At 69.4% G+C, this 54,196-nt stretch carries 55 protein-coding genes and 1 tRNA gene (2 of these 56 only partly in view); 25 read left to right on the top strand and 31 right to left on the bottom strand.

Annotation, left to right across the window (positions count from 1 at the left end; all coding sequences use genetic code 11):
- The 3 genes from A9A59_RS04810 to A9A59_RS04800 form a co-directional block, all read left to right on the top strand.
- Positions 1–227: the 3' portion of a hypothetical protein gene (locus A9A59_RS04810; RefSeq protein ID WP_098503196.1), read on the top strand. It extends 91 nt beyond the left edge of the window; the window shows 227 of its 318 coding nt (coding positions 92–318); its start codon lies beyond the left edge, outside the window; its stop codon occupies positions 225–227.
- A gap of 68 nt (positions 228–295) precedes the next feature.
- Positions 296–383 (top strand) — tRNA-Ser (locus A9A59_RS04805).
- Between the two features lie 120 nt (positions 384–503).
- Complete coding sequence (locus A9A59_RS04800; RefSeq protein ID WP_098503195.1) at positions 504–1,865, top strand: hemolysin family protein; 1,362 nt, start codon at positions 504–506, stop codon at positions 1,863–1,865.
- A gap of 151 nt (positions 1,866–2,016) precedes the next feature.
- On the opposite strand, the gene A9A59_RS04795 is transcribed toward A9A59_RS04800, so the two are convergent.
- Complete coding sequence (locus A9A59_RS04795; RefSeq protein ID WP_098503194.1) at positions 2,017–3,999, bottom strand: ABC transporter ATP-binding protein; 1,983 nt, start codon at positions 3,997–3,999, stop codon at positions 2,017–2,019.
- Positions 3,999–5,927: an ABC transporter ATP-binding protein gene (locus A9A59_RS04790; RefSeq protein WP_165772505.1), complete on the bottom strand. Its 1,929-nt coding sequence runs from the start codon at positions 5,925–5,927 to the stop codon at positions 3,999–4,001. Before A9A59_RS04790 ends, A9A59_RS04795 begins: the two co-directional genes overlap by 1 nt.
- A gap of 158 nt (positions 5,928–6,085) precedes the next feature.
- Between A9A59_RS04790 and A9A59_RS04785 the strand changes: the two genes are divergently transcribed.
- Together A9A59_RS04785 and A9A59_RS04780 are read left to right on the top strand one after the other, a co-directional pair.
- Positions 6,086–7,042 carry a thermonuclease family protein gene (locus A9A59_RS04785; RefSeq protein WP_165772504.1) on the top strand — a complete coding sequence of 319 codons (957 nt, stop codon included), beginning with the start codon at positions 6,086–6,088 and terminating at the stop codon, positions 7,040–7,042.
- A gap of 55 nt (positions 7,043–7,097) precedes the next feature.
- Positions 7,098–7,943, top strand: a complete 846-nt coding sequence (locus A9A59_RS04780) for a class I SAM-dependent methyltransferase (protein ID WP_098503191.1) — start codon at positions 7,098–7,100, stop codon at positions 7,941–7,943.
- A gap of 35 nt (positions 7,944–7,978) precedes the next feature.
- Here the strand turns inward: A9A59_RS04780 and gyrB are convergent, their stop codons facing one another.
- From gyrB to A9A59_RS04765, 3 genes are all read right to left on the bottom strand, one after another.
- On the bottom strand, positions 7,979–9,943 hold the full coding sequence (gyrB, locus tag A9A59_RS04775) for a DNA topoisomerase (ATP-hydrolyzing) subunit B (protein WP_098503190.1): 1,965 nt from the start codon (positions 9,941–9,943) through the stop codon (positions 7,979–7,981).
- A 104-nt stretch (positions 9,944–10,047) separates the two neighbouring features.
- On the bottom strand, positions 10,048–10,803 hold the full coding sequence (locus A9A59_RS04770) for a hypothetical protein (RefSeq protein ID WP_133117510.1): 756 nt from the start codon (positions 10,801–10,803) through the stop codon (positions 10,048–10,050).
- 79 nt (positions 10,804–10,882) lie between these two features.
- A complete protein-coding gene (locus A9A59_RS04765; RefSeq protein WP_098503188.1) occupies positions 10,883–11,326 on the bottom strand; it encodes a PaaI family thioesterase in 444 nt (147 codons plus the stop codon).
- Between the two features lie 122 nt (positions 11,327–11,448).
- Between A9A59_RS04765 and A9A59_RS04760 the strand changes: the two genes are divergently transcribed.
- Positions 11,449–12,753, top strand: a complete 1,305-nt coding sequence (locus A9A59_RS04760; protein WP_165772503.1) for a M20/M25/M40 family metallo-hydrolase — start codon at positions 11,449–11,451, stop codon at positions 12,751–12,753.
- Between the two features lie 27 nt (positions 12,754–12,780).
- Complete coding sequence (locus A9A59_RS04755) at positions 12,781–13,932, top strand: beta-galactosidase (protein WP_098503186.1); 1,152 nt, start codon at positions 12,781–12,783, stop codon at positions 13,930–13,932.
- 3 nt (positions 13,933–13,935) lie between these two features.
- Here the strand turns inward: A9A59_RS04755 and A9A59_RS04750 are convergent, their stop codons facing one another.
- The gene (locus A9A59_RS04750; protein WP_098503185.1) at positions 13,936–14,307 is read right to left on the bottom strand and encodes a hypothetical protein; all 372 of its coding nucleotides are present in this window, start codon (positions 14,305–14,307) and stop codon (positions 13,936–13,938) included.
- Between the two features lie 115 nt (positions 14,308–14,422).
- On the opposite strand from A9A59_RS04750, the gene A9A59_RS04745 reads away from it, so the two are divergent.
- Complete coding sequence (locus A9A59_RS04745) at positions 14,423–15,595, top strand: GAF domain-containing sensor histidine kinase (RefSeq protein WP_165772502.1); 1,173 nt, start codon at positions 14,423–14,425, stop codon at positions 15,593–15,595.
- Complete coding sequence (locus A9A59_RS04740; protein WP_098503183.1) at positions 15,592–16,266, top strand: response regulator; 675 nt, start codon at positions 15,592–15,594, stop codon at positions 16,264–16,266. The genes A9A59_RS04745 and A9A59_RS04740 overlap by 4 nt, the downstream gene beginning before the upstream one ends.
- Before the next feature lie 16 nt (positions 16,267–16,282).
- Here A9A59_RS04740 and A9A59_RS04735 read toward each other — a convergent pair whose 3' ends face one another.
- Complete coding sequence (locus tag A9A59_RS04735) at positions 16,283–16,747, bottom strand: pyridoxamine 5'-phosphate oxidase family protein (protein ID WP_165772501.1); 465 nt, start codon at positions 16,745–16,747, stop codon at positions 16,283–16,285.
- 120 nt (positions 16,748–16,867) lie between these two features.
- Between A9A59_RS04735 and A9A59_RS04730 the strand changes: the two genes are divergently transcribed.
- On the top strand, positions 16,868–17,680 hold the full coding sequence (locus tag A9A59_RS04730) for a polyphosphate kinase 2 family protein (protein ID WP_098503181.1): 813 nt from the start codon (positions 16,868–16,870) through the stop codon (positions 17,678–17,680).
- Between the two features lie 4 nt (positions 17,681–17,684).
- Here the strand turns inward: A9A59_RS04730 and thrC are convergent, their stop codons facing one another.
- The 10 genes from thrC to A9A59_RS04680 form a co-directional block, all read right to left on the bottom strand.
- The gene (gene thrC, locus A9A59_RS04725) at positions 17,685–18,752 is read right to left on the bottom strand and encodes a threonine synthase (RefSeq protein WP_278286794.1); all 1,068 of its coding nucleotides are present in this window, start codon (positions 18,750–18,752) and stop codon (positions 17,685–17,687) included.
- Positions 18,749–19,756: a coiled-coil domain-containing protein gene (locus tag A9A59_RS04720; protein WP_098503180.1), complete on the bottom strand. Its 1,008-nt coding sequence runs from the start codon at positions 19,754–19,756 to the stop codon at positions 18,749–18,751. The genes thrC and A9A59_RS04720 overlap by 4 nt, the downstream gene beginning before the upstream one ends.
- 1 nt (position 19,757) lies before the next feature.
- On the bottom strand, positions 19,758–21,110 hold the full coding sequence (locus A9A59_RS04715) for a homoserine dehydrogenase (RefSeq protein ID WP_098503179.1): 1,353 nt from the start codon (positions 21,108–21,110) through the stop codon (positions 19,758–19,760).
- A complete protein-coding gene (locus A9A59_RS04710) occupies positions 21,100–22,113 on the bottom strand; it encodes a peptidylprolyl isomerase (RefSeq protein ID WP_098503178.1) in 1,014 nt (337 codons plus the stop codon). The genes A9A59_RS04715 and A9A59_RS04710 overlap by 11 nt, the downstream gene beginning before the upstream one ends.
- 33 nt (positions 22,114–22,146) lie before the next feature.
- Positions 22,147–22,470 carry a 30S ribosomal protein S18 gene (gene rpsR, locus A9A59_RS04705; RefSeq protein WP_098503177.1) on the bottom strand — a complete coding sequence of 108 codons (324 nt, stop codon included), beginning with the start codon at positions 22,468–22,470 and terminating at the stop codon, positions 22,147–22,149.
- A 100-nt stretch (positions 22,471–22,570) separates the two neighbouring features.
- Positions 22,571–23,041: a single-stranded DNA-binding protein gene (locus tag A9A59_RS04700; RefSeq protein WP_098503176.1), complete on the bottom strand. Its 471-nt coding sequence runs from the start codon at positions 23,039–23,041 to the stop codon at positions 22,571–22,573.
- Positions 23,042–23,056: 15 nt separating this feature from the next.
- A complete protein-coding gene (gene rpsF, locus A9A59_RS04695) occupies positions 23,057–23,542 on the bottom strand; it encodes a 30S ribosomal protein S6 (RefSeq protein ID WP_098503175.1) in 486 nt (161 codons plus the stop codon).
- An 86-nt stretch (positions 23,543–23,628) separates the two neighbouring features.
- A complete protein-coding gene (locus A9A59_RS04690; protein ID WP_098503174.1) occupies positions 23,629–24,897 on the bottom strand; it encodes a serine hydroxymethyltransferase in 1,269 nt (422 codons plus the stop codon).
- Positions 24,898–25,149: 252 nt separating this feature from the next.
- Complete coding sequence (locus A9A59_RS04685; RefSeq protein ID WP_098503173.1) at positions 25,150–25,896, bottom strand: hypothetical protein; 747 nt, start codon at positions 25,894–25,896, stop codon at positions 25,150–25,152.
- A gap of 24 nt (positions 25,897–25,920) precedes the next feature.
- A complete protein-coding gene (locus A9A59_RS04680; RefSeq protein WP_098503172.1) occupies positions 25,921–26,622 on the bottom strand; it encodes a class I SAM-dependent methyltransferase in 702 nt (233 codons plus the stop codon).
- 68 nt (positions 26,623–26,690) lie between these two features.
- Here A9A59_RS04680 and A9A59_RS13680 point away from each other — a divergent pair, with 68 nt between their 5' ends.
- A complete protein-coding gene (locus tag A9A59_RS13680; protein WP_098503171.1) occupies positions 26,691–27,062 on the top strand; it encodes a PIN domain-containing protein in 372 nt (123 codons plus the stop codon).
- 6 nt (positions 27,063–27,068) lie between these two features.
- On the opposite strand, the gene A9A59_RS14005 is transcribed toward A9A59_RS13680, so the two are convergent.
- Positions 27,069–27,764 (bottom strand): GNAT family protein, encoded by a 696-nt coding sequence (locus tag A9A59_RS14005; RefSeq protein WP_165772500.1) that lies wholly within the window; start codon positions 27,762–27,764, stop codon positions 27,069–27,071.
- Between the two features lie 80 nt (positions 27,765–27,844).
- On the opposite strand from A9A59_RS14005, the gene A9A59_RS04665 reads away from it, so the two are divergent.
- Positions 27,845–28,627, top strand: a complete 783-nt coding sequence (locus A9A59_RS04665; protein WP_098503170.1) for a crotonase/enoyl-CoA hydratase family protein — start codon at positions 27,845–27,847, stop codon at positions 28,625–28,627.
- A gap of 9 nt (positions 28,628–28,636) precedes the next feature.
- On the opposite strand, the gene A9A59_RS04660 is transcribed toward A9A59_RS04665, so the two are convergent.
- Positions 28,637–29,182 (bottom strand): YceI family protein, encoded by a 546-nt coding sequence (locus A9A59_RS04660; RefSeq protein ID WP_098503169.1) that lies wholly within the window; start codon positions 29,180–29,182, stop codon positions 28,637–28,639.
- A 126-nt stretch (positions 29,183–29,308) separates the two neighbouring features.
- Here A9A59_RS04660 and A9A59_RS04655 point away from each other — a divergent pair, with 126 nt between their 5' ends.
- Positions 29,309–29,626, top strand: coding sequence for a hypothetical protein (locus tag A9A59_RS04655; protein WP_133117508.1), 318 nt, complete (start codon positions 29,309–29,311; stop codon positions 29,624–29,626).
- 85 nt (positions 29,627–29,711) lie between these two features.
- Here A9A59_RS04655 and A9A59_RS04650 read toward each other — a convergent pair whose 3' ends face one another.
- On the bottom strand, positions 29,712–31,178 hold the full coding sequence (locus A9A59_RS04650) for a carotenoid oxygenase family protein (protein WP_278286793.1): 1,467 nt from the start codon (positions 31,176–31,178) through the stop codon (positions 29,712–29,714).
- A 161-nt stretch (positions 31,179–31,339) separates the two neighbouring features.
- Here A9A59_RS04650 and A9A59_RS04645 point away from each other — a divergent pair, with 161 nt between their 5' ends.
- Complete coding sequence (locus tag A9A59_RS04645) at positions 31,340–32,119, top strand: SDR family NAD(P)-dependent oxidoreductase (protein WP_098503167.1); 780 nt, start codon at positions 31,340–31,342, stop codon at positions 32,117–32,119.
- 12 nt (positions 32,120–32,131) lie between these two features.
- The gene (locus tag A9A59_RS04640) at positions 32,132–32,704 is read left to right on the top strand and encodes a class II aldolase/adducin family protein (protein ID WP_098503166.1); all 573 of its coding nucleotides are present in this window, start codon (positions 32,132–32,134) and stop codon (positions 32,702–32,704) included.
- A gap of 4 nt (positions 32,705–32,708) precedes the next feature.
- On the opposite strand, the gene A9A59_RS04635 is transcribed toward A9A59_RS04640, so the two are convergent.
- The 5 genes from A9A59_RS04635 to A9A59_RS04615 form a co-directional block, all read right to left on the bottom strand.
- Positions 32,709–33,542, bottom strand: a complete 834-nt coding sequence (locus tag A9A59_RS04635) for an enoyl-CoA hydratase (RefSeq protein WP_098503165.1) — start codon at positions 33,540–33,542, stop codon at positions 32,709–32,711.
- Between the two features lie 62 nt (positions 33,543–33,604).
- Entirely contained in the window at positions 33,605–33,883 is a 279-nt protein-coding gene (locus tag A9A59_RS04630) for a hypothetical protein (protein WP_098503164.1), read from the bottom strand.
- 36 nt (positions 33,884–33,919) lie between these two features.
- Entirely contained in the window at positions 33,920–34,279 is a 360-nt protein-coding gene (locus A9A59_RS04625) for a zinc-ribbon domain containing protein (RefSeq protein ID WP_098503163.1), read from the bottom strand.
- A 72-nt stretch (positions 34,280–34,351) separates the two neighbouring features.
- Positions 34,352–34,768, bottom strand: coding sequence for a PPOX class F420-dependent oxidoreductase (locus A9A59_RS04620; RefSeq protein ID WP_098503162.1), 417 nt, complete (start codon positions 34,766–34,768; stop codon positions 34,352–34,354).
- A 21-nt stretch (positions 34,769–34,789) separates the two neighbouring features.
- A complete protein-coding gene (locus A9A59_RS04615) occupies positions 34,790–35,584 on the bottom strand; it encodes an alpha/beta fold hydrolase (RefSeq protein ID WP_098503161.1) in 795 nt (264 codons plus the stop codon).
- Between the two features lie 86 nt (positions 35,585–35,670).
- On the opposite strand from A9A59_RS04615, the gene A9A59_RS04610 reads away from it, so the two are divergent.
- The 4 genes from A9A59_RS04610 to A9A59_RS04595 all read left to right on the top strand — a co-directional run bounded on the left by A9A59_RS04610 (position 35,671) and on the right by A9A59_RS04595 (position 40,720).
- The gene (locus tag A9A59_RS04610; RefSeq protein WP_165772499.1) at positions 35,671–36,474 is read left to right on the top strand and encodes an alpha/beta fold hydrolase; all 804 of its coding nucleotides are present in this window, start codon (positions 35,671–35,673) and stop codon (positions 36,472–36,474) included.
- 1,120 nt (positions 36,475–37,594) lie between these two features.
- Positions 37,595–38,800 (top strand): transcription termination factor Rho, encoded by a 1,206-nt coding sequence (rho, locus tag A9A59_RS04605; protein ID WP_404818783.1) that lies wholly within the window; start codon positions 37,595–37,597, stop codon positions 38,798–38,800.
- A 214-nt stretch (positions 38,801–39,014) separates the two neighbouring features.
- On the top strand, positions 39,015–40,157 hold the full coding sequence (locus A9A59_RS04600) for a peptidoglycan DD-metalloendopeptidase family protein (protein ID WP_165772498.1): 1,143 nt from the start codon (positions 39,015–39,017) through the stop codon (positions 40,155–40,157).
- A 77-nt stretch (positions 40,158–40,234) separates the two neighbouring features.
- A complete protein-coding gene (locus A9A59_RS04595) occupies positions 40,235–40,720 on the top strand; it encodes a hypothetical protein (protein WP_098503158.1) in 486 nt (161 codons plus the stop codon).
- Here the strand turns inward: A9A59_RS04595 and A9A59_RS04590 are convergent.
- Both A9A59_RS04590 and A9A59_RS04585 read right to left on the bottom strand, forming a co-directional pair.
- Positions 40,717–42,744, bottom strand: a complete 2,028-nt coding sequence (locus tag A9A59_RS04590; RefSeq protein WP_098503157.1) for a chloride channel protein — start codon at positions 42,742–42,744, stop codon at positions 40,717–40,719. The two genes, A9A59_RS04595 and A9A59_RS04590, sit on opposite strands and share 4 nt — an antisense overlap.
- A 109-nt stretch (positions 42,745–42,853) precedes the next feature.
- Positions 42,854–44,668, bottom strand: a complete 1,815-nt coding sequence (locus A9A59_RS04585; protein ID WP_098503156.1) for an aldehyde ferredoxin oxidoreductase family protein — start codon at positions 44,666–44,668, stop codon at positions 42,854–42,856.
- A gap of 148 nt (positions 44,669–44,816) precedes the next feature.
- On the opposite strand from A9A59_RS04585, the gene A9A59_RS04580 reads away from it, so the two are divergent.
- The 3 genes from A9A59_RS04580 to A9A59_RS04570 all read left to right on the top strand — a co-directional run bounded on the left by A9A59_RS04580 (position 44,817) and on the right by A9A59_RS04570 (position 47,660).
- Entirely contained in the window at positions 44,817–45,278 is a 462-nt protein-coding gene (locus A9A59_RS04580; protein ID WP_098503155.1) for an SAM-dependent methyltransferase, read from the top strand.
- Between the two features lie 46 nt (positions 45,279–45,324).
- The gene (locus A9A59_RS04575) at positions 45,325–46,839 is read left to right on the top strand and encodes an alpha/beta fold hydrolase (protein ID WP_098503154.1); all 1,515 of its coding nucleotides are present in this window, start codon (positions 45,325–45,327) and stop codon (positions 46,837–46,839) included.
- 68 nt (positions 46,840–46,907) lie between these two features.
- Complete coding sequence (locus A9A59_RS04570; protein ID WP_098503153.1) at positions 46,908–47,660, top strand: tyrosine-protein phosphatase; 753 nt, start codon at positions 46,908–46,910, stop codon at positions 47,658–47,660.
- Between the two features lie 11 nt (positions 47,661–47,671).
- On the opposite strand, the gene lepB is transcribed toward A9A59_RS04570, so the two are convergent.
- Positions 47,672–48,631, bottom strand: coding sequence for a signal peptidase I (gene lepB, locus A9A59_RS04565; RefSeq protein ID WP_098503152.1), 960 nt, complete (start codon positions 48,629–48,631; stop codon positions 47,672–47,674).
- Positions 48,632–48,772: 141 nt separating this feature from the next.
- Positions 48,773–49,624, bottom strand: a complete 852-nt coding sequence (locus A9A59_RS04560) for an enoyl-CoA hydratase/isomerase family protein (protein ID WP_165772497.1) — start codon at positions 49,622–49,624, stop codon at positions 48,773–48,775.
- Between the two features lie 328 nt (positions 49,625–49,952).
- On the opposite strand from A9A59_RS04560, the gene rplJ reads away from it, so the two are divergent.
- Positions 49,953–50,477 (top strand): 50S ribosomal protein L10, encoded by a 525-nt coding sequence (rplJ, locus tag A9A59_RS14000; RefSeq protein ID WP_165772496.1) that lies wholly within the window; start codon positions 49,953–49,955, stop codon positions 50,475–50,477.
- A 42-nt stretch (positions 50,478–50,519) separates the two neighbouring features.
- Positions 50,520–50,915, top strand: coding sequence for a 50S ribosomal protein L7/L12 (rplL, locus tag A9A59_RS04550; RefSeq protein WP_098503150.1), 396 nt, complete (start codon positions 50,520–50,522; stop codon positions 50,913–50,915).
- Positions 50,916–50,996: 81 nt separating this feature from the next.
- Here the strand turns inward: rplL and A9A59_RS04545 are convergent, their stop codons facing one another.
- Positions 50,997–52,715 carry a cation:proton antiporter gene (locus tag A9A59_RS04545; RefSeq protein WP_098503149.1) on the bottom strand — a complete coding sequence of 573 codons (1,719 nt, stop codon included), beginning with the start codon at positions 52,713–52,715 and terminating at the stop codon, positions 50,997–50,999.
- Between the two features lie 88 nt (positions 52,716–52,803).
- Entirely contained in the window at positions 52,804–53,838 is a 1,035-nt protein-coding gene (locus A9A59_RS04540) for a zinc-binding dehydrogenase (RefSeq protein ID WP_278286792.1), read from the bottom strand.
- Positions 53,839–53,943: 105 nt separating this feature from the next.
- Here A9A59_RS04540 and rdgB point away from each other — a divergent pair, with 105 nt between their 5' ends.
- Positions 53,944–54,196 carry the beginning of an RdgB/HAM1 family non-canonical purine NTP pyrophosphatase gene (gene rdgB, locus A9A59_RS04535; protein WP_278286791.1) on the top strand. Its footprint extends 371 nt past the window's final position, so the window shows 253 of its 624 coding nt (coding positions 1–253); it begins with the start codon at positions 53,944–53,946; the stop codon falls past the right edge of the window.

The raw sequence follows: 54,196 nt of genomic DNA, 5'->3' as shown, positions 1-54,196 counted from the left end.
ACTACCAGGGCACGAACGTGTATGCGACGCTCTGCACGACGGCGGACGCGGACGAGGAGCGGATTCAGCAGCTGATCGATGCGACGGATGAGCAGCTGGTGATGACGGCGGATCCGTACCGGGAGGATTTCATTGTGACGGTGTGGCGGGGGTCGCCGGCGGGCGTGTACAGCGACAACGAGCTGGATGACGACGAGGAGGATGAAGACACGTTCCGGCTGAACTGAGCGCCGCGGGGAGCGGCGGCAGCGGGTGCGGATACCTCGAAGGTGGCGGTGCTGGTAGACTGGAGGGCGGAGAGGTGTCCGAGTGGTTTATGGTGCCGCTCTCGAAAAGCGGTGTGGGGCAACCCACCGGGAGTTCGAATCTCCCCCTCTCCGCCAGCGAAGAGACTGACGGCCCGGCCATGATGCCGGGCCGTTTTGCTGCGGGCGGAGCGTGGTGAACGGGGAGGAGCGAGGGATTTCGGCGGCGGCGGGCGGGGGCGGCCGTACAATGCCGGCATGGATGACCCTGCACTGATCGGTTTCGGGCTTGCGGGCCTGGTGGTGCTCATCGGGCTGAACGCGCTGTTCGTGGCGGCGGAGTTCGCCTTTGTTGGGGTGCGGCGGACGCGGGTGGAGCAGCTGGCGGCGTCGGGGCAGGCGCGGGCGCGGCTGCTGCTCGGGGCGCTGCGGCAGCTGGATGCGACGATTGCGGCGACGCAGCTCGGTATTACGATGTGCGGGCTGGCGCTGGGATGGCTCGGGGAGCCGGTGCTGGCCGGGCTGATTGAGCCGGGGCTGGCGGAGGCGCTTTCCTGGGCGCCGGCGCAGACGGCGGGGATTGCTGCGACGGTGCTCGCATTCCTGCTGGTGACGGCGCTGGTGATCATTTTTGCGGAGCTGGCGCCGAAATCGATTGCGCTGGCGCGGACGGAGCAGGTGGGGCTGTTCGTGGCGCCGCCGGTGCTGGTGTTCGCGCGGGTGTTCCGGCCGTTCGTGTGGTTCCTGCACCGGTCGGGGGCGCTGGTGGTCCGGTCGCTGGGTATCCGGCAGCGGTCTCCGGCGGAGGAGTCGCTGGACCCGGAGGAGCTGGAGCTGGTTATCGAAGCCTCGGCGCGGGCCGGGCTGCTCTCGACGAGTGAGCTGATGCTGGCCCGGCGGGCGCTGGAGTTCAGCGCGATCCAGGCGGACCAGATCATGGTGCCGCGGACGGAGGTGGTGGCGATCGAGGCAGGGTCAACGCTGGACGAGGTGCTGGAGGTGGTGGAGCGCCACCACCATTCGCGCTACCCGGTCTATGAGGAGAGCCTGGACCACATCGTGGGGATCCTGGAGGTGAAGGACCTGGTGGCGCTGGTTCGCCGGGGTGAGACGGAGTGGAGGCCGCTGGTGCGGCCGGCGGTGGCGATCCCGGAGTCGGTGAGTGTGGAGGTGGCGGTGCAGGCGATGCGGGCGAAGCAGGTGCAGATTGTGGTGCTGGTGGACGAACACGGGGGGACGAGCGGCATTCTGACGGCGGACGAGGTGCTCTACCGGCTGCTGGGGCGGTGGCTGGGCGGGCGCGCGCAGGGGGGCGAGACGCTGCGGACGCTGCCTTCGGGCAATCTGCTGGTTTCGGGGCTGGCGCTGATTGCGGACGTGGAGGATGCGACGGGAGCGGAGCTGGCGGATGAGGATTACGACACGGTCGGCGGGTTTATCATGGCGCGGCTGGGGCGGATCCCGCGGGTGGGGGACCGGGTGGAGGTGCCGGGGTACCAGTTCCGGGTGATGGCGATGGACGGGCGGCGGGTGGACCGGGTGCTGGTGACGAAAGTGGGGACGGGGAACGGCGAGGGCGCTCACGGAGGGGACGAAAGAGGCCGAAACCCGGGGGTGTGAACCGGGCAGGGCTCCGCGGGGGCGGGACGTCCGGGGCTTGCTGCACGGAGCCGCAGGTCTTCGGCGGCGGGAGGGTGTGCGTGGCGGCGGGGCGGCCCCGGGACCTGGCGCCGGGGCCATCGGCGGAGCCGGCGCCTGACGCCCGGAGCGGTTACTGGCCGCCGGCGGCGGGCTGGGGGGCTGCGCCGCCGAAGACTTCTCCGCGGCGGCGGGAGGCGAAGGCTTCGTCTTCGCTGACGGCGGCGGCGGCCTGGCGGGCCTGCTCCTGGTCGTAGGTCATGCGGTAGAGGTTGGCGTAGATGCCGCCGCGGGCGAGGAGTTCTTCGTGGGTGCCGATCTCGGCGATCTGGCCTTTGTCGAGGACGACGATGCGGGAGGCCTCGCGGATGGTGGAGAGGCGGTGGGCGATGACGAACGAGGTGCGGTTCTTGAGGAGTTCGCGGAGGGCCCGCTGGATGATGACCTCGGTCTGGGTATCCACGTAGGCGGTCGCTTCGTCGAGGATGAGGATGCGGGGCGAGGCGAGGATCGCGCGGGCGAAGCTGATGAGCTGCCGCTGGCCGACGGAGAGGTTCTGGCCGCGCTGCTGGAGGACGGTATCGTAGCCGTGCTCGAGGCGCATGATGAAGTCGTGGGCGCCGACGGCTTTGGCGGCGCGCTCGATCTCTTCCTGGGTGGCTTCGGGCCGGCCGTAGGCGATGTTTTCGCGGACGGTGCCGGAGAAGAGGTAGGGGTTCTGGAGGACGACGCCCATGTGGCGGGTGAGGGAGCGGCGCTTGATATCGCGGATGTCGTGGCCGTCGATTTTGATGGCGCCGGCGGTGACGTCGTAGCCGCGCATGAGGAGGGAGGTGATGGTGGTTTTGCCGGCTCCGGTGGCGCCGACGAGGGCGATGGTTTCGCCGGGCTCGACGTGGAGGGTGATGCCGCGGAGGATGGGGACGCCCTCGACGTAGTGGAAGTGGACGTCTTCGAAATCGACGCGGCCTTCGACGTGGTCGAGTTCGATGGCATCGGGGCGGTCCTGGACGCGGGGGACGGTATCGAGGACCTGGAAGATGCGTTCGCCGCCGGCCATGGCGCGCTGGAGCATGGTGTACTGGAGGACGAGGTCGCGGATGGGATCGAAGAAGCGGCCGACGTAAAGGGTGAAGGAGGTGAGGACGAAGAAGAAGTGGGCGACGTCGACGTCGGAGGCGTTGAGGGCGCGGAGGCCGCCGACGATGACGACGGAGGCGGTGGCGATGGCGACGGAGAGTTCGATGACGGGCATGATGGCGGCGCTGAGCATGCCGGCCCAGATATTGGCGCGCCGGTTGTCCTGGTTGAGGCGGTCGAAGCGGCGGGCGTTTTCGTCCTCGCGGGACATGGACTGGACGGCTTTGACGCCGGAGACGTTCTCGGCGAGGGTGCCGTAGAGGGTAGAGACTTTGATGCGGACGTTGATGAAGGCCTGGCGGGCGTGGCGGGCCCAGAAGATCATGACGAGGACGAGCGGGGGGACGATGGCGAAGGTGACGAGGGCGAGGGTGAGGTCGATGTTGAGGAGGACGACGACGATGATCGTGAGGCCGATGATGTCGGCGAAGAAGGTGAGGGAGCCGCTGGTGAGCAGCTCCTGCATGACGGTGACGTCGCTGGTGAGGCGGGAGATCATGCGGCCGACTTCCATCTCGTCGTAGAAGGAGAGGGAGAGGCCCTGCATGTGGTCGTACATCTGGGTGCGGAGCTTCATGAGGATGCGGTTGCCCATCCAGGCGGTGGTGCGCTGCTGGCCGTAGGCGGCGAGCCACTGGAGGACCGCGAGGCCGAGCATGGTGCCGAGGAGGGTGAAGATCCGCTCGGTGTCGTGGTTGATGCCGGCCTGGACGGTGAGGCCGATGAGGAGCGGCTGGAAGAAGCTGGCGAGGGCGGAGAGGACCATGCAGGCGACGGCGATGACGGCCTGCAGTTTGTATTCGGCGAGGTAGGGGAGGATGCGGCGGACGACTTTGGCGTCGTAGACCTTGCCGAGGTACTCGTCGTCCCAGCCGTCGGCGCCGCGGCCCATCATGGCGCGGCCGAGGGGCCCGCCCGGCTGGCCGCCGATGCCGGAGCTCCAGCCTCCGGCGCCTGCGCCGCCCCACATGCCCATCAGGAGCCTCCCCCGGCCTGGCCTTCGGCGAGGAGGCGGGTGCGGACGCGCTCAACGAGCTGCTGGGGCAGGCCTTCGGTGTCGCCGCGGCGGACGCGTTCGCGGATGCGCTCGGCAAGGGCGGAGCTGTCGGCGGGGACAGGAGCGACGGGGCGCCCGAGGGCCTCTTCCTGGTCTCTGAGTTCGAGCTCGTAGATGCGGCGGTAGAGGCCTTCCTGCTGGATGAGCTCCTGATGGGTGCCGCGCTGGATGATGCGGCCCCGGTCGAGCACGATGATTTGGTCGGCGCGCATGACGGTGCGGAGGCGCTGTGCGATGACGAAAGTGGTGCGGCCCTTCATGAGCTCCTGGAGGGCCTGCTGGATGAGGAATTCGGTCTGGGTATCCACGCTGGCGGTGGAGTCATCGAAGATGAGGATTTTGGGGTCGAGGAGGAGGGTGCGGGCGATGGCGATGCGCTGTTTTTGGCCGCCGGAGAGGGTGACGCCGCGTTCGCCGACCCATTCGTCGTAGCCGTAGGGGAGGGAGACGATGAAGTCGTGGATGCGGGCGGCTTTGGCGGCGTGCTCGATCTCTTCCTGGGAGGCATCGGGTTTGCCGTAGGCGATGTTGTCGCGGATGGTGCCGATGAAGAGGAAGACGTCCTGCTGGACGATGCCGATGTTGCGGCGGAGGGAGTCGATGGTGACGTCGCGGATGTCGATGCCGTCGATGAGGATGCGGCCTTCGGTGACGTCGTAGAAGCGGGGGATGAGGTTGACGATGGTGGACTTGCCGGAGCCGGTCGGGCCGAGCAGGGCGATGACCTGGCCGGGCTTTGCATCGATGTTGATGCCGGAGAGGACGGGGCTGAGGTTGTCGTAGCTGAAGCTGACGTTTTCGAAGACGACGTGGCCTTTGACGTCGGCGAGGGGGATGGCGCCGGGCTTTTCCTGGACGGCGGACTGGGCGTCGATCAGTTCGAAGACGCGCTCTGCGGAGCTGATGGCGCGGGCGATGATGTTGATCATGAAGCCGAGGGTGCGGACGGGGAGCTGGAGGAGGTTGAGCCAGAGGGTGAAGGTGAGGACGTCCTGGGCCTGGAGTGAGCCGCGGGAGACGAGCCAGGAGCCGACCCCGACGGTGAGGGCGATCTGGGCGGCGGAGATGCCCTGGAGGAGGGGCTGGTTGTTCGCCTGGATCAGGGCGGCCTGGTAGGAGAGGTCGGCCTGGCGTTTTGCAGCGTCGGCGAATTTTTTGCTCTCGTAGTCTTCGCGGGCGAAGGCTTTGACAACGCGGATGCCGGAGAGGCCCTCTTCGGCGACCTGGGTCATTTCGGCCTGGTTCTGCTGGATCTGGAGCCACATGGGGCGGAGGCGGCGGCTGGTGACGATGGAGCGCCAGGCGAGGATGGGGAGGGAGATGAAGGAGACGAGGGCGAGCTGCCAGTTGATAACGAGCATGCCCACGATCGAGATGACGATCATGAGCACGACGTAGGAGAGGCGGAGGAGGCCCATGGAGAAGAAGATGCGGATGTTCTCCACGTCCTGGGTGGCGCGGCTCATGATCTGGCCGGTCTGGACCTTATCGTGGTAGGCGAAGCTGAGGCGCTGGAGGTTGTCGTAGATGCGGTTGCGAATGTCGTAGGCGACGCTCTGGCCGATGGTTTCGCCGAGGTACTGCTGGCCGAAGGCTGCTGCGCCGCGGGCGATGGCGAAGGCGATGATCGCGGAGGCGCCGAGGATGAGGAGCCGCTCGTTGCCATCGAGGCCGATGAGGCGTCCTTCGGCGTCGCGGACGGGCTGGAGGCCGAAGTCGATGGCGAACTTGATCAGCAGGGGGCTGATCATGACGAAGGCGCCGGCGAGGATGACGCAGACCCAAGCGAGGATGAACTGGCCGCGGTAGGCCTTGAGATAGGGGAGCAGTCGCAAAAGCCAGCGCACGCGGCGGTGTCCCTCCTCGGGGAAGGACGGTATCATACGTTGACGCGAACGTCAAAGTAGGCTGGCTGACGGGCCAGCGAATGCCGGCAACACTTCGCGACGGTGGATGTCGCGCCGATCTGGTAAGTGGAAGACAGCAGAGGCGGGAGGTGTGTGTGATGCTGAAGCGCTGGGGACTTGTTGCGAGTGTGCTCTTGCTGCTCCTTGGCGGAGCGGCGGCCTGCCGGGCAGCGGCACAGCCGCAGGGGACGACCCCGCGGGCGGTCGCGCCGATGGTTGCGGCCGACTCTGCGCCGACGCCCGCGGGCCGGGCGCAATGCGTGGTCACGAATGTGGTCGACGGGGACACCATCGACGTGGGCGGCTGCGCGGACACGGGGCGGGTCCGGCTGATTCTTATTGATGCTCCGGAGAGCTCGGGAGGGGCGCGCTGTTTCAGCAAGGAGGCGACCGACTACGTGAAAGCCCGGCTGCTGGGGCGGACAGTCGAGCTGGAGCGGGATGTTTCGAACCGGGACCGGTACGACCGCTACCTGCGGTACGTCTGGGTGGACGGGGAGCTGTTCAACGAGCGGATGGTGCGGGACGGCTACGCGGTGCTGGCGGTCTTTCCGCCGGATGTGAAGTACCGCGACCGGATCGCGGCGGCAGAAGCGGAGGCGAAGGCGGCCAACCGGGGGCTCTGGGGGGCCTGCGGCGGGCTGAACACGCCGGCGACGCCGACACCGACAGCGGCAAGGACGGCGACGGCGACTCCGACACGGACGGCGACGCCAACCCCGCCGGCAACGCCGACGCCGGGAGGGAGCTGCGCGGCAGCAACGGCGCGCATCGTGTCGCTGAACAAGGCCGCGGAGGTGGTCGTCATCGAGGGGAGCGGCGACCTGACCGGCTGGCGGCTGGTGAGCGAGCGCGGCAACCAGCAGTTTGTTTTCCCGAACGGGTTCGTGCTGGCCGGCCGGGTGGAGGTGTGGAGCGGGGTGCCGCAGTTCCCGAACACGGCAACGCGGCTGTGGTGGTCGTCGGAGCCGCTCTGGAATAACAGCCAGGACGACGACGCGCTGCTGTACGACTGCACGGGCCGGCTGGTGCAGCGGTTCGACGACGGCGATTGAAACAGCGTCTCAGGGGGCGTAGGCTCGGCGGCGACGCCTGCGCTGGAGCTGCACGATGCCGACGAATGTCCTGAGGCCGACAGAAGAGGAAGCGCTGGCCGCGTGGAGGGCACTGGTGGCCGCCGACGCGGAGCAGGTGGTGCGGGTGCGGGAGCCGGAGCCGCCAGCGGACCACTACGCGGCAGTGGCGGCGCGCTTCCGGCCGGGGGCGTTCGAATCGTTGGAGTGGCCGGTGCTGGATGCGCTCGTGGCGCCGGGGGAGACGGTGCTGGATATCGGCGCGGGGGGCGGGCGGTTTGCGGTGCCGCTGGCGCAGAAGGGCTGCAGGGTGATCGCGATTGAGCCGAGCGGGGCAATGCGGGAGACGCTGGCGGCGGCAGCGGCGGAGGCCGGCGTGAGCGTGGAGGTGCACGACCTGCGCTGGCCGGCGGAGGGGTGGACGGAGGAGGCGGATGTGAGCCTTGCGGCGCACGCGTGCTACGACATTGGGGAGATTGGGCCGTTCCTGGACGCGATGGAGCGGCACACGCGGCGGCTGTGCGTGGCGATGTTCGGGCAATTTGCGCGGGGGGCGAACCTCGCGCCGCTGTTCGAGGCGGTGCATGGGGAGCCGCTCCAGGCGCTTCCGGCACTGAAGGAGTTCGTGGCGCTGCTGGGCGCGCGGAACCGGAAGTACGAGGTGCGGGTGGTGAGCAGCGGGCGGGAGTATGAGCTGATGGAGCGGGAGCAGGCGTTCGAGATGGCGCGGCGGATGCTCTGGCTGGCGCCGGGCAGCGCGAAGGATGTGCGGATGCGGGAGCTGATGGAGGCGTGGTGGGGCGCGCCGGAGGGGATCCGAATGCCGGCGTTCCGCCGGTTCATCGGCATTGTGAGCTGGGAGCCGCCGCGCAGCGCCGGGTGAGGCAGGGGCCGGGCCGCCGGGTCAGATATCCCGGGTCAGATATCGAGGTTGCGGACCTGGCTGGCGTTGGCCTGGATGAACCTGCGGCGGTGGGAGACGTCGTCGCCCATGAGTTCGTAGAAGAGGGCGTCGGCGGTGGCCGCGTCGTGGATGGTGACCTGGAGGAGGGTGCGGTTGGCCGGGTTCATGGTGGTCTCCCAGAGCTGCTCGGCGTTCATTTCGCCGAGACCCTTGAACCGCTGGACGTTGAGGTTGGCGCGGCGGTTCTGCTTCCGGTACTCCTCGAGCTGCTGGTCGGAGTAGAAGTAGCGGACTTCTTTGCCGTGCTGGGCGCGGTAGAGCGGGGGCTGTGCGATGTAGAGGTGGCCGTGCTCGATAAGCTCGGGCATGTTGCGGAAGAAGAAGGTGAGGAGGAGGGTGCGGATGTGGGCGCCGTCGACGTCGGCGTCGGTCATGATGATGATTTTGTGGTAGCGGAGCTTCGAAACATCGAAGGTTTCGCGGATGCCGGTGCCGAGGGCGGAGATGATGAGGCGGATGGCCTCGTGGCCGAGCATCTTATCGGGCCGGGCCTTTTCGACGTTCAGGATTTTGCCGAAGAGGGGCAGGATGGCCTGGAAGCGGCGGTCGCGGCCCTGCTTGGCGGAGCCGCCTGCGGAGTCGCCCTCGACGATGAAGAGCTCGGACTCTTCGGGGTCGCGGGAGGAGCAATCGGCGAGCTTGCCGGGGAGGCTGCCGCTTTCGAGGGCGCTCTTGCGCTGGACGAGGTCGCGGGCTTTGCGGGCGGCTTCGCGGGCGCGGCTGGCGAGGAGGCACTTTTCGACGATGCGGCGGGCCTCGGAGGGGTGCTCTTCGAGGTAGGTCGAGAGGGCATCGGCGACGACGGCCTGGACCTGGCTGGCGACTTCGAGGTTGCCGAGGCGGGTTTTGGTCTGGCCTTCGAACTGGGGTTCGGGGAGTTTGACGGAGATGACGGCGACGAGGCCCTCGCGGACGTCATCACCGGTGAGGTTGGGGTCGGTGTCCTTGAGGATTTTCTGCTTGCGGGCGTAATCGTTAAGGACGCGGGTCAGGGCCTGGCGGAAGCCGGTGAGGTGGGAGCCGCCGTCGATGGTGTTGATGGAGTTGGCGAAGGTGTAGACGGTTTCGTTGAAGCCGTCGTTGTACTGGATGGCGCACTCGATGACGTTGCGGTCGACCTCGCGCTCGATGTAGACGGGTTCGGGGTTGAGTGCTTCGCGGTCGCGGTTGATGTAGCGGACGAAGCTCTTGATGCCGCCTTCGAAGTAGTAGTTGACTTCGAGGTCGGCGCGCTCGTCGACGAGGCGGAACCAGACGCCTTTGGTGAGGAAGGCGTACATGCGGAGGCGTTCGGCTTCGATTTTGACGTCGAAGTCGGTGCTTTCGAAGATGTCGGGGTCGGGCTTGAAGCTGACGGTGGTGCCCTGGGCGCGGGAGGGGTCGTCGAGCGGGAGGGTGAGGAGGGGGGTCTGGGGGACGCCGCGGGCGTACTCCTGGCGGAAGAGTTTCCCGGCCTTGTCGGCGCCCTGTGCGGCGGGGTTGGGGACGACCTCGACCCACATGGCTTCGCTGAGGGCGTTGACGACGGAGGCACCGACGCCGTGGAGGCCGCCGGTGACTTTGTAGCCGCCGCCGCCGAACTTGCCGCCGGCGTGAAGGACGGTCATGACGGTTTCGACGGCAGACTTGCCGGTTTGCTGCTGGATATCGACGGGGATACCGCGGCCGTTGTCTTTGACAGTGCACCAGCCGTTGCGGTGGAGGATGACTTCGATGCGGTCGCAGAAGCCGGCCATGGCTTCGTCGACGGCGTTATCGACGAGCTCTTTGATGAGGTGGTGAAGGCCGGCTTTATCGGTGGTGCCGATGTACATGCCGGGCCGCTTGCGGACGGCTTCGAGGCCTTCGAGGACCTGGATATTTTCGGCGGTGTAGGTTGCGCCGGGAGCGGAGGTGGAGGAGGTTGCCTGGGTGGCCATGGGGTGGGTGTCAGCCTCGCAGCGTTCGAGCCAGCTGGGGCGGCGGCCCGGGGATTTGTTCGCTCACCTTCACAGTTTAGCAGGTTTTGGGGTTCCGGGCGAGGTCAGGGGCGGGTGCCGGGTCCGCCGCGTTCTGCTTCGATGGCCTGGCGCAGGAACTGGAATTCTTCTTCCGCGGAGGCTTTGCCGTAGCTCTCGGCGTAGTGGAAGTGGTCGGCGGCAAACTCCGGCGACTCCCCCGAGAGATACACCGGCTTAGCGGACGCGTGGTATGGGACATGGAGGTCCCGGCAGACCCGCTGGAGCGCCGCCACGAGCCGGGCCTGGCGCTCAACAGAGGCTCGTTTTTGCCGGCGAGTCACCGACCAGTCGGAGCGCCCATGGGGGCCCCAGACAGCGAGGAGCACCCCTTCGCGGCGCAGGATGCGGCGGGCGCTCTCCTCGACCCGGGCGGCCACTTCCTCGGGCTCGAAATGGTAATCCCCGCCGAGGGTGCGGAGCAGCAGGTTGCGAGCAGCCCGGAACGGGAGGGAGGGACCGATAATGCGGTGTTCGGCTGCCCGAAAACCGAGCGCGGCGAGGCGTTCTCCGAAGGGGCCGAGCAGCCGCCGGAGCCGCAGCGGGACCGACGGATAGGCAATCCAGTAGTTGACGATCTGCAGCAGCACGACGTCGGGCTGTTCGCGTTCGACCCATCGTTCGATGGCGGCCGGCATGGTGTCGGTCGGCCAGGGGGTTTTGACCACGACCTCGACGGGCTCGTCGAAGTGGGCCTCCAGTTTCTCAGCCAGGAGGCGGGGCCGGTTGGTGGTGGCCCCTTCGAGAACGTCGTTGCTGTTAGAGAGCTTCAGGACTTTCATGGCCAGGCTCCTGATCGTGGCGGGCCTGGCGAACGAGGTCACCGGGCGCCGGGATTGTACTCCGGCTTCGTGGTCCGGGCTATGGGCGGGGCCAGAGGACGGCCTGGGTGCAGCGGAAGACGGCGAGCGTGCGGCCGGTCTCAACGTGGGTGACAGCGGCATCCCAGACCTGGGTGGTGCGGCCGCCGTGGAGCATGGTGGCGCGGGATGCGATGACGCCGTCGGTGGCGGTGCCGAGGAAGTTCGCCTTCAGTTCGATGGTGGTGAAGCCGGTGGCGCCGTCGGGCAGGCTGACGGTGCAGCCGTAGCCGCAGAGGGTATCGGCGAGGGCGACGACGGTTGCGGCGTGGAGGTAGCCGTTGGGGGCGAGGTGGTCGGGCTGGACGACGAGGCGGCCTTCGGCGAAACCGCGGCCGATGGCGGTGACCTCGATGCCCATGCGGCCGGGCAGGCGGCCGCGGGAGCGCTCGGCCCAGTAGGCGATCGTGGCCCGGTCGTCGGCGTCGGCGGAATCGGCTGGCATGGATGCGCTCCGGGGAGAGGGTGCAGACATCCTGCGCCTGTTCGTTGCTTGATGCAACGAACTTGCGAAGGACGGCCCGGCCGGGGGAGAATCCGGCCCACCCCTGCGGTCGGAGGCGTTGGATGGCGATTGACTGGCCGGCGGTGCACCGCGAGGCGCTGGACATCCTGGTGCAGTACCTGCAGATCGACACTTCGAACCCGCCGGGGAACGAGAAGCCGGCTGCGCGCTTCCTCGGGGCGATTTGCGAGGCGGAGGGGATCCCGGTCGAGTACATCGAAACGGCGCCGAACCGGGAGGTGCTGGTGGCGCGGCTGCGGGGGGACGGTTCGAAGCGGCCGATCATGCTGTGCAACCACACCGACGTGGTGCCGGTGGAGGAGCAGTACTGGAGCGTGCCGGCGTTTGCGGGGCTGGTGCAGGACGGGCGGGTGTACGGGCGGGGGGCGGTGGATATGAAGGGGTGCGGGGTGATGCAGCTGATGGCGCTGCTGCTGCTGAAGCGGGAGGGGGTGCCGCTGAAGCGGGATGTGGTGTTCTGCGCGGTGCCGGACGAGGAGGCGGGGAGCGACTACGGGATGGCGTGGCTGTGCGAGCACCGGCCGGACATCGTGGATGTGGAGTACGAGCTGAGCGAGGGTGCGGGCGGGACGACGCGGTTCGGGCGGCAGGAGACGCGGCTGTTCAGCGTGGCGACGAACGAGAAGGATATCTGCTGGCTGAAGCTGACGGCAGTCGGGCGGCCGGGGCACGGGAGCGTGCCGCATGAGGACAACTCGGCGGTGTACCTGGTGCGGGCGCTCCAGCGGCTCGTGGACTGGGAGCGGCCGCTGGTGTTTACGCCGGACACGGAGGCGTACCTCGACCGGCTGGCCGAGGCGGGGCTGATGCCGCCGCGGTCGGACCGGAAGGCGGTGGAGGAGCGGATCCGGCGGTCGCCGGAGCTGCTGGCGATGTTCCAGAACACGCTGAACCTGACGATGCTGCAGGCGGGCATCAAGGCGAACGTCATCCCGGCGCGGAGCGAAGCGGTGATCGACTGCCGCCTGCTGCCGGGGCAATCGAAGCGGGACTGGATCCGGCAGGTGCGGGAGCGGATCGGCGACGAGCGGGTCTCGGTGGAGCTGCTTTCGCCGGACCACGGGGAGCCGGCGGCGGTGCCGTGGGATACGGAGCTGTTCCGGACGATCACGTCGGTGGTGAAGGAGGCGATGGAGGATGCGGTGGTGGTGCCGGGGATGACGATCGGCGGGACGGACAACCGGTTCCTGCGGGAGCGGGGCATCCCGGCGTACGGGTTCATCCCATGCCTGCTCTCGCCGGAGGAGCGGCGCGGGTTCCACGGGAACGACGAGTTCCTGACGGTGGAGAACCTCAACCTCGGCTGCGAGCTGATGTACGAGATTGTGCGGCGGATGGTGAGCTAAGCGGCGCGGGCGGGGAGAATGGTGCCGATGGGGCACCGGCGGCGCTGGCAGGCGGCGGGGATCGTCGGCGGGGCGGTGCTGGCGCTCGGCCTGCTGGCGGGGCAGCTCTGGCTGACGCTGCACCTGCAGTGGACGAACCGGGAGCCGCTGGCTGATTCGGCGATTGGGTTCAACTTCAGCTGCGACCAGGCGGAGTACCTGCTGCTGGAGGAGCCGGGCGCCGGCCCGGACGGCCACGCGCCGGACGGGCGGCCGGGGCGGGCGGAGTGGTGCGCGGGGGTGCTCCGCGAGCTGATCGAGCGGACGGGCATCCGGCTGGTGCGATTGAGCGTGCAGTGGGACGAGGTGGAGCCGGAGGAGGGACAGTTCGACTTTTCCGTGATCGAGGCGCAGCTCGATGCGGTGCGGGCCGCCGGGGCGACGGCGAACGTTTCTATCGGGATGAAGGCGCAGCGCCACCCGGAGTTCTACATCCCGGCGTGGGCGCTGGAGGGGGTGGAGCTGCGGGAGGGGATGGACCTCTCGGGCGTGCCGGTGCTCCGCGAGCGGGCGTTGCGGATGGTGGTGACGGTCGCGGCGCACCTTGCGGGACGGCCGGAGATCGATTCGTGGACGGCGGAGAACGAGGGGTACATCGCTTCGCACCGGGCCCACCACTACCACCTGAGCCGGGCGTACGTGGCGGCGGTGGCGGAGACGATCCGGCGGGCCGACCCGCAGGGCCGGCCGGTGGCGATCAACCACGCCCAGCATTACGTCTTCGACCGGCGCTGGCGGGATGCGCTGGCAGACGGGGACGTGCTGGCGCAGAGCATGTACCCGCGGCGGAACGGCGCGGTGCTGGGGAGGCCGGTGGTGGTGGACATCATGCAGCTCGGGTGGCTGATGCCGAACTATGCCTACCAGGCGCGGGAAGCCCGGAAGGCGGGGAAGCAGTTCTGGGTGACGGAGCTGCAGGCGGAGCCGTGGACGGATGGGGACGCGCGGCTGATCTCGCCGGCGCGGCCTTCGAAGAACCTCTCGCCGGAGACGATGCTGAAGAATGTGGCGTACGCGCGGCGGACGGGCGCGGAGCGGATATACCTGTGGGGTGCGGAGTGGTGGCTGTACCAGGAGCAGCGGTTCGGCGACGGCCGCTGGCTGGAGGCCGCGCGGGCGGCAGCCGGTGTGCAGGAGTGAGCGTCAGGCGGTGCGGCAGCGGGACGGCCGTCTCGAGCGTTCAAGGCTCTGGGCGATGGCGCGAACGAGGTCGATGCCGTCGATGAGCATCGGGATGTAGGCGGCAGCGCCGGCGCGTTCGTACCGGGCGCGCTCCTCGGGGCGCGGGATGGGCGCGAGGATGATGACGGCCGCGCCGGCGCGGACAAGTTCGTGGGCGCGCTCGGGCGGGCAATCGGCGGGGGTGGAGACGACGACGTCTCCCGGGCCGATCCCTTCGAAGCCGGCGGCGCTGTCGGCGTGCTCGTGGAGCTCGGGGGCGCGTTCGAGGCGGGCGACGAGCGCACGCCGCAGGGCGCCGTCGGAGGAGACGACGTGGATGGGACTGCCCTCCATGGATGCCAGTCTCCACAGCCTGCGGGAGAGGCGATCAGGGCCGAACGGGCCCGAGACGCGGGCCGAGCGGCCCCGATTCTGGTTCGAGGTGAGGAATGCGTTACCATGCGCGCGAATGGGGACTGCAGCTGAGGGGCCGGCCACAGGGCCCGGCAGTTTCGAACGCCTTGCGGAGATGGCCGTCACCAGCGAACTGCTGGCGTCGAGCGAGGACCTCTCCGAGATTTTGCATCGGCTGGCGGACCGCGCCCGGGAGGTGACGGGGGCGGAGTACGCGGCGATTTCGACGTTCGACGAAGAGGGGGTGCTGACCCGGTTCATCTACAGCGGGATCAGCGACGAGCAGGCGCGCCGGCTGGGCGACCCGCCGCGCGGGCGCGGGCTGCTTGGCCACCTTGCCACATGCGACCGGCCGATCCGGCTCGATGACCTGCGGGCGAGCCCGCATTTCACCGGGTGGCCGCCGGGCCACCCGGATATGACGCGGTTCCTCGGGGTGCCGATCCGGGCGGGGGGACGGACGATTGGTTCGCTCTACATGGCGCGGGGGGCCGACCGGCCGCCGTTCACGGCGGAGGACGAGGTGGCGGCGGCGGTGCTTTCGCTGCAGGCGGCGGTGAGCGTTTCCTACGCGCTGGCGCGTGAGCGGCGGGGACGGATCTTCCTGCTGGAGGAGCGGGAGCGGATCGCGCACGACCTGCACGACGGGACGATCCAGGCGCTGTATGCCCTGGGGCTCGAGTGCGACACGATGGCGAACCGGGAGGATTACCCGCCGGAGGCGCGGGAGGCGCTGGCAAACGCGGTGAGCCGGATCAACGAGATCATCGCCGACATCCGGAGCTATATCACGATGCTCGAAGCCGCGACGCCGGTTGAGCAGCCGGAGCTGACGCGCGACCTGGGTTTCGTCATCCGCCAGCTGGTGCCCTCGTCGATTGCGACAGTGGTGAACATCTCGGCGGCAGCGCTGCAGGAGCTGACGACGCGCGAATCGGAGGACCTGCTGTACATTGCGCGTGAGGCGCTCTCGAACGCGGTGCGCCACGGGGCGCCGACGAAGATCGCGGTCGACCTGCGCCAGACGGATGACGCGACGGTGCTGACGATCCAGGACAACGGGGTCGGGTTTGACGAGGCGACCACCCGCAAGGGGCTCGGCAGGGTGACGATGCGGACGCGGGCCGAGCGGCTGGGGGCGGAGCTGACGATCATCCCGATCCCGGGGATGGGTACGACGGTGCGGGTCGCAATCCCGCGGCACCGCAACGATGAGGAGGACGTATGACGGCGAGCGCAGACGGCACCATCCATGTCCTGCTTGCGGACGACCACGACCTCGTGCGGCAGGGGCTGAAGGCGGCGCTGCGGGGGCACCCGGAGTTCACGGTGGTGGCCGAGGCGCGCGACGGGCAGGAAGCGGTGCGGGAGGCGAAGCGGACGAACCCGGACCTGGTTGTCCTGGATGTGCGGATGCCGAAGCTGAACGGCATTGAGGCGTGCCGGGAGATCCGGTCGGCGGTGCCGGGTGCGAACGTGCTGATGCTGACCTCCTACAGCGACGAGGAGGCGGTGATGCAGGCGATTGTGGCGGGGGCGAGCGGGTTCATGCTGAAGGACGTGAAGACCGACGACCTGATCGCGGCGATGCGGATTGTCGGCCGGGGCGGGAAGACGCTGGACCCGGCGAGCTCGGCGGCGGTGATCGAGCAGATCCGCCGGGGGAACATCGTCACCGAGGAGGACCGGCTGGCGGCGCAGCTCACGGAGCGGGAGCTGAAGATCCTCGACCTGATTGCGGAGGGGCTGACGAACCGGGAGATCGGCGAGCAGCTCTATCTCTCGGAGAAGACGGTGAAGCACCACGTGAGCGACATCCTGAGCAAGCTGGGGATGACGCGGCGGGTGGAGGCGGCGGGGTTCGCGATCAGGCGGGCGGCGCGGAAACCGCAGGGGTAGGGGGCGGCCGGGAGGGTCAGTAGCGGCCGCCGAGCTTCGCGTGGTCCCAGGAGTAGGTATCGACGGGGCGGACGCGCACGGTCACGCGCTTGGAGGCGACCTTGAGGGCGGCCTCGGGGGTGTCCATGGGCGCGGGGATGCCGTTGTACTTTTCGCCGACGAGGGCCATGACGCGGGCGGTGAAGGGGGTGTCCTCGATGATCTCGGCGTCGCCTTCGATGACGAGGCCCTTGAGCTCGTGATAGAGCTTCCCGGATTCGAGCATGACGGTGATTTTGGGATTGCGGCGGAGGTTGAGGACCTTCTGGCTCTTGGCGAAGGTGGTGAAGTGGATGAGGCCGTCAATGACGACGTACCACATGGCGACGAGGTGGGGGTAGCCCTTCGGCCCGATGGAGGCGACCTGGAGGGTCCAGCCTTCCTGGAGGAACTGCTGCTGCTCTTCGGGGGTGAGGGCGATTTCGGCGCGTCGGCTTGGCATAGGGGCGTGTATCCGCGGGTGGAGTATGGTTGCCGGCTCAGTAGACCGCAGGAGGCGGGCTGCGAGCAAGGTGGCGCTGCAGGGCGTGCCCGGGGGCGATGCGGGGCGGATAATGGCCGGATGAGCAACGGAACCCGCCAGCCAATCGTGTATCCGCCGCATACAAGGGTCGACCTGCGGAAGTTCGACCCGGCAGCAACGAACGGGATGAGCCGGGAGGAGGCGGAGGCGGAGCTCGTTGGGCTGCGGCTGCGGCTGAACGAACTGCAGAACATGCTGTATGCGGATGCGCGGTATGCGCTGCTGGTGGTGCTCCAGGGGATTGATGCGGCAGGGAAGGACGGGACGATCAATTCGGTCTTCGAGCAGGTGGGGCCGATCGGCTGTTCGGTGGTGAGCTTCAAGGCGCCGACGCCGGAGGAGCTGGCGCACGACTACCTCTGGCGTTACCACAGAGTGATGCCGGAGCGCGGGCACATCACGATTTTCAACCGGTCGTACTACGAGGCGGTGCTGGTGGAGCGGGTGAAGGGGATCGTCCCGAAGGCGACCTGGGAGCAGCGGTACGAGGACATCAACCGGCTGGAGGAGTACCTGCTTCGGAACGGGACGGTAGTGATGAAGTTCTTCCTGGCGATTTCGAAGGAGGAGCAGCGGGAGCGGCTGCAGGAGCGGATTGACAACCCGAAGAAGCAGTGGAAGTTCCGGCTCGGCGACCTGGAGGAGCGGAAGCTGTGGGACGAGTACCTGGAGGCGTTCGAGGACATGCTGGAGCGGTGCAATACGAAGCACGCGCCGTGGCATGTGGTGCCGGCGGACCGGAAGTGGTACCGGGATGTGGTGGTGGCGCGGACGCTCGTGGAGAAGCTGGCGTCGCTCGGGCTGCGGTATCCGCCGGCGGACCCGGCGGTGCTGGGCCTGAAGGTGGATTAGGGGGCTACCAGCCGAGCGCGGCTTCGATGCCCTCGATGGTGGCGGGAGCCCGGGTAACGTCGGGCGTGCCGTGCGAGATGGCGGTATCGGGGTCTTTCAGGCCGTGGCCGGTGAGAATGGCGACGGCCCGGCCGCCGCGGGTGCGGCCGCTGCGCCCGAGCTTGAGGAGGCCGGCGACGGAGGCGGCGCTGGCGGGTTCGACGAAGAGCCCTTCGCGGCGGGCGAGGAGGCGGTAGGCTTCGAGGATGTCGTCGTCGGTGACGGCTTCGATGAGGCCCTCGGATTCGTCGCGAGCGGCGATGGCGGTGTTCCAGCTGGCCGGGTTGCCGATGCGGATGGCGGTGGCGATCGTCTGGGGGTTGGGCACGGGCTGGCCGGATACGAGCGGGGCGGCGCCGGCGGCCTGGAAGCCGCACATGCGGGGGTGGCGGGCGGCGAGGCCGCGCTCGGCGCACTCGCGGAAGCCCTTCCAGTAGGCGGTGATGTTGCCGGCGTTGCCGACGGGGATGGCGAGGAGGTCGGGGGCATCGCCGAGGGCGTCGCAGATTTCGTAGGCGGCGGTTTTCTGGCCTTCGATGCGGTGGGGGTTGACGGAGTTGACGAGGGCGATGGGGTGGCGTGCGGTGAGTTCGCGGGCGGCGCGGAGGGCGTCATCGAAGTTGCCGTCGATTTCGATGATGCGGGCGCCGTAGGCGACGGCCTGGGCCATTTTGCCGGCTGCGACTTTGCCGCCGGGGACGAGGACGTAGCACTCGATGCCGCAGCGGGCGGCGTAGGCGGCTGCGCTGGCGCTGGTGTTGCCGGTGGAGGCGCACATGATGGCGCGGGCGCCGGCTTCGAGGGCTTTGGCGACGGCGACGACCATGCCGCGGTCTTTGAAGGAGCCGGTGGGGTTGCAGGCTTCGAGCTTGAACCAGAGCTCATCGAGGCCGCACTCGGGGGCGAGGCTGGCTGCGCGGACAAGGGGCGTTTCGCCCTCGCCGAGGGTGATGCGGGGGGTGCGGTCGGTAAGGGGCAGGACGTCGGCCCAGCGGTAGAGGACGCCGCGGGGGCGGATGGTGGCTGCGGTCACGGTTCCTCCGGGGGGCGGAAGGCGTGGAATTTCATCTCCCGGAGCTCCTGTTCGAGCACCTGGATCTGCTTGCGGCGCTGCTTTTCGTACATGGCGTTGAACCTGGCGAACTCTTCGCGGACATGGTCGACGACCTCTGCGATGTCGCGGCGCATGGTGGCGACGCGTTCACCGAGGCCGGAGTGGCGGCCTTCGAGGAGGGTGATTTCGCCCTGGAGTTTGTCGATGGTGCCGACGAGGCGGTCGGTGAGCGCTTCGAGCTGGTTGAGGCGATTGTCGATGCGGTGGTGTTCTTCGCGCCAGAGGGCGATTTCGTCGATGAGCTCCTGGCGGTTATCGCGTTCGCTGGCGACGGTGGAGATGAGCTCCTCGTTGCGGCGGACCATTTCGCCGACGACCCTGAGGCGTTCGAAGACGACGTCGAACCGCTCATCGAGGTCGCCGAGAACCACCTGTTTGACGCGTTCTTCGAGGTCTCGGTTGACTTCGATGGTGCGTTCGAGGCGGAGGCCGAACTGCTGGACCTGGTGTTCGACGTCGCGCTGGCGTTCGAGGAGGGCCTGGAGCTGCTGGGCGACCTGGGAGGTTTGCTGCTGGACCTGGGCGACGTCGGCGAGGACGAGGCCGAGCTGGTGGGCGGCTGAGTCGACCCGGCGGATGACGTCGCTGCGCTCCTGGCGGTCGTACTCGGATTCGGCGCGGAGGAGGCGGAGCTGGTTATCGGTTTCAGCGCGGACCGAGCTGACCGCCTGGCGGAGGTCTTCCATGGCCTGGTCGATGGCGTTGAGCTTTTCGGGGAGGCCGCGGAAGGGGAGGAAGCGGGGCTCCATGTCGCGGATGGCGCGCTCGGCGGCATCGAGCTGGTCGGAGAGGTCGTGAACCTGGCGGCGGAGCTGGTCGAGGTGGGCGACGGTGCGGGCCTGCTCTTCGCGGGCGGCGCGGAGCTGGCTCTCGAGCCAGGTGAGGAGTTCGGTGATGGCCTGGGCCTGGGGTTCGCCGGGCATGTCAGCCCTCCACGCGAAGGAAGGCAGACACCTGGACGACGACGGGGAGGGTTGCCATTTCGCGGAGGGCGGCCTGGACGGCGCCTTCGCGGGCGCGGTGGGTCATGATGACGAGGTCGGCGGTCTGGGCGTGGGTGTCGGTCTCTTTCTGGTTGACCGCGGCGATGCTGACCTCGTGGTCGCCGAGGGTGCGGGCGATCTGTGCAAGAACGCCGGGGCGGTCGGTGACTTTCACGCGGAGATAGTAGCGGGTTTCGAGGTGCTCGAGGCCGAGGACGGGGACATCGCCCTCGGGGCCCCAGTATTTCCGTTCGCGGGTGCCGAGAACGATGGCGTGGGCGAGGTCGAGCAGGTCGGCGACGACGGCGGAGGAGGTGGGTTCGGAGCCGGCGCCGCGGCCCTGGAAGAGGACGGTGCCGGTGAGGTCTCCGTGGATTTGGACGGCGTTGTAGACGCCATCGACGCGGGCGAGGGGCTCGGAGAGGGGGATGAAGGCTGGTGCGACGCGGGCGATGATGCCCTCTGGGGTGCGCTCGGCGATGGCGAGGAGCTTGATGGCGTAGCCGAGTTCGCGGGCGGCTTCGAAGTCCTTGGCGGAGAGCCTGGTGATGCCCTCGGTGTGGACCTGACTGGGGTGGACGCGGGTGCGGAAGCCGAGGGTGGCCATGATGGCGAGCTTGTAGGCGGCGTCGTAGCCTTCGACGTCGTTGGTGGGGTCGGGTTCGGCGTAGCCGAGCTCCTGGGCGGCGCGGAGGGCTTCTTCGTAGCCGCCGGGCGGGGGCTCGAGGCCCTGGCGATGGAGGGCTTCGGCGACGGCGGCGTGGTTCGCCATGCTGGTGAGGATGTAGTTGGTGGTGCCGTTGATGATGGCGCGGATGGAGCTGATTTTGTTGGCGAGGAGGTCGCGCCGGAGGGGCGCGATGAGGGGGATTCCGCCGCCGACGCTGGCTTCGAACATGATGTCGAGGCCGCGGCGGTGGGCATCGGCCAGGAGTTCGGGGCCGACTTTGGCCATGAGCTCTTTGTTGGCGGTGACGACGTGTTTGCCCGCCTCGAGCGCCCGGCGGATGTAGGTGCCGGCGGGCTCTTCGCCGCCGATGACTTCGACGATGATGTCGATGGCGGGGTCAGCGAGGACGGCGTCGACGTCGTCGGTGATGGTGCCGGGCGGGAGTTCGACGGCGCGGGGCTTTTGGAGGTTGCGGACGGCGGCGCGGCGGACGACAAGCTCGGCGCCGACCTGGCGGGCGAAGTAGTCGCGGCGCTCGATGAGGGCGCGGGCGACGCCGGAGCCGACGACCCCGAGGCCGATGAGGCCGACGCCGATCTGGCGGCGGTTCCCGTTAGTCGGCATGCTCCTCTGCCCACTTGATATCGCTGCTCGAGACGTTGCGCCGGATAGGGATGGCGGAGCGCTTTTCTTTGATCAGCTCGTTGATGCGGAGGTCAGCGAGCTGGGACTTCTGGGTTTCGGAGGGTGTGGCGTTCGGGTCGCGTTTTTCGATGCGGAAGATCCACCAGTCGCCGTTGGCGAGCCGGACGGGGCCGATGACCTCGCTGCCGGCCGCTTTGCCTTCGATGGCGGTGCGGACGGCCTCGGGGAGGAGGGCAGGGGGCTCGGGGTCCATGATGCCGTCTTTCTGGCGGGAGTTGAGGTCTTTGGAGGCAGTCTGGGCGACGGTGCCCATGTCTTCGCCGGCCTCGATACGGGCGAGGGCGGCTTTGGCTTCGTCTTCGGTGGTGGTGATGATGGTGCGGAGGGTGACCATCTCGGTGGTGTCGCCGATATCGGCGAGGATGGCGTCCTTGAGTTTTTGGCGGTAGACCTGCGCTTCGACCCAGCGGCGGTAGTGGGCGTCAGTCATGGTGAGCGACTGGAGGCGCTGGCGGTAGAGGGTATCGAAGGTGGTGCCGGCGCCGCCGGCGGGCACGCCGAGCTGGCTGGCGATCTCGTTAGTCACATCGTCGGGGGTGACGGTGATGCCGCGTTCGCGGGCGATGGCGTTGACGATGGCTTCGTTTTCGAGCTCGGTGAGAAGCTGCTGCTCGGCGAGGCCGAGATTGATGCCGGAGCTGGCGACGGACTGGGCGTAAGGGAAGAGGCGGTCGGCGTAGTACTTGAGTTTGAAGCGCTCGTCGCCGACCTGGAGGATGACTTTTTCGGGGACGCGGAAGTTTTGGTCGTACCAGCGCCAGCCGATGAGGGCGAGGACGATGACGAGGAGGAGGGCGGCGCCGCCGAGGATGGCGAGGCGGAGGGTTTCCTCGCTGGTGAGGAGGAGCCCGCCGCGGGCCTGGGGCCGGGCATCGCGGGGTCGCGGGCGGGGGAGTGCGGTGGTACGTTCGCGTCGGGCCATGTGGTGCTCCGGTAGCGGCGCTCGCCCGTCGGCTTACCCGCGGATGGGGAAGATGCCCGTCTTGCGGATGTGCTCGAGGGTGTAGGGCAGGAGGGCGAGGTGCCGGGCGCGCTTGATGGCGGTGGCCACGAGGCGCTGGTGCTTGAGGCAGGTGCCGGTCTTGCGGCGGGGCTCGATTTTGCCGCGGTCGGAGATGTACATGCGGAGGCGGGCGATGTCCTTGTAGTCGACGCCGTCCATTTTTTCGACGCAGAAGCGGCAGACCTTGCGCCGGCTGCTGTAGCGGGGGCGCTGCTGGCGGGCGGGGCGCTCGGCTTCGGCGGGTGCGGGATTGGCGGTGCGTTCTTCAGAAGTCATAGCGGTTCATCCTTCCCGATGGGGTTGTCTCCGCGGCTGCGGGGACCGGGTGTTCGCGGCTGACCGGCCGCGGGCGGGCTGGCCGCAGCCAGCGGATGGGTCATTCGAACGGCAGGTCGTCCACGTCGATGTCTTCGCGGGCTGCGCCGCCGCGGGGCCGGTCGTAGGCGGGCTCGAAGCCTGCGCCGCGGCTGCGGGACGACCCGCCGTTGCTCCATTCGTCGCCGGCCTGGTCGCGGGGGCCGCCGAGGAGCTGGATGGACTGGGCGATGACCTCGGTGCGGTAGTGCTTCTGGCCCTGGTCATCTTCCCAGGTGCGGGTCTGGACGCGGCCTTCGACGAAGACCTGCTTGCCCTTGGTGATGTACTGGGAGATGCGCTCGGCGGTATCGCCCCAGACGACGATGTTGAACCACTCGGTCTGCTCTTCCCAGTCGCCGGTCTGCTGGTTTTTGCGGCGGTTGTTCACGGCGAGGCTGAACTGGGCCTGCGGCGTGCCGGAGGCGAGGTAGCGGAGCTCGGCATCGCGGCCGGCGTTCCCGATGAGGAGGATTTTGTTCAGTCCCGCCATGGTACGGACCTTTCGCTAGGGCTGGGCCGCTTCGCCCGCGGGCGCGTCGGCCTCGGCCGGAGTTTCGGCGGCCGGTGCGTCATCAGTCGACGCTTCGGCGGCCGGGGGCTCGGCTGGGGTTTCGGCAGCGGGTGCGGGTTCGGCGGCAGGGGCAGGCGCCGGGGCTTCGCTGCGAGTTTCGCGCGGTTCGCGCGGCTGCGGCGGCGTGGGCAGTTCGTCGGCGCGGACGATCAGGTGGCGGTAGACGCGCTCGTCGATGCGGAGGGCGGCTTCGATCGCGCTGACGTCGGAGGGCTCAGCTTCGATGCGGCTGACGATGTAGTCGGCGTCGAGGGCGTGGCGGATGGGGTAGGCCATCCGGCGGCGGCCCCAGTGGTCGATCTTGAGGACCCTGGCGCCGCGCGATTCGACGGTTTGCTTGAGCCGCTCGACGGAGGCATCGGGGCCGCCGGCCTCCTGCAGGGCGAGGTCGTAGACGACCGTGAGTTCGTATTCCCTCATGGAACCTCTGCCCGGGCGATGGGATTGTCCTTCGCGGGGAAGAACCGGGCTCCCGGGTCAACGTGTGAGGGTAACACCGTGCCGTGCTAGGCGGTAGCCGCGACGGGTTCGGCGTCGGTAATGCCGGGGACGGGGTATGCGCGGGCGAACTCGGCGACTTCGGCGCGGACGGCGTCGCGGACGCCTTCGCCGTCGGGGTCTTTGAGGACGCGGATGATCCAGGCGGCGACGCGGCGCATTTCGTCTTCTTTCATGCCGCGGCTGGTGAGGGCCGGGGTGCCGAGGCGGAGGCCGCTGGTGACGTAGGCGGAGCGCTGGTCGTAGGGGATGGTGTTGCGGTTGGTGATGATGCCGGCGCCCTGGAGGGCGTTTTGGGCTTTGAGGCCGCTGATGCCGACGGAGTTGCAGTCGACGAGGATGAGATGGTTATCGGTGCCGCCGGAGACGAGGCGGATGCCGGCGCGCATGAGTTCTTCGGCTAGGACGGCGGCGTTTCGGACGACCTGGGCGGCGTAGGCTTTGAACTCGGGCCGGAGGGCTTCGCCGAAGGCGACCGCCTTGGCGGCGATGGAGTGGAGGTGGGGGCCGCCCTGGGTGCCCGGGAAGACGCCGCGGTCGAGGGCTTCGGCGTGCTCGGCCTTGCAGAGCGCGAGGGCGCCGCGGGGGCCGCGGAGGGTCTTGTGGGTGGTGGTGGTCACGATATCGGCGCAGGGGACGGGGCTGGGGTGGACGCCGCCGGCGACGAGGCCTGCGATGTGGGAGATATCGGCCATGAGGAGGGCGCCGGCTTCGCGGGCGATTTCGGCGAAGGCGGCAAAGTCGATGGTGCGGGGGTAGGCGGTGGCGCCGGAGACGATGATGCGGGGCCGGTGTTCGAGGGCGAGGCGGCGAACCTCGGCCATGTCGATGGTTTCGGTTTCGCGGTCGACGGTGTAGGGGACGAAGCGGTAGAGGCGGCCGGAGAAGTTGACGGGGGAGCCGTGGGTGAGGTGGCCGCCCTGGGAGAGCTCCATGCCCATGATGGTGTCGCCGGGGTTGGCGAAGGCGAGGTAGGCGGCCATGTTGGCCTCGGCGCCGGAGGTGGGCTGGACGTTGGCGTGCTCGGCGCCGAAGAGCTGTTTTGCGCGGTCGATGGCGAGCTGCTCGAGGCGGTCGCTGTGCTGGTTGCCGGCGTAGTAGCGCTTCCCGGGGTAGCCTTCGGCGTACTTGTTGGTGAAGACGGAGCCGGTGGCCTCGAGGACGGCGGCGGAGGCGTAGTTCTCGCTCGCGATCATTTCGAGGGATTCGATCTGGCGGGTGCGCTCGTCGTCGATGATGGCGGCGACTTCGGGATCGGCGCGGTGGAGGATGGACATGGCGGCTCCCGGTGGTGGGGTGGTGCAGGGTGTCGTACAGCAAGGGTAGCAGGGGAAGGGAGGAGGGAGGAGGGAGCCCCGCGCACACCTCCGTCGTGCCGCCCCGAGGGAGGAGGGAGCCCCGCCCGCACCCACACCGCGCCCAGGGAGGAGGGAGGAGGGAGCCCCGCCCGCACCCACACCCCGCCCAGGGAGGAGCTTGGAGGTTGGAGCCAGGAGCCTGGAGCTTGGAGGTTGGAGCGGGGAGCGGGGTCAGTGGTTGGCGGGCGGATGGTGGGCCGTCCAGGCGCGGAGCAGGACGTCGAATTCGTGCTCGGCGCGGCGGGCGTGGCCGGCGGCGTTGACGTGGGTCAGGTCGGACTGGAGCTCGGCCGGGGACGGGGGTTCGTCGGGGCCGGGCGGCTGGTAGGCGACGTGCAGCCGTTCGCAGATGCCGGCGAGGAGGCGGTCGAATTCGTCGCAGCGGCGGCGGGACTCAACCGCGATGCGGGCGGGCAGCGGGAGGCCAAGGGGCACGGGGCCGCGGAGCGCGACGGCAACCTCTTCGTGGCGGAGGATGCGCCGGAGGGCAGCTTCGACCCGGGCGGCGGCCTCCTCCGGCTCGAAGAAGTAGCGGTAGCCCACGGTGCGGAGCGCCAGCCGGCGCGCGAGCCGGAAGGCGCTGTTGTGGGCGATGGCGGGACGGGTGGAGAGCCGGGCGGCCGCTGCCGAGAGCTGGCGGGCGAAGGGGAGCCGGGACGATTCGACGGCGCGCGGGGCCGACGGGAACGAGACCCAGTAGGAAGCAGCGCAGACGAAGACGGCGTCGGGCTGCTCGCGCTCGACCCAGCGTTCGATGACGTCCGGGTATGCGTCATTCGGCCAGGCGGTTTTCCGGACCGTTTCAACAGGCTCCTTGAGCACCTCGGCCATACGTTCCTGGACGATGTACCAGGAACGCTCCTCCATTCGGACCGGGCCGAAGTGGTCGTCGGAGATGCCGATGCGGAGGATTTTCACGCGGCGATGGTAGGCGCGGGGGAGCTAACGGTCAGGATTTCTGCGGAAGATGAAGAGGGCGTGGCCCTGTTCGCCGCGTTCGTAGGCCTGGACGAGATAGGCGACGGCATCGAGCTGGCGGAGGTAGGTCCGGGTGCCGTACCGCTCTTCGAAGTAGGGGCGGCGGCGGACGAGCTCGGCTTCGGCGATGCGCCAGGTGTGAGCGGCCTCGGCGCTCAGGGGGCGGTGGGCGGCGAGCTGCCAGCCGGCCCGTTCCCAGTCTTCGATGAAGGCATCGAGGCCGCCGCGGGAGTCGGAAGGGGCTTCGCAGCAGAGGCAGAGGGTGGCGCCGGGGGCGGCGACGCGGTTGAACTCGTGATAGGCGATTTCGGTGTCGAGCGCCCAGATGCTGTCGAACGCGGCGTCGCGGAAGGGCAGGCGGCGGTTATCGGCGGCGACCCAGTGGACGGCGCTGCCGCCGGGGAGGCCGCGGCCGGCGGCGAGGAAGTCGGGGTTGACGTCGGTTGCGAAGGCGGTGCAGCCGGTCTGCCCGGCGGCGAGGCGGGCCGCAGCGCCGACGAAGGCGCCGGCATCGAGCATGCGGCGGCCGGGGCCGAGGCCGGAGCGCTGGAGGAGCCAGCGGGTGGTTTCGATGCCGCCGACATGGTTGTGTTCGCCGAGGAGGTCGATCCACCAGGCGGCGTAGTCGTCGGCGAGGCGCTGGAGGGCCGGGTGAGCGGGGGGCACGGTTCGAGGATACCGAAGGCTGGTGCTGGAGGGGAGGGAAGGCCGACGGGTGGTGTAGGCTAGGAGGCATGGCAGAGCAATACGCAGCGCGCGATACGCGGACGGGGCTGGAGGTGGCGGTGACGGGGGAGTTCCCGGCGCACCCGGACGACCGGATCCGGATTGCGCGGACGACGACGCTGTTCACGCGGCTGATGTCGACGATTCTTTCGACGCCGAACGAGACGGAGCGGCGGGAGCGGTTCATCGCGATTGAGACGCAGCTGGAGCTGGCCGATGCGCTCATCCGGCAGGACATGGAGGAGGTGCAGCGGCTGATGCGGCAGACGCTGGAGCGAATGGGGATTACGCCGGAGCAGATGGACGAGATGGCGCGGAAGATCCTGGAGCAGCTGCGGGAGCGGGGGGACTTCGATTTTCCGCCGGGGCTCGATTCGTAAGCGGGGTCAGGAGGCGGGCGCGGCGGGGTCATCCCAGCCGGGCGGCGCATCGGGGCTCCAGGCGATGCCGAGGAGCGAATCGCCGCGGGTGCGGTCGACGGGGCGGAAGAGCTCCCATTCCGCGGGCGATGCTTCGATTTCGATGAGGGGCCAGCCGATGGGTGCGCCGGTACCGCGGCAGACGAAGGTCTCGGCGTCGAACTCTTTCGTGCCGTAGGCAGCGGCGATGGCGGCGCCGACGGCCTGCTGCCAGGGCGTGGGGGTCATGCCGCGCCGGGGGACGACGGTGGGGTTGGCGGACATGGTGCGGAAGCTGGCAGGGTGGGCCATGCGGCCGGCGGAGAGGTAGCGCGGAGCCGGGGGCAGCGGCCGGGCGGAGAGGACCTCATGCTCGAGGCGGCGGAAGAGGCCCTGGCGGCGGAAGGCGGGGTCGACGCAGCAGAGGCCGGCGAGCCGGACGGGCTGGGCGGGGAGGTGGGGGAGGTTGATGACGCGGGGCTCGCCGAGGGCAAAGCCGGCGGGGCGGCCTCCGGGGTCGCGGGCGATGGCGGCGAAGGCGAGGACGTGGAGCGACTTTTCGAGGTAGGCGGCGTTGGCCTCGCGGTAGTTTTGGCGGAAGAGGGCGAGGATGGCGTCGCGGTCGGCCGGGCCGAGGTCGGCAGTGGGGACGACCGTGATCCGGAGGTCGGCCGGGAGGGTCATTGCGGCGGGAGGGTAGTGCGGCCGGGGTGCGCCCGCAAGGGCTGGACGGGCGGTAGGATGCAGGGCGGAGGTGATGACGGATGGCTGTGCACTATGAACCTGACGGACCGATTGTGGTCGTGACGATTGACCGGCCGGAGGTGCGGAACGCGGTGGACCGTGCGACGGCGGCGGAGCTGGCGGCGGCATTCCGGCGGTTCGAAGCGGACGATGCGCTGGCGGTGGCGATCCTGACCGGGGCGGGCGGGACGTTCTGCGCGGGGGCCGACCTGAAGGCGGTGGCGTCGGGGCAGGGGAACGTGGTGAGGGAGGAGGGCGACGGGCCGATGGGACCGACGCGGATGCGCCTTTCGAAGCCGGTGATTGCAGCGGTGGAGGGGCACGCGGTGGCCGGGGGGCTGGAGCTGGCGCTCTGGTGCGACCTGCGGGTGGCGGCACGGGATGCGGTCTTCGGGGTGTACTGCCGGCGGTGGGGCGTGCCGCTCATCGACGGGGGAACGGTGCGGCTGCCGCGGCTCATCGGCGAGAGCCATGCGATGGACCTGATCCTGACCGGGCGGGGCGTGAGCGGGGAGGAGGCGCGGATGATGGGGCTCGCGAACCGGCTGGTGGAGCCGGGGCAGGCGCTGGAGGCGGCGAAGGAGCTGGCGCGCCAGCTCGCGGCGTTCCCGCAGCGGTGCCTGCGGAGCGACCGGCAATCGGCGCGGGAGCAGTGGGACCTGCCGTTCGAGGAGGCGATGCGGAATGAGACGCGGCTGGGGATGGCCGTCATCGCCTCGGGCGAGACGCAGAAAGGTGCCGCCCGGTTCGCCGGGGGCGCCGGGCGGCACGGTTCGTTCGCGGAGTTCGGCGGAAGCGGGTGAGGCGGCGGATCAGGCGTTCTTGACAAGCTCGAAGTCGGCGTTGATGCGGACCTCATCGCCGACGAGCCAGCCGCCGGCTTCAAGCGGGGCGTTCCAGGTGAGGCCGAAGTCCTTGCGGTTGATTTTGCCGGTGACGCTGAGGGCGACCACGGTTTTGCCGAAGGGGTTCTTCGCGGGGCCGTGGACTTCGGCGTCGAAGGTCACCGGGCGGGTGGTGCCGCGAATGGTGAGGTCGCCGGTGATGCGGTACGTGCCGGCGCCGGTGCGCTCGATGTTCGTGGTGCTGAAGGTGATGGTGGGGTGGTTGGCGACATCGAAGAAGTCGGCTGAGCGGAGGTGGTTGTCACGGTCGGGCTGGCGGGTATCGATGCTGGCGGCATCGATGCGGAAGGCGGCGCGGGAGCGGGCGAGGTCGGTCTCGTCGATATCGAGGTCGGCTTCGAAGCGGGAGAAGGTGCCGCGCACGGTGGTGATGACCATGTGCTTGACGGCGAACTCGATGGAGGAGTGGGCGGGGTCGATGACCCAGGTGCTGGTTGCGGGAGAAGCAGACATGGGGCTGCACCTCGTTCCGTAGGATGTCGTTGCGATCGCAACTTGCAGCCTACAGCAACTTCTGCTTAGTCGGCAACCTTTCGTAAGGACACGCGGGAGCGGCCGCGGTCGGGCAGAATGTGGGCGATGGGCAGCTGGCCGTGGGGACGGATGGCGGACGAGTGCGACGTGCACCTGGTGCCGATCGTGAGCGCGGAGGGGTGCGTGTATTGCCGGCGGTTCCTGGCGAATGCGCCGCCGGGGCAGATGATGCCGGAGGGGGCGCGGCTGGAGGAGCTGGAACAGTGGCTGGCGGCGCGGCTTTCGGTGCCGGCGGAGCTGCTGTACCGGCGGATCGAGGAGCTGGTGGGGCGGCGGATCAGCCTCTCGGAGCTGGAGGACCCGGACCTGCTGCTGGAGCGGGCGCGTGGGCCGCGGCGGGCCTGGGACTGGGACGACTGGTAGGCGCGGGCCGGCCCGGCGCCTGCCGCGGAGCAGGTGTGCTCCGGGAGGAGCCGGGCCGGGAGGGGGAGGGGGCGCCTGGCGGCGGTTACTTCTGGGCCTGGATGCGCTGTTCGCTGATCCAGGCGCCGTGGAAGCCGTAGGGCACGCGCTGGGGGAGCGGGACGCGGGCGACTGGCGGGGCTTCCATATCCTGGGCGTTGATGATGACGAACTCGGAGCCGCCGGTGTTGCGGTCGTAGACGTAGGTCACGACGAAGCCGTCGTCCTCGGCGGTTGCGCCGGGGCGCGGGACGAAGACGCCTTCGCCGCCGTAGCGGCCTTTGCCATGCTCGTGGACCCAGTGGCGGCCGGTCTGGAGGTCGTACTTGATGATGGCGTCGGACTCGGGCATGCCGTTGCCGGCTTCGAAGCGGGCGGTGTAGCCGTAGCGGGCCTGGTAGGCGATGAGCGAGTCGTTGACGCGGGGGAAATCGGAGGTCTGGTCGTCGAGGGCTTCTTCCTTGAGGGCGCCGGTGCGGAGGTTGAAGCGCCAGCGGTAGAGGACCTGGTTGCCGTCTTCGCGGACGAGGCGGCGGTCTTCGGGGGTGGGGGCGATGGAGGAGTCGAGGGCGCCGAGGTCGACGTCCTTCATGCGGCAGGCATCGAGGACGATTTCGTCGCCCTGTTCGAAGGCGTTGAGGGTGTGGAAGACGTAGCAGGGCGGGGCTTCGAACCAGCGGACCTGGTCGCCGGTGGCGTGGCGGGGGAGGATGCCGAAGCGCGCGGGGAGGTCTTTGTTGAAGTAGAGGGGGGATTCGCCGCGCATGGCGCGCTGCATATCGAAGACGAGGGGGAGGTCCATGAAGATGGAGTAGTGCTCGGTGACGGCGAAGTCGTGCATCATGACGCCGCGGGGGAGGTCGATGGGCGTGGTGAGGACGATTTCGCCTTCGGGGCTGACGACGGAGTACTGGAGGTAGGGGACTTTGGCGCCCTGCTTCGCCATGTCGAAGCCCATCATGTTGTAGCCGAAGAAGAGCATCTCGCCGGTGCGCTCATCGACTTTGGGGTGGGCGGTGAAGGCGTGGAGCAGGCGGCCGTTGTAGTTGTAGGTGCCGATGGTTTCGAGGCCGGGGAGCTTGATGTGGTGGGGGTCGCCGGCTTCCCAGAGGGCGAAGAGGCGGCCATCGTGCCAGACGAGGGCGGTGTTGCCGGTGTTGCCGCGGGAGGGGCCGTTGGGGTTATCGAACTCGGGCTGGCCGAGCCCGCTGCCCCAGAGCGCGCGCCCGGCGGCTTTTTCGCGTTTATAGGCCTCGGTTTGGACGTAGCGGTTGCGGTAGGAGACGCGGCCGTCCTTGATGCGGACGCCGTGGAGCATGCCGTCGCCGCCGAACCAGTGGTAGTTCTTGATGACGTCGAACTGGGGGTTGGGTCCGTTGCGGACGAACATGCCCTCGAGGCCCTCGGGCAGTTCGCCGATGACGGGGAGGTCTTCGGCGGTGACTTCTTCGCGGACGGGCGCGAAGTTGCCTTCGAGGAAGGGGCTGGTGACGCGTTCTTCGGCCATGACCATGGGGTGAGCACCTCGCTGCCGGCGGAATCCTATTCAAATGTTTGAACAGGCTGGAGGGAGTATACGGGATGCTGTCAAGGGGGAGGGTGAGCAGGCGGGAAGGGATGGCGGCCCTGTAGAATCGTCGGCACAGACTGCACTTCGAAGGGGAGTTCTGCGGCATGGGACTGGAAGGACGGGTAGCACTGGTGACGGGCGGCGGCCGGGGGATCGGGCGGGCGATTTCGCTGGCGCTGGCGGCCGACGGCGCGGCGGTGGCGGTGAACTACCGGCGCGACGAGGAGGCTGCGCGGGCGACGGTGGCGGAGATCGAGCGGATGGGCGGCCGGGCGAGGATGTACATGGCCTCCGTGGACGATTTCGAGCAGGACCGGGCGATGGTGGAGCAGGTCATCGCCGACTTCGGGTACATCGACATCCTCGTCAATAACGCGGGGATTGCGAGCCGGGGGCTGAGCGTGGCGGATACGGACCCTGCGGAGCTGGAGCGGGTGGTGCGGACGCATGCGTTCGGGCCGCACTACCTGTCGAAGCTGGTGCTGCCGAGCATGCGGACGCGGCCGCGGGGCGACATCATCATGATTTCGAGCGTGGCGGCGCGGATGCTGAGCGCGAACGGCGGGCCGTACAACATGGGGAAGGCGGCGATGGAGGCGCTGGCGATGACGCTCTACAAGGAAGAGCGGCGGCACAACATCCGGGTGAACATCGTGGCGCCGGGCCTGACGGAGACGGAGATGGGGAGCCGGCTGGCGCGGGCGACGCAGGGGGTGCAGAACCTGCGGGAGATCGACGAGCGGTCGCCATTCGGGCGGGTGTGCCAGCCGGAGGATGTGGCGAAGGTGGTGCGCTTCCTGGTGAGCGATGATGCGTTCTACCTGACGGGCCAGCGGATCGAAGTCGACGGCGGGGGCACAGCGGCGCTGCCGAACCTGTTCTGAGGCGAGGGCCGGATGACGGGGGTGCCGGAGAAGGTGCTGGCGACGATGCAGGAGGTGGGGCGGGACCTCTACCAGCTCGGGCTGGTTTCGAGCCACGGCGGGAACCTGAGCATCCGGGACGGGACCGGGATGTGGATTACAGGGACGGGGACAATGCTGGGGCGGCTGCGGGAGCGGCACGTCGCGCATGTCCGGCCGGACGGGACGTACGCGGGCCCGCCGCCATCGAGCGACACGGTGCTGCATTCGACGGTCTATGCGATGACGGGCGCGGGGGCGGTGGCGCATGCGCACCCGCGGCACGCCATCGCGCTGAGCTTCGGGACGGACCGGTTCGTGCCGATGGATTTCGAGGGGCAGCACTTTTTGAAGGCGGTGCCGGTGGTGGAGCAGGGGCCGAACCAGGCGGCGCAGATTGCGGCTGCGCTCCAGGAGGCGGTGGTGGTGCTGCTGCGCGGGCACGGGGCGTATGCCCGGGGCGCCAACCTCTGGGAGGCGCTGCACTGGCTGACGGCGCTGGAGGAGAGCGCGCAGGTGGCGTTCCTCGCCGGGCTGGCGGGGCTGCGGCCGGGGCCGGAGGGCTGAGCGGCTACTGGCGGCGGACGGCGCCGGGGATGCCGTTGGGGTCGATCCGCATGCCGTAGAGCTCCTGGTTGTGGCTGTGGGCGAGCTGGTGGAGGTTGAAGACGGCGAGCATCGCCTGCCACTGGCCCTGGGCTTCGAGGGTCTGGTTGACGGCCTCCTTGGCGAGCTTGAGGGCGAAGGAGGGTTTCTGGGCGATCTTTTCGGCGAGGGCGAGGGTGAAGGATTCGAGCTCTTCGCGCGGGACGACGTGGTTCACCATCCCGAGGCGATAGGCGTCCTGGGCGGTGATCCAGTCGGCGGTGAAGAGCATCTCCTTGGCCTTGCGGTGGCCGAGCTCCCAGGGGTGGGCGAAGTACTCGACGCCGCAGACGCCCATCTGGACGACGGGGTCGGAGAACATGGCGTCGTCGCTGGCGATGATGAGGTCGCAGACCCAGGCGAGCATCAGGCCGCCGGCGATGCACTTGCCCTGGACCTGGGCGATGGTGGGCTTGGGGATGTTGCGCCAGCGGCGGCACATGCCGAGGTAGATCTCTTCTTCGACGGCCATGTAGCCTTCGGCGCCCTTTTTGTTGAATTCGCGCCAGGTGCCGACGGTTGGGAAGGAGGAGAGGGGCGGGCCGCCGCCGCGGAGGTCGTGCCCGGCGGAGAAGTGCGGGCCTGCGCCGGCGAGGATGATGACCTTGACCGACTCGTCGGCGGCGGCTTCATCGAAGGCAGCGTTGAGGTCGTAGGTGAGCTGGTAGTTCTGGGCGTTGCGCGCTTCGGGGCGGTTCTGGGTGATGCGGGCGACGCCGGGGGCGGGGATTTCGTAGATGACGGTTTCGAAGGTCGGCACAGGAAGCCTCCGCGATGCAGGGGTCGGGCGAGATTGTAGCGCCGCGGCGGGGGGCGCGGGGGCTAGCCGACGGCGGACCAGGCGGCGACCTTTTCAGCGAAGCGCTCGCGGATGGCGGGGGCGAGGTCGCCGACGAAGGGGGCGAGCTCGGCGAGGCGGGCATCGCAGTAGGCGAGGGCGGACTCGATGCTGGTGACGTCGTCGCTCTCGGCGGCTTCGAGGAAGAGGGCGGAGGCGAGGATGCCAGGGTCGGCGCGGACAGCGTCGCAGGCGGCCTCGGGGGTTTCGAGGGGCCGCTGGTAGATGCGCGAGAGCTGGCGGAGGAGGGGGTCAGCGAGCATTGGCCGTGCCTCCGGCCGGGATGCGCCTGCGGGGCGCTACTGGCGAGCGACTTCCTCGCGGGGGGGCTTGAGCTTGCTGTAGCAGGTGGAGCAGTAGACGGGGCGCTCGCCGCGGGGAACGAAGGGGACCTCCGTCATCTGGCCGCATTCGGCACAGGATGCGGGGTGCATCTGCCGCGGGGTTTTGCCGCCGAAGCTGGCGAAGTTGCCGTAGCGGACGTAGCCGTCGGCCTGCTCGAGCGAGCTCTGGCTGGAGCGGCGGGCGGTCCGGCAGGAGGGGCAGCGGGTGGGCTCGTTCATGAGCCCTTTGTTCGCGTAGAACTCCTGCTCACCGGCGGTGAACACAAAGACGGTGCCGCAATCGCGGCAGCTGATCTGCTTATCGGCAAACGCCAAGCTTGACTCCTGAATTCCGCACCATGCGGGTCTCGGAATCCATGGTAGCAGGTGGCAGGCAGGGATTGGAGGTCAGCCGCGGGCGGTGACGCCGGAGACGCGCTGGGGGTAGATGCGGATGATGACGCGGCCGTCGCGGCGGAGGCGTTCTTCGAAGCCCGCCGGGGGCTCCCATGCGGGGTCCCGGCGCATGGCGCGGTTGACGAGGACGTGACCGGGGACGATGTCGTCGCGTTCGATGACGGCGCGGCCTTCGACGGTGACGAAGCGGTGAGGCGGACCCTCATCGAGGGCGGTGACGGCGATGCGGGGGTCGCGGGCGAGGGTGCGGGCTTTGAGGCGGTCGGCGGTGGTGCTGAAGATGATGGTGTCGCCGTCGACGGCGTAGAAGACGACGGAGCTGGAGGGCGAGCCATCGGCGCGGAGGGTGGTGACGACAGCCCAGCGGAGCTGGCGGAGGAGGGCGTCCTGTTCGGGTGTACCAATCACTGGCGAAGACCTCCGGGGGATTCAGGCGGTGCGGCGAAGGAAGCCGAGGACGAGTTCGTTGAAGGCGGCGGCGCGCTCGAAGTAGACGGAGTGGCCGGCGGCCGGGACGGTGACGAATTCGCCGCGGGGCAGCGCGCGGGCGAAGGCTTCGACGGCGGCGGGCGGGATGACGATGTCTTCTTCACCGGAGATACAGAGGACGGGGAGGTCGAGGGTGGCGACGGCGGCGGGGGCAATGGTCCAGAGTTCGCCGAGCTGGCGGCGGAGGGCGTCCTTATCGAGGCCTTCGGCGAGGGCATCGATCCCGCGGTAGAGGAAATGGAGTTCGGGCTGTTCGCGGGCCATCCGTTCGCCGGCGGCGGGGTGGATGCCGCGGGCGAAGAGGTCGGCCTCGAGGCCCGGGGGTTTCGCGGCCCACGCAGCGGCCGTTTCGGGCGACCAGAAGCCGCCGTGGGTGTCGCACATGACGAGCGCGCGGACCCGGCCGGGGTTGGCGAGGGCGTAGGCGAGGCAGGTCCAGCCGCCCATCGACTGGGCGACGAGGCGGACGGGCTGCCCGGGGGCGGCGGCGTCGATGAGCGCGGCGAGGTCATCGGCGAAGGCGCGGGCACCGGGTTCGGGCGCGTCCTGGGTCGAGGGTGCGAAGCCGCGGTGGGCGAAGACCAGGCAGCGGAACTCGCGGGCGAAGGCGGGCACCTGCTGCCACCAGGAGAGGTGGTTGCCGCCGAGGCCGTGGGCGAAGACGAGGAGGGGCGCCCCGGCGGGGCCGTGGAGGTCGTAGAAGATGCGTGCGCCGGGGCGTTCGAGCCATGGCATGGGGCGGATTGTACGCTGGAAGGCGCATTGGGGCGGTTGGCCCTATGATGCAGCCGAAGTTCCCTGCGCCCGAGGTTGGTTCGCGTATGCCGTACGTTCCCACGCGCGACATCATCACGTACTACGAGGAGGCGGGTTCGGGTGAGCCGCTGGTGCTCATCCGGGGTCTCGGGAGCGACTTGCAGGCGTGGGCGCCGCAGGTGCCGCTGCTGGCGAAGCACTTTCGCGTGATTACGTACGACAACCGCGGCGCGGGGCGCACGGGTGCGCCGGATCGGCCGTACAGCATCGCGGGGATGGCGGATGACCTTGCGGCGCTGCTGACGGAGCTGAAGGTCGAGAAGGCGCACGTGCTCGGCTATTCGATGGGCGGGATGATCGCGCAGGAGTTTGCGCTGCGGCACCCGGGACGGCTGGAGAAGCTGATCCTGCTGGCGACGACGGCGAAGCCTGACGGCTATGTGCGGGCGGTGGTCCAGTCGTTCATCACGGTGCGGCGGACGAATATTTCGCGCGAGGGGTTCGTGCGGACGCTGGCGCCGTACCTGTACACGGCGGAGCTGTTCGACGACGAGGAGCGGTACGAGCGGGCGATCCTCGCGAGCGTGCAGAACCCGTACGCGCAGCAGGACCATGCGTTCATCCGGCAGGCGCAGGCGATCCTGGCACACGATACGAGCGGGCGGCTGGGGAGCATCAAGGCGCCGACGCTGGTGGTGACGAACCGGGAGGACATCCTGATCCCGCCGCGGCACGGTGAGGCGCTGGCGAAGGGGATCCCGGGGGCGCAGCACCGCTCGCTCGACGGGGCGCATGCGGGGGTGACGGAGTACCCGGTGGAGCACTGCACGGCGTTTGCGGAGTTCCTCGGTGCGGCCGTGACGGCCTGAGGAGCGGGGGAGCGGCAGGGCGGGACGGCATCCTGTTGCAAGGTTGCGGTGAGTCGTCGTATGTTGGGGGTGCTGGAAGGGACGGCGCCACGGAGGGTGGCGTACTCCAGCTCCCCACACGTCCAGGCTTCAGCACGAGCCCATTCGCGGAAGACCAGCGACACGAGCCGCAGCGTCAGCCCACTCTACACGTCCTCGGGCGCCATCAGACACGCACACGGGAAGACCCTTGCAAGAGACCGAAGCCAACGACCTGATCCCTACGACCGATGCACCTGCCAGCGAAAACGGCCACGCTCCCGAAGCGCCGGCGCCGCGCCGCCGCGTGACCCGTGCGCGGAAGGCTGACCCGCCGCCTCCCGAGGTGCTGGAGAACGCGGTAGACGTGGCTGCCCAGGCCGCGGCCGAGGCGCAGGCATCGCCGAACGGTGCCGCTGAAGCGGCCGGGGAAGGCGCGGCGCCGCGGCGGCGCGTCCGGAGCCGTGCTGCGGCTGCGGGGCAGCCGACCGAAGACCGGGAGGCCTCCAGCGCGGTCGAGATGCCGGAGGCTGGCGGGGCGCCTGCTGGTTCTCCCGCACAGGAACCGGGCGGCGCCGGCCCGGGTGAACCGGCAGAGGAAGCGGGCGTGCCCGGCGAGGCTGCACCGGAGCGGCCGGAACGGCCGGGCGCCATTCGGCGGACGGGGGGACGGACAGCGGCCGAACTGGAGCGGCCGGCCGAGGCCGAGGCCGCGAGCGTGCCGGAGGCCGAGCCGGAGGCCGCCGAGCCGCAGCGGAGCCGCATCTTCCGGCGCGAGGGGCAGGGCGACCGCGAGCGGCCGGCAGCGCCGGAGGTTATCGTGCGGCGCGATCCGACACCTCCGCCGCAGCCGCAGGGGCAATCGCGGGCCGAGCGGGAGGCTGCACGGCGGGAGCGGCGCTGGCGCGACCGGGAGAGCCGGAATGACCGCGGCTGGCGCGACCGGGAGTTCCGCGAGCGGGAGTTCGCGCGCGAGCGGCTGGAGCGGGAGCTGGAGCGGGAGATTGCCCGGGAGGAGCGCGCCCAGGCCGGGGCTCCGCCGCTGAACATCGCGGAGCTGGAGCAGAAGAGCCGCGAGGAGCTCATCGCCATCGCCCAGGAGATGGGCCTCGAGGATGTGTACGCGCTGCGGAAGAGCGACCTGATCTTCCGGCTGCTGCAGGCGCAGGCGGAGGCCCGGGGCAATGTCTTCAGCGGCGGCTTCCTGGAAGTGAGCGACGACGGGAACTATGGGTTCCTGCGCGGGCCTTCGATGCTTCCGGGGCCGAACGACATCTACGTGTCGCAGTCGCAGCTGCGGCGGTTTGCGCTGCGGCCGGGCGATTACGTGACCGGGCAGGTTCGGCACCCGAAGGACAATGAGAAGTTCTACGGGCTGCTGAAGGTGGAAGCGGTGAACGGGATGGACCCGGAGACGGCGAAGCGGCGCCCGCACTTCGAGAACCTGACGGCGATCTTCCCGTACCAGCAGCTGAAGCTGGAGACGACGCCGGACAACCTGACGCACCGGATCATCGACCTGATCGCGCCGATCGGGCGCGGACAGCGCGGGCTGATCGTTTCGCCGCCGAAGGCCGGCAAGACGATGCTGCTGAAGAACATCGCGAACGGCATCTCCACGAACTACCCGGACGTGCACCTGATGGTGCTGCTCATCGGCGAGCGGCCCGAAGAGGTGACGGACATGCAGCGGAGCGTCCGCGGCGAGGTGGTGAGCTCGACCTTCGACGAGCCGGTGGAGGACCACACCCGGGTGGCGGAGATGGCGCTGGAGCGGGCGAAGCGGCTGGTGGAAGGCGGGAAGGACGTGGTGATCCTGCTGGATTCGATCACGCGGCTGACGCGGGCGTACAACCTGGCGCTGCCGCCGAGCGGCCGGACGCTCTCGGGCGGCGTGGACCCGATCGCGCTCTATCCGCCGAAGCGGCTGTTCGGCGCGGCGCGGAAGTGCGAGGAGGGCGGCTCGCTGACGATCCTCGCGACCTGCCTGGTGGACACCGGCTCGCGGATGGACGAGGTGGTGTTCGAGGAGTTCAAGGGCACGGGCAACATGGAGCTGCGGCTGGATCGGCGGCTGGCGGAGCGGCGGTACTACCCGGCGATCGATATCCAGGCCTCGGGCACGCGGCGGGAGGAGCTGCTGCTCGACGAGAAAACGCTCAAGGGCGTCTGGCTCGTGCGGCGGATGACCGCTATGATTTCGCAGAACTCGCCGAACCAGCTCGAGGCGACCGAGAGGCTGCTCGAGCGGCTCGCGAGGACCAACAACAACGAGGAGTTTCTCGCCAGCCTGAAGTCGGACCTGTAAGGTTTTCGCCTACGGGTCCTGCTCCCCGGCATTCAGAGGCCGCCGGGATAGCCAGGAAAGGAGGAGAGGAGCAGGCTACGGCTGTGCTCAGCCCGCGTCAGCGGTTCGCTTCCGCGACGCGCCAGCACATTTGCGTATGGGAATCGAAGGAACCCGCGCGCGTTCACACGCGCACGCACGGCGCCACGGGCGACTTACGGTCCACGTCCTGATCGTGGCGCTGGCCCTCGTCGCCGTCGTTTCGGCCACGCGATTCCCGGCCCGCTCCTCGGCATCGGCACAGGCACCGGTTCCCCAGTTCGCATTTTCCGGCGTTGCAGGTGCGGCGCAGCGCCCGGGCCAGGCCGTGTTCCGGCCGGCAGCAACCACGCAGACGCTCGGCTCGGTGGTGGCGGTGGCATCCCGCACGGAGGCGCTGGACGCGCGGGCGGTGGGCGGCGTTTCGCCGGTGCATTCGCTTTCGGCAGGAGTGACAGCGGCAGCGGCGACCTCGGGCGAGGTCGGCGCGGGCATCAAGCCGCTGGCGGACATCATCGACCCGCGGAGCCCGATTGTGGAGTACGAGACGCAGGCGGGCGACACGGTCTCGGGTGTAGCTGCGAAGTTCGGGATTTCGATGCAGACGCTGCTGGACAACAACCCGACGGTGCGGAATCCGAATCTGCTGCCGAAAGGGCTCATCCTGATCGTGCCGCGGAAGGACGGCATCCTGCACAAGGTGGCGTACGGCGAGACGGTCGATTCGATCGTGCAGCAGTACGACAACATCACTGCGGCGCAGGTGGTCGAGTACAAGCCGAACAACATTACGGACCCGAACAACCTGGAGGCGGGCAAGGTGCTGCTCCTGGTGGGGGCGAAGATCAAGCCTCCGCCACCGCCTCCGCCGCCGCCGCAGCGGCCCTCGCAGCCGGGCACGCCGGCGGGACCCTCGGCGGGGGATGCACCTGCGCCGAGCTCGGGCGGGATCTTTAAGAACTTCCCGCTGGCGGCCTGGCGCGGCATCAGCGATCCGTTCGGGACGCCGCGGGGCGGCTCCTCGTACCACACCGGCATCGACCTTGACCTGTACGGGTTCGGCCCCTCGCCGCTGTTCGCGGTGTGCGACGGCGTGGTCAGCCGGACGGAGTACCTGACGTACAGCTACGGCTACTACGTGGTCATCGACTGCGGCGGCGGGTGGTCGACCCTGTACGCCCACATGAGCCAGATCGACGTGGTGCCGGGGCAGTCGGTGAGCGCCGGGCAGACGATCGGCCTGACGGGGCTGACGGGCTTCACGACGGGCCACCACCTGCACTTCGAAATCCGGTACAACGGCGGCTTCGTCGACCCCGCGCTCTACCTGAACTTCTAGCCTCCTCCAGGGGATGGTGCCGCGGGCAGCAAGAGCGCTGACCTGAACGGACGGGGCCGGTGCGCTACGCTGTTGGCATGCCGGCGTACCAGCCCGAGGACCTTGACCCGGTCGAGCGCGCGCTGCTGGGCGTGCTTTCGGTGGGGCTGCCGCCCTCGAAGGCGGCGGGCAGCGATACGTTCCGGGTGGACCACGTGACGGCGGTGGTGGTGAGCCTGGCGGAGACCGGCGAGCGGCACGCGCACCTGGCGGAGGATGGGGTCCGGGTGACGGCAGAGTTCCGGGCGCGGCTGCGGGCGGCGGTGGAATCGCTGGTGGAGAAGGGGCTGGTCATCCAGCAGGCAGCGGGCATGCCTGCCGCGGCCGGGGGCTATGAGACAGGGCTGCAGATCGACCTGGTGGACCCGGACGAGCACCCGGTGGTGCTGGACCGCTACCTCTCGCAGCTGTGCATGGAGGAGCTGTTCAACATCCCGGCGGTGTACCCGTACCTGATGGAGCGGTATTCGTCGAGCGGGGAGGTGTGGCGGCGGCTGCGGGAGGGGGGTTACGCGCGGGACTAGGCTTTGGGCTCCTGCGCCGGCGGGGCGAAAAGGTTGAGGACGGCGGCGCGGGCGGAGGGGACGAAGGTGACGGCGACGCGGTCGCCGGGGAGGAGGATCAGCTCGCCACGGGGAACGATGGCCTGGCCATCGCGTTCGACGGCTGCGATGCGGGCGCCGGCTGGGAACTCGATGTCGGCGAGGCGGCGGTGGCAGAGTGGCGAAGCGGGTGACAGGACGGCGTCGAGCGCTTCGATGTTCTCGGTGAGGGCGCCGAGGGGGCGGACCTGGCTGGAGGCGGCGCGCCGGTAGGAGCGGAGGAGTGAGCGGGCATCGATCTGGCCGATGACGGGCGAGCCGGGGCTGTCGCCATCGACGACGGGGAGCCAGCGGCGCTCGTGGGCGGAGAGGACGTCGAGCGCACGGTCGAGGGGCCAGTCTGCCTGGATGGCGGCGGGGAGGGGTACGGCGACTTCTGCGACAGTTGCGGCGCCGGATTCGAGGCGGGCGGCCTGTACCTCTGCGAGGCGGGATGGATCGATCCGGGTGACTGCATGGCGGGCGCCTGCGCTCTTGAGCTGTGTGAGGGCGCTGGCGGCGTCGAGCTGCGGCTCGAGGACGGGCAGGGGGATGACGGCCTGGCGGGCGGGGAGGGCGGAGAGGAGCGGGAAGGCGAACCGGTGCCGGTGTGCGGGGGAATCTGCGCGGGTCGGGAGCTGCTCGCGGTAGATGGTCTCGTCGCCGACGACGAGGGTGGCGACGGCGACGGCAGCCATTGCGGGCGCGAGGAGGGAGAGGTTGCCGGTCATCTCGGCGACCATGAGGAGCATGGCGAGCGGGACATGGGCGATGGCGCCGAAGAGGGCAACCATTCCGATGATGACGACGGGGCCGGGCTCCTGGGGGAAGCCGGGGAGATCGTGGCCGAAGCGCCAGCAGGCTGCGCCGAGGAGGCCGCCGATGACCATGCCGGGACCGAAGGTGCCGCCGGACCCGCCGGAGCCGACGGAGAGGGCGGTCGTGACGATACGCAGGAATGGCAGGGCGAGGAGGAGCCACGGGGAGAAGGCCATCACGCCTTCCGGGGTGAAGCACTGCTGGACCCAGCCGTAGCCAAGGTGGATGGCCTCGGGCGCGGCGATACCGACGGCACCGACGGCGGCTCCGCCGAGGGCTGGCTTGAGCCAGGGCGGGACGGCGAGCCGGTGGAATTGTGCTTCGGCGGCGTAGTAGACGCGTGCGTAAAGGATGCCGGTGAGACCGGCGAGGAGGCCGAAGGCTGCGTAGTAGGGCAGCTCCACGGGGTTCGCGAAGGAGAAGTCGCCGGCGCCGCCGAAGACGGGGGAGTAATCGGCGTAGGCTCCAAAGAGGGAGTAGGCGACGATTGAGCTGATGAGGCACAGGAGCACGACATCGGCTTCGAAGTCGTGGCGATAGAGGACCTCTGCGGCGAGCATGGCGCCGCCGAGGGGTGCGCGGAAGATGGCGCCGATGCCGGCGCCCATGCCTGCTGCGAGGGCGTGGCGGCGGCCGGCGGCGTCGAGTCCGAAGCGGTCGGCGAGGAAGGCGCCGAAGCCGGAGCCGATCTGGGAGGCCGGGCCTTCGCGGCCGGCGGAGCCGCCGGAGCCGATCGTCAGGGCTGCGGTGACGAGTTTGACGGGGACAACCTGCCAGCGGACGCGGCCGCTTTTCCAGTGGAAGGCGTGGATTGCGGCATCGGTGCCGTGGCCGGCGGCTTCGGGAGCGAGACGCGCGGCGATGATGCCGCTGGCGAGGCCGCCGGCGGCAACCAGGAGGGGAAGGACCCAGGCGCGCTCCGGGCCGCTGGCATCGACGGCACCCTCGCCGAGGGGCACCGGGGGGCGAAAGCCTGCGAGATTGCCGAGGAGGAGCTCCGTCGCGAGGTCGACAGCTTCGTAGAAGGTGATAGCGCCGAGGCCGGCTACGAGCCCGATGACCACGCCAAGCCCAACGATGCCATAGAGGCGACGCCGTCCCGGGCGGGTGTAGAAGCGAGTCAGCGGCCCCCAAGAGCGGGCGCTCATGGAGGTATGCTATGCCCGCCCCGGGAAGGCACAAGTTGCGCTCCGGAGCTGCTTCCGGCGGACCCGGGGGCCTGTTCAGCAGGCCCCCGGGTCCGTCGGCGGCGTGGTGTCAGACGATCTCGAGCTCTTTGAGCTTGTCCTCGGGGACGACGCCGTTCTTCCAGCCGCGGACGCGGTAGTACTCCTCGAGCATGAGGTCGAGTTCGCAGACCTGGCCCATGGAGCCTTTGGAGTTGGAGGGCTCTTCGAGGAAGCGCTTCGGGAGGGTATCGGAGCCTTCGCGGAAGCCGGCGAGGTTGTTGTAGTAGCGCTCGAGGTTGTAGATGCGTTCGCCGGCCTTGATGACGTCATCGGGGCCGAAGTTGTCGATGCCGGTCATGACGCGGTACTGCTCGGCGTACTCTTCGGGGCCTTCGGCGAAGGCGGAGAACTTGCAGAGGTCGAGCGAGTCGCTGAAGGCGTGGATGTCCTGGAGGAGCTTGAGGAGTTCGCCCTTGCCCTGCCAGGCGAGGGGGTCGGTTTTGAGGCCGATGACGCCGAGTTCGGAGGCGGGGCTGTAGCCGCGGAGGTGGCAGGCGCCGCGGTTGGAGGTGGCGTAGCCGAGGCCCATGCCCTTGAGGCCGCGTGGGTCGTAGGCGGGGGTGGCCTGGCCCTTGACGGTCATGGCGAGTTCGGGGTGGCCGATGGAGCGGGCAAAGGGTTCGATGCCGTCGGCGAGGCGGTTGCCGATGCCTTCGCGGAAGGCGACCATGCGCATGACCTCGATCATGCGGTCGCGGTCGCCCCAGGCGATGCCTTCGCTGGCGGGGATGTACTCGCGCTGGGTGGCCTCCATGAGGCAGGAGAGGGCCTGGCCGATTTCGATGGCGTCGTAACCCCAGTCGTTGGCGCGGTCGATCATGAAGGCGACGGAGGCGACATCGTCGTTGCCGCAGTTGGCGCCGAGCGACCAGGCGGGCTCGTACTCGACGGACTCCATCTTGACCTTGTAGGGGCCTTCTTTGATTTCGACCTCTTTCTTGCAGGCGACGGGGCAGGCGTGGCAGGTGGGGTCGTCGATGAGGTAGTGCTCTTTGACGTACTCGCCGGAGAGCTTTTCGGCGCCGTCGAAGTGGGTTTCCTGGCTGTTGCGAGCGCCGAGGGCGCCGATGGTGTTGGTGACGTTCATGAGGACGTTGGTGCCGTAGACAGAGAGGCCGCCCTTGCGCGGGGAGGTGATGTTGGCCTCGTCCATGATCTTTTTGAGGGCGTTGCTGTGGGCGGTGCGCCAGGCGTCGCGGTCGGCGGCGCGGGGGTAGTTGCGGGCGGCCTTGATGACGACGGCTTTGAGCTTCTTTGCGCCGCCGACGCAGCCGGTGCCGCCGCGGCCGGAGGCGCGGTCGTGCTCGTTGATCCAGCTGGCGAAGCGGACGGTGTTTTCGCCGGCCTGGCCGATGGCCATGACGCTGAGGTCATCGGCGCCGTGGCGCTGCTTGAGGATATCGATGGTCTCGTGGACGCCCTTCCCCCAGAGGTCGGAGGCATCCTTCAGTTCGACCATGCCGTCGTGGACGTAGGCGTAGACGGGCTTCGGGGAGATGCCTTTGAAGACGAGGCCATCGAAGCCGGCCCAGCGGAGGCGGGCGGCGCTCCAGCCGCCCTGGTGGCTATCGGTGACGGTGCCGGTCAGGGGGCTTTTGGTGACGATGGCGAGGCGGCCGCTCATGGAGGCTTCGGTGCCGGTGAGCGGGCCGTTCATGAAGCAGAGGACGTTGTCGGGGCCGAGCGGGTCGACGCCGGGGCCTGCTTCGAAGACGTAGCGGACGCCGACGCCGCGGGCGCCGATGTACTTGCGGGCCCACTCTTCGGGGATGGGGGCGTAGCTGACGGTCCCGCTGGTGAGGTCGACGGTGCCGACACGGCCGGCATAGCCACCGAGTGTCATGGATTGATGCCTCCTATTGCTGCGATTGAGCCGGCGCAAGTATAGATCAGGGACGCAAGGGCGACCGGGGTGCGTGCAGACGCTTTACCGGAGCGGAACCGGGACTGGCAGGTGGCGGACAGGGTCTGCGGGCGCGACACTGGCCGTCATGGACTGGAGGCGGCTGTTCCGACGGGACGGCGAGGCATGGGTGCGGCCCGAGCCGCCGCGGGAGGTGACGCTGCGGGCGGTCGCGTTCGTGCGGAGTCCGGTGGCGAAGCCGCGGCCGCACGGCTGGGCGAACGTCGAGAGCACGGTCGTGTTCGAGCCGGAGCACGCGCGGCGGCTGGAGGGGATCGAGCGGTTCCGGCATGTGATTGTGGTGTTCTACCTCGACGTGGCGGAGGGTGCGCCGGAGAAGCCGGAGCAGCTGGAGCTGGCCGGGGGCCGGATGGCGGGGATTTTCGCGACGCGGAGCCAGCTGCGGCCGAACCACCTCGGGGTTTCGGTGGTGGAGCTGCTCGGGCGGGAGGGGCTGGCGCTGCGGGTGCGGGGGCTGGATGCGATCGACGGGACGCCGGTGCTCGATGTGAAACCGTATTTGCCGGAGTACGACCGGAAGGACGGGTAAGGGGCGATGTCTTGCCCGGGCGGCCGGGAGCACCTAGAGTCAGCCCATGCCGCTCTACGGCGAGCCGGGGCAGCGCATTGCATACGAGCGGTATCCCCACCCCGGGGATGGACCGCCGATCTATCTCCTGCACGGGTTCACGGCGAGCGCGGCGTCGTTCGCAGCAAATGTTGCGGCGCTGCGGGAGCACTTTACGGTCGTGACCGTGGAGCTGCTGGGGCACGGGGGTTCGGATGCGCCGGACGACCCCGCGCTGTACGGGCCCGGCCCGGCGGTGGAGCGAATCCTTGGGCTGATGGATGCGCTGGGCGACGAGCGGGTGCTGCTCTGCGGGCATTCGCTGGGCGGGGCGGTGGCGGTGCGGTGCGCGCTGGCGGCGCCGGAGCGGTTCGCGGGGCTCGTAATCATCAACTCGGCGTCGGCGGCCGGGACGCCGGCATGGGCGGAGGCGGCGCGGGCGGGGATGGCGGAGCTGGCGGCGCGGGTCCGGGCCGAGGGCACGGAGTTCCTGAAACGGACGCGGCTCTACCCGGCGCATGGCCGCCGGCTGGACCAGCGGTCGCGCGAGCTGCTGACGCGGGACTTCGACCGGCTGACGCCGGCGGGGCTGGCCGGGACAGCGGAAGGCCTCATCCCCTTCGTCAACGCGTTCGAGCGGCTGCCTGAGCTGCGGGTGCCGGTGCTGGTGGTGGCCGGGCAGCGGGACCGCGACTTCATGGAGGTGCTGCCGGGATTCCTGGCGCAGCTGCCGCCCGGGCTCGCGCGGGTAGTGGACCTGCCGGAGGCGGGGCACGCGGCGAACCTCGAGCAGCCGCGCGAGTTCGAGGCGGCGGTGGTCGCGTTTGCGCGGGAGATCGGGTACCTGCCGGCGGGGGACAGCGCAGGGCCGCGGAGCGCGTGGAGTTCGAGCACGCTGAGCGTGGCGGGCGGGCTGCTGGTGGCGGCGGGGCTGGGGATGATCGCGGCAGCGCTGATTGTGGCGCAGGTCGGGAAGGACGGCGGACGGACTTTTGTGGCGGCCGAGCCGGAAGCGACGCCGACGGCGGGATTCACGCCGGTGACGGCGGTGGCGGGGACACGGACGGCGATTCCGCTGCCGGCGGGCGGGGTCGCGACACCGACGCCGGCAGCGACGGCGGCGGGGACCGCCGAGGTCCCGGGCGCCCCTGCGACCGCAACGGCAACCCCGACACCGCGGACGGCCGGGCAGGCCCCGGCGCCAACCGCGACCCCCGCGGCCACGGCTACGGCGACGCCGACGCCGGCACCGACGGCGACGCCGACGGCAACAGCCACGCCGACGGGCCCCTATGCGGCGATTGCGGGGCCGCTGCGGGTCGGTGTAAGGGAATCGGCGACGTACTTCGATGCCTCGCGGCCGGTGCCGCTGCGGGTGACGTGGGTGACGCCCTCCGGGACGGTGCGGGATGTGCATGGGGTGACGGTCACGTTCCCTTCGGAGGGGTGTTTCGCGGTGACGATGGAGGCGGTATTCCCCGACGGGGTGACGCGGACAGCGGTGGTGAACGTGGCGGTGGGGGACGCAACCTGCGGCGGCTGACGGGCGCGGCGGCCGGATGTGAACGGCCTGTGAACACGCGGGCGGTTCGAATCCCGTAGATTGTGGGTATGCACGATACGGCGATTCCCGGTGACCTCGAAGGCGTTCACAATTTCCGGCCCGTGGGGCCGTACCGCGTGGCAGGCGGGCGGACCATGCGGCCGGGGCGGCTGTTCCGCTCGGGCGCGCTCGAGCCGATGACGCCGCGCGACCGGGAGGTGCTGGAGCGGGTGATCGGGGTGCGGACGATTCTCGACCTGCGGCACCCGGACGAGCTGGCGATGGCGAACGGGCCACACCCACTGAGCGACCGGGTGGTATGGCTTTCGATTTTCCGGGAGGAGTGGCGGCAGGAGGACCTGATTGCGGAGCTGAACGGCCTGTACGGGCAGGGGCCATCGCCGCAGCGGTACCTGCACTACCTGGAGATCGGCGGGGACCGGCTGGCGCGCGCATTCGAGCTGTTCGCGGAGGAGCCGCGCTACCCGTTCCTGGTGCACTGCACGGCGGGCAAGGACCGGACCGGGGTGCTGGTGGGGATGATTATGGACGTGCTTGGGGCGGACCCGGCGGACATCGCCCACGAATACGGGCTGAGCGACGCGAGCATCGACCGGCTGCTGGCGTACCTGCGGGCGAGCGGCCGGCAGCTGGAGGGGACGGAGGAGGAGATCCGGGCGCGGCTTTCGACGCCGCCGGAGCGGATGGCGGGGTTCATCGAGCTGCTGCACCGGGAGCACGGCGGCGCGGAGGCGTTCTTCCGGAAGCAGGGCGTGAGCGAGGCGACGATCGACCGGGTGCGGGAGCTGCTGACTATCTGAGGCCGGGGGCGTCAGTCTTCGGCGCCGGCCAGGCGGGGCGCCTGGTTCGGGGCGAGGCCGAATTTCTCGCGCGGCCACCAGGTGAGGAACGCCTTTCCCACGATGTCGTTGACGGGGATGGGGCCAAAGACGCGGCTGTCCTGGGAGTGGTTGCGGTTGTCGCCCATGACGAAGTAGCTGTCCGGCGGGACGACGACGGGCGCCATGTCGCCGAGGGGGACGGCGCCACCGGCGAGGTATGGCTCGATCAGGCGGCGGCCATCGATGTAGACGACGCCGCCGCGGATTTCCACGGTCTCGCCGGGGAGGCCGATGACGCGCTTGACGAGGTCGCGGTGGACGCCCGAGGGGTGGTGGAAGACGACGATGTCGCCGCGTTTCGGCGCATGGAAGAGGTGGCGGCGTGCGGGGGGGCCGGGGTCCCAGCCGGGGACGTAGCGGGCGAGGGCCTCGACGTCGACCCGGGTATAGACGAGGGAGTTGACGAGGAGGAACTCGCCGTCTTCGAGGGTGGGATACATGGAGGTGCCATCGACGCGGTAGTGCTGGACGCTGGCGCGGACGGCGAGGAAGACAAGGGCGGCCAGCAGGAGGGTCTCGACGACTTCGCGGATGATCGGCACCGCGCGGCTGCGGCCGGCAGCGGCGGGCGGGGCCACGGGGGCGGGTTCGAGTGGGGGGGCCGGAGATGCGGGAACGCGGGGCGAGGCATCGGCTGTGCCGGGAGGGAGGAAGGGGCCGGGAAGGGCGGAGGGGTCGCGGCCGCTGGGGCCGTGCTGGGGCGCCCAGCGGCGGGGGTCGCGGTAGAGCCAGTCGAAGGCGGGAGGCGGCAGGCTGCCGGGGTCGGCGGCGCGCGGCGCAGCGGAGGGCAGCCAGGTGCCGGAGGGGTCGGCGGCCGGTTGCTCGTCGTCGCTGGCCGGGCGAAGCGATGGCCAGTTGAGGCGCCGCTGGGGCTGCGGGGCTTCGCCCATGGTCACATTACGCCACATCGGACCGCACCCGGCCACCCCGGCTGTCAACGGGAAGCGACCGACCCTTTCACCTGATGGTTCGGCACCGGGGCAGGCCGGGCGCAGATTGTTTCGCTCGAAATGATTGCCGGCGGAGCGGATTCAGCGGTCTTCGAGCCAGGCGTTGAAGCGGGGCGTGCGGCGTTCGCGGAAGGCGGCGACGCCCTCGCGGGCGTCGGGGTGGTGGTCGCTGATGGCGGTCCGGGCGGCGATATCTTCGAGGGCCTGGGCCCAGGTGCTCTCGGCGGCGAGGTAGAGGGAGCGTTTGAGGAGGCGCATGGCGACCTGGGGGCCTTCGGCGAGTTCGCGGGCGAGTGCCATGGCGCGGTCCATGAGTTCGGCGGGCTCGCAGAGCTCGTGGACGAGGCCCAGCTCGAGGGCTTCGGCGCCGGAGACGATGCGCTTGCGCATGAGGAAGTCCATGGCCCTGGCGATGCCGAGATGCTGGATGAGGAGGGCGTGGCCGCCTTCATCGGGGAGGAGGCCGAAGCGGAGGGTGGCGCTGCCGAGGCGGGCTTCGGTGGAGGCGATGCGGAAGTCGCAGGCGAGGGCGAGGGAGAGGCCGGACTGGATGGCGACGCCGTTGATTGCGGCAATGGTGAGCTTATCGAGGTTGCGGATGGCGGTGTTGAGCGACTGGGAGAGGACGCGGAGGCCGTTGTAGGTGCCGATCTCCTCGCGGTGGCCGGGGAAGATCTCGGGGACGAGGGCCGGGCCCTCGGGGAGGGGGCGGCCGGTGATGTCATCGCCGGCGCAGAAGGCGCGGCCGCTGCCGGTGAAGAGGAGGACGCGGACGTGGTCGTCCATCTGGGCCTGGGTGATGGCTTCGATGAGGTCGCGCTTGATGGGCTGGGCGAGGCCGTTGAGGCGTTCGGGCTGGTTGAAGGTGATGATGGCGATGCCGGGCGGTTCGAGCCGGATATCGAAGCCACGGAAGGAGCCGGTGGGGAACATGGGCGCCTCGGGAGGGGGAGTGTGCGGAGGGAGTGTACAGGCCGGCGGGCGGGCCTGTGCTTGTCCGTTGGGGGTGATGCGGATAGGGTATGGAGGACAGTCGAAGAGCCTGAGACCGCAGGTCCCAATGCGACGCGTCCCGGCCGGGGCGCGGGGAGAATGCCGAAAGGCGCCTGCCGAGGCGGAGATGCGATGCGCATGCCGGCGCGAGGGCGCTGGCGTTTGCAAGGGGTGTCCCTGCCGCGGCGGCAGGGATTTTTCGTTTCTGCGGGTTCGGGTGCAGCCCTGTGCGGGGGAGACCCCGCCACCAGAGAGGAAGGAGGTCGGTATGCCGACTCCACGGAAGGTCGCGATGCTCGCCGAGGTGAAGGACCGCATAGCGCGGGCCTCGGTAGCGGTGAGCGCCGACTATCGTGGGCTGACGGTCGCGCAGATCACGGAGCTGCGCCGGGCGCTCCGGCCGACGGGCGCAGAAGTGAAGGTCGTGAAGAACACGCTTGCGGCGATGGCGGCGAAGGAAGCTGGCCGGGCCGAGATGGCGGAGATCGTGAAGGGGCCGACGGCGATGGTCTTCGGCTTCGACGACCCGATCGGGCCGGTTAAGGCGTTCACGGAGCACCTGCGCAGCAAGCGCCTGAACATCGAGGTGCACGGCGGCTGGCTGGAAGGCCGGGTGCTGAGCCGGGCCGAGGTTGAAAGCCTCGCGACGATGCCGCCGAAGGAGCAGCTGATTGCGGATGTGGTGAGCAAGCTGCAATCGCCGCTGTACCAGTTCTCGGGGCTGCTGCAGTCGACGATTCGGAACTTTGCCGGGCTGATCGATGCCCGGGCCAAGCAGCTGGAATCGGCCTAGGGCCGCCAGCGACCCTGTACACGGATACCAAAGGAGAAACAGATGGCTTCGAAAGTCGAAGAAGTGCTGGAAATCATCAAGGGGATGACGATCCTCGAGCTGCGCGACCTGAACAAGGCGATCGAGGAGGAGTTCGGCATCACCGCGGCGGCGCCGATGGTGGTCGCAGCGGGTGCGGCGCCGGCGGCGGGCGCGGCCCCGGCGGCTGCGGCCGATGAGGAGAAGACGGAGTTCAACGTCATCCTCAAGAGCTTCGGCGACAACAAGATCAACGTCATCAAGGCGATCCGCGAGGTTATCAGCGGCCTCGGCCTGAAGGAGGCGAAGGACCTCGTGGAGGCGGCGCCGACGAAGGTGAAGGAAGGCGTCGGCAAGGAGGAGGCGGAGCAGATCAAGGCGAAGCTGACCGAAGCCGGCGCGGTCGTCGAAATCGAGTAGCGGCCCCGGCAGGGGGACAGCGCAGCGGGCCCGGCATCTGCCGGGCCCGTTTCCGTGCCGCGCGGCCGACGCCGCGCTGGTTCAAATTGGGTGGTCGAAGGCCTCGGCCTGGTAGTGGATATCGCGGACGGCGTTGGAGAGGTGGAGCGCCTCCTGGGGGTCGAAGCCGAGGTAGACGAGGGTCTGGCGCATGATTTCGAGGCCGCCTTCGTACTCGGGGACGATGACTTCGTTGGCGCCGAGTTCGCAAAGGGGCCGGATTTCGCCGCCGGCGCGGGCGCGGACGATGATGGGGACGGCGGGGTTGAGGGCACGGGCGGCGGCGGTGGCGACGAACGCAGCGCTTTCTTCCGGGACGGTGATGACGACGGAGCGGGCGTGTTCGATGCCGGTCCGCTCGAGGACTTCGCGGGTGCCGGCATCGCCCCAGATGGTGGGGATGCCGGCGGCGTTCAGGGCTCGGGCACGTTCGAGGTTGATTTCGACAACGGCAAAGGGGATGCCGAGCTGGCTGAGGGCGTGGCCGGTGAGTTCGCCGACGCGGCCGTAGCCGATGACGACGACGTGGTCGGAGCGGGGGACCTGCGGCTGGGGGATTTCGCCCTGGCGGTCGATGAAGCGCCAAACAGGGCCGAGGCGGCGGAGGACGGCCTCGATGGGGTCGAGGGTGCGGAAGGCGATGGGGTTGAGGATGATTGAGATGGCTGCGACGGCGAGGATGATGGCGTAGGTCTCTTCCGTCATGAGGCCCTCGCGCATGCCTTCGGAGCCGACGATGAAGGTGAACTCGCCGAGCTGGGCGAGGCCGGCGCCGACGACCAGTGCGGTCCGGCCGGAGAAGGGGAAGGCGGCAGCGGTGACGAAGGCGATAGCGGCGTTCACGAAGAGGACAGAGAGGAGGATGGCGAGGAAGAGGAGTTTATTGGCGCGGACGACGTCGGGGTCGAGGAGAATGCCGACGGAGACGAAGAAGAGGACGGCAAAGGCGTCGCGGAGGGGGACGACATCGGCGGCGACCTGGTGGGAGGTTTCGGTTTCGGAGACGGCGACGCCGGCGATGAAGGCGCCGAGGGCGATGGAGAGCCCGAAGGCGGCAGCGCTGGCGGCGATGCCGAGGGCAGCGGCGACGAAGGCGAGGACGAACAGTTCGCGGGAGCCTGTACGGGCGACCAGGGAAAGGAGGCGAGGAAGGAGGCGGGCCCCGATCACAAGCATGATGACGACGAAGACCGCGCCGCGGCCGAGGGCGAGGAGGACGTTCTGCCAGAGGGGGCCGTTATCGCCGTGGCCGAGGGAGGGGAGCATGGCGAGGACGATGACGGTGATGATGTCCTGGGCGATGAGCCAGCCGATGACGACGCGGGCGTGGATGGTGCCCATGAGGCCCTGGTCTTCGAGGGTGCGGATGAGGATGACGGTGGAGGCGATGCTGATAGCGAGGCCGAGGACGAGGGCTTCGCGCCAGGGGAGGCCGAAGGCGAGGCCGATTCCGGTGCCGACGGCGGTGGCGGCAAAGACCTGGATGAGGGCGCCCGGGATGGCGATGGTGCGGACAGAGAGGAGGTCGCGCAGGTTGAAGTGGAGGCCGACGCCGAACATGAGGAAGATGACGCCGATGTTGGCGAGCTGCTGGATGGCGGCGGAGTCGGCCTTGTAGCCAGGGGTGGCGGGTGAGATGAGGAGACCGGCGGCGAGGTAGCCGACGATGGGAGAGAGGCGGACGAGGCGCGCAGCGAAGCCGCCCACGGCAGCCAGGCCGAGGGCAATGGCGATGGACGTGATGAGCGAAAAGTCTTCCACGTGGGGATGCGTAGCCTAGCAGGGTTCTCCGCTGCAAGCTGCGCAGGGGCGCTCCGGCCGACGTGACCCGAGGGGCGACGGTGGAGGGTCAGGCAGGGCCGGGGACGAGGACAACCTTGCAGTCGCGGGGGTCGGCGAGGGCCTCGAAGGCGGCGGGCAGCTCCTCGAGGGTGACCGTGCGGGTGATCATCGGGGAGGTATCGATCGCGCCAGTGCCGAGGGCCTGGAGGGCTTCGGCATACTCGGCCGGGGTGTAGCCGAGGACGAATTTGAGGGTGAGCTGCTTGTTGATGCCGACGAGGGGCAGGATGCGGTCTTCCTGCATGCAGACGCCGACGACGATGACGCGGCCCATGCGCTCGACGAGGTCCATGGCCTGCTGGAGGGTGCCGGGGACGCCGATGCATTCAAAGACGACGGGCGGGGCCTGGCGGCCGGTCGCGGCCTGGATGGCCTCGAGGACGTGGGTTTCGCGGGGGTCGATGACGAGGTCGGCGCCGAGGCGGCCGGCGAGGGCGCGGCGCTCGGGGGAGAGCTCGGAGACGGCGACGTGCTGGACGCCTTCGTGCTTGAGCCAGAGGAGGGTCATGAGGCCGATGGGGCCTGCGCCCATGACGAGGGCAGTTTCGCCGGGCTGCATGCGGGCTTCGCGGACGGCGTGGAGGCCGACCGCGCACGGTTCGGTCGTGGCGGCGACGGTGTCGGGCAGGGTATCGGGGACGCGGAGGAGGAGCGGCGCGCTCATGAGCACGTATTCGCCGTAGGCGCCGGGGTACCTGGCGCTGTAGCCGATGGCGGCCATGCCGGTGGGTGAGGACGGGTCGACGAGCACGGGGATGGAGGTGACGCGGGTGCCCGGGGCCCAGGCTTCGGCGCCGGGGCCTGCTTCGACGACCTCGGCGACAAACTCATGGCCCATGATGATGCCGGCTTCGGCGGCGGCCGCGTCCCACTCGGCGGAGCCGGAGCGGCGGGCAGCTTCGATCATGTCGTCGAGGTACTTCGCGGCGTGGAGGTCGGAGCCGCAGATGCCGCAGGCGCGGACGCGGGCGAGCACCTGGCCGGGGCCTGGCCGGGGGGTTTCGACGGTTTCGACGGCGAGCTGCCTGCCGCGGAGCACCATGGCGCGCATGAGATGGTTTGCCTCGTGCGAAGTTTCGCGGGCGGGAATGTACCACAGGGCGGCGGACGTTTGCCGGCGGCGGGTGCCGTCGGGGACACTCTTGGCGTGGCGAAGGAGCCGGGACTGCGGCGGATCGTGCTGGCGACGAACAACCCGGGGAAGGTGCGGGAGTTCCGGCGGCTGCTCGAGCCGGCCGGGTGGACGGTGCTGACGCCGCGGGAGCTCGGGGTGGAGTTCGCGGTGGAGGAGGACGGGGCGAGCTATGCGGAGAACGCGGTGAAGAAGGCGCAGGCATGCGCCGACGCGACGGGGATGCTGGCGCTCGCGGACGATTCCGGCATTGAGGTGGATGCGCTCG

It is taken from the genome of Tepidiforma thermophila, assembly GCF_002563855.1.
GTDB classification, from domain to species: Bacteria; Chloroflexota; Dehalococcoidia; order Tepidiformales; family Tepidiformaceae; genus Tepidiforma; species Tepidiforma thermophila.
Note: the sequence above shows the minus strand (reverse complement) of the source record. Positions and strands in the feature narration are given on the sequence as shown.

Excerpts from the sequence above, each read along its gene's own strand:
- A9A59_RS04795 (WP_098503194.1), bottom strand. The coding sequence starts at position 3,999 with ATGGGCATGTGGGGCGGCGCAGGCGCCGGAGGCTGGAGCTCCGGCATC.
- A9A59_RS04590 (WP_098503157.1), bottom strand. The coding sequence starts at position 42,744 with ATGAGCGCCCGCTCTTGGGGGCCGCTGACTCGCTTCTACACCCGCCCG.
- lepB (WP_098503152.1), bottom strand. The coding sequence starts at position 48,631 with ATGGGCGAAGCCCCGCAGCCCCAGCGGCGCCTCAACTGGCCATCGCTT.
- A9A59_RS04645 (WP_098503167.1), top strand. The coding sequence starts at position 31,340 with ATGGGACTGGAAGGACGGGTAGCACTGGTGACGGGCGGCGGCCGGGGG.
- A9A59_RS04650 (WP_278286793.1), bottom strand. The coding sequence starts at position 31,178 with ATGGTCATGGCCGAAGAACGCGTCACCAGCCCCTTCCTCGAAGGCAAC.
- A9A59_RS04640 (WP_098503166.1), top strand. The coding sequence starts at position 32,132 with ATGACGGGGGTGCCGGAGAAGGTGCTGGCGACGATGCAGGAGGTGGGG.
- A9A59_RS04560 (WP_165772497.1), bottom strand. The coding sequence starts at position 49,624 with ATGTTCCCCACCGGCTCCTTCCGTGGCTTCGATATCCGGCTCGAACCG.
- A9A59_RS04615 (WP_098503161.1), bottom strand. The coding sequence starts at position 35,584 with ATGCCATGGCTCGAACGCCCCGGCGCACGCATCTTCTACGACCTCCAC.
- A9A59_RS04760 (WP_165772503.1), top strand. The coding sequence starts at position 11,449 with ATGGCGATTGACTGGCCGGCGGTGCACCGCGAGGCGCTGGACATCCTG.
- A9A59_RS14005 (WP_165772500.1), bottom strand. The coding sequence starts at position 27,764 with ATGACCCTCCCGGCCGACCTCCGGATCACGGTCGTCCCCACTGCCGAC.
- A9A59_RS04700 (WP_098503176.1), bottom strand. The coding sequence starts at position 23,041 with ATGGCGGGACTGAACAAAATCCTCCTCATCGGGAACGCCGGCCGCGAT.
- A9A59_RS04735 (WP_165772501.1), bottom strand. The coding sequence starts at position 16,747 with ATGCCAAGCCGACGCGCCGAAATCGCCCTCACCCCCGAAGAGCAGCAG.
- A9A59_RS04655 (WP_133117508.1), top strand. The coding sequence starts at position 29,309 with ATGGGCAGCTGGCCGTGGGGACGGATGGCGGACGAGTGCGACGTGCAC.
- A9A59_RS04595 (WP_098503158.1), top strand. The coding sequence starts at position 40,235 with ATGCCGGCGTACCAGCCCGAGGACCTTGACCCGGTCGAGCGCGCGCTG.
- A9A59_RS04710 (WP_098503178.1), bottom strand. The coding sequence starts at position 22,113 with ATGGCCCGACGCGAACGTACCACCGCACTCCCCCGCCCGCGACCCCGC.
- rho (WP_404818783.1), top strand. The coding sequence starts at position 37,595 with ATGGGCCTCGAGGATGTGTACGCGCTGCGGAAGAGCGACCTGATCTTC.
- A9A59_RS04630 (WP_098503164.1), bottom strand. The coding sequence starts at position 33,883 with ATGCTCGCTGACCCCCTCCTCCGCCAGCTCTCGCGCATCTACCAGCGG.
- A9A59_RS04770 (WP_133117510.1), bottom strand. The coding sequence starts at position 10,803 with ATGAAAGTCCTGAAGCTCTCTAACAGCAACGACGTTCTCGAAGGGGCC.
- rplJ (WP_165772496.1), top strand. The coding sequence starts at position 49,953 with ATGCCGACTCCACGGAAGGTCGCGATGCTCGCCGAGGTGAAGGACCGC.
- A9A59_RS04755 (WP_098503186.1), top strand. The coding sequence starts at position 12,781 with ATGGGGCACCGGCGGCGCTGGCAGGCGGCGGGGATCGTCGGCGGGGCG.
- A9A59_RS04585 (WP_098503156.1), bottom strand. The coding sequence starts at position 44,668 with ATGACACTCGGTGGCTATGCCGGCCGTGTCGGCACCGTCGACCTCACC.
- A9A59_RS04750 (WP_098503185.1), bottom strand. The coding sequence starts at position 14,307 with ATGGAGGGCAGTCCCATCCACGTCGTCTCCTCCGACGGCGCCCTGCGG.
- A9A59_RS04780 (WP_098503191.1), top strand. The coding sequence starts at position 7,098 with ATGCCGACGAATGTCCTGAGGCCGACAGAAGAGGAAGCGCTGGCCGCG.
- A9A59_RS04715 (WP_098503179.1), bottom strand. The coding sequence starts at position 21,110 with ATGCCGACTAACGGGAACCGCCGCCAGATCGGCGTCGGCCTCATCGGC.
- A9A59_RS04720 (WP_098503180.1), bottom strand. The coding sequence starts at position 19,756 with ATGCCCGGCGAACCCCAGGCCCAGGCCATCACCGAACTCCTCACCTGG.
- A9A59_RS04540 (WP_278286792.1), bottom strand. The coding sequence starts at position 53,838 with ATGGTGCTCCGCGGCAGGCAGCTCGCCGTCGAAACCGTCGAAACCCCC.
- rpsR (WP_098503177.1), bottom strand. The coding sequence starts at position 22,470 with ATGACTTCTGAAGAACGCACCGCCAATCCCGCACCCGCCGAAGCCGAG.
- A9A59_RS04730 (WP_098503181.1), top strand. The coding sequence starts at position 16,868 with ATGAGCAACGGAACCCGCCAGCCAATCGTGTATCCGCCGCATACAAGG.
- A9A59_RS04580 (WP_098503155.1), top strand. The coding sequence starts at position 44,817 with ATGGACTGGAGGCGGCTGTTCCGACGGGACGGCGAGGCATGGGTGCGG.
- A9A59_RS04575 (WP_098503154.1), top strand. The coding sequence starts at position 45,325 with ATGCCGCTCTACGGCGAGCCGGGGCAGCGCATTGCATACGAGCGGTAT.
- rplL (WP_098503150.1), top strand. The coding sequence starts at position 50,520 with ATGGCTTCGAAAGTCGAAGAAGTGCTGGAAATCATCAAGGGGATGACG.
- A9A59_RS04690 (WP_098503174.1), bottom strand. The coding sequence starts at position 24,897 with ATGTCCATCCTCCACCGCGCCGATCCCGAAGTCGCCGCCATCATCGAC.
- rpsF (WP_098503175.1), bottom strand. The coding sequence starts at position 23,542 with ATGAGGGAATACGAACTCACGGTCGTCTACGACCTCGCCCTGCAGGAG.
- A9A59_RS04660 (WP_098503169.1), bottom strand. The coding sequence starts at position 29,182 with ATGTCTGCTTCTCCCGCAACCAGCACCTGGGTCATCGACCCCGCCCAC.
- A9A59_RS04745 (WP_165772502.1), top strand. The coding sequence starts at position 14,423 with ATGGGGACTGCAGCTGAGGGGCCGGCCACAGGGCCCGGCAGTTTCGAA.
- A9A59_RS04765 (WP_098503188.1), bottom strand. The coding sequence starts at position 11,326 with ATGCCAGCCGATTCCGCCGACGCCGACGACCGGGCCACGATCGCCTAC.
- A9A59_RS13680 (WP_098503171.1), top strand. The coding sequence starts at position 26,691 with ATGGCAGAGCAATACGCAGCGCGCGATACGCGGACGGGGCTGGAGGTG.
- A9A59_RS04665 (WP_098503170.1), top strand. The coding sequence starts at position 27,845 with ATGGCTGTGCACTATGAACCTGACGGACCGATTGTGGTCGTGACGATT.
- A9A59_RS04785 (WP_165772504.1), top strand. The coding sequence starts at position 6,086 with ATGCTGAAGCGCTGGGGACTTGTTGCGAGTGTGCTCTTGCTGCTCCTT.
- A9A59_RS04570 (WP_098503153.1), top strand. The coding sequence starts at position 46,908 with ATGCACGATACGGCGATTCCCGGTGACCTCGAAGGCGTTCACAATTTC.
- gyrB (WP_098503190.1), bottom strand. The coding sequence starts at position 9,943 with ATGGCCACCCAGGCAACCTCCTCCACCTCCGCTCCCGGCGCAACCTAC.
- A9A59_RS04610 (WP_165772499.1), top strand. The coding sequence starts at position 35,671 with ATGCCGTACGTTCCCACGCGCGACATCATCACGTACTACGAGGAGGCG.
- A9A59_RS04800 (WP_098503195.1), top strand. The coding sequence starts at position 504 with ATGGATGACCCTGCACTGATCGGTTTCGGGCTTGCGGGCCTGGTGGTG.
- A9A59_RS04740 (WP_098503183.1), top strand. The coding sequence starts at position 15,592 with ATGACGGCGAGCGCAGACGGCACCATCCATGTCCTGCTTGCGGACGAC.